A 56,666-nucleotide genomic window follows, 5' to 3' on the forward strand; every position below is an offset into this window, starting at 1 on the left:
GTGTTTCTGGCTATCGGCCTGGGTGGCGTGAATGCCCTTGGGCTGGCTGGTGAAGACAAGGATGGCCTGAGCGATGCGGTGGATTTCATTGCCGAACTGCGGCAGACCGGGGATCTGACCAAGCTGCCAATCGGACGTGACGTAGTGGTCATCGGCGGCGGCATGACGGCAGTTGATGCCGCCGTGCAGGCCAAACTGCTGGGTGCGCTGAACGTCAGTCTTGTCTATCGGCGTGGCCGTGACCGGATGAATGCCAGCCGATTTGAACAGGATCTTGCGGCCTCAAAGGGTGTGCGGATCATCACCAATGCCGCGCCCGTTGCGGTGCATGGCAACGGCGCGGTACGAGAAATCGAGTTTGAATATACCGACAACGACCTGAATCCTACGGGTCAGACCTTTCGGCTGCCTGCAGATCAGGTGTTCAAGGCAATTGGCCAGACCCTGGAGGGGGATGACCTGCCTGTGCTTGAGGCCCGCAAAATCGCGGTCACGGGGCCTGGCCGGACCAGCGTAGAGCGGGTCTGGGCCGGGGGCGATTGCGCGGCAGGCGGCGATGATCTCACGGTGACCGCCGTGGCCGAGGGGCGCGATACCGCGATCGATATTCATGCTACACTGGTTGGGTAACGCAATTTTCAGGAGCCAGACCCATGACCGAAACAGACGCCAATATCGCCCGCCATTACGGCAAGGAAGGGTTGTTTGACCGGATCATGTCTGGTTTGGAAAGCCATGGGAAAACCGGCGCTTCCCTCACAGTCGCTGATTTGAAACCGGTGGACGAGTTTCATATCGGTGGAGTCGAGGCGACGAATGACCTGCTGGCACAGGTCGATATCGGGCCGGATACCCGTGTTCTGGATATCGGATCAGGTATTGGCGGTACGGCCCGGCATATCGCCACGCAATATGCCGCGCAGGTCACTGGCCTGGATCTGACACCAGAATTTGTCGAGACGGCGCAAAAGCTGACAGACCTGGTTGGACTGGACCCTAAATATGTTACCGGCAGTGCATTGGACATGCCGTTTGACACCGACAGCTTTGATCTTGCGACCCTGATCCATGTGGGCATGAATCTACCCGACAAAGTGAAATTGTTTGCCGAATCTGCACGGGTTCTGCGTCCGGGCGGCTGCTTTGCTGTCTATGACGTTATGCTGGTGGGCAAGATGCATCCGGATTTTCCGGTGCCGTGGTCAAGCAGACCCGACACGTCGTTTCTGGACCGGCCCGAGGTCTATCTGACAGCAGCAGACAAGGCAGGTTTCACACTGATGGCACAGAGGATGCGCGGCGAATTTGCCCGCGATTTCTTTGCCCGTCTTGCAGCCAATCTGAACCAGACCAACCCGCCGCCCGTCGGTTTAGGGCTGCTGATGGGGGCCGATGCGCAGGCGAAAATCGGCAACATGGTCAAGGCCGTCGGCGCCGGTGATATCGCGCCCGTTGAAATGATATTCCGGGCGCCGGGGTAATCGGCGCCACAGCAACGTACCTGCCCTCAAAGCGGGTAAAAACAGGAAAAAGGAGCAAGGCCATGGCCGATCTCACATCCAACTTCATCGGGATCATATCCCCCAACCCGTTCTGGCTGGCCTCGGCGCCTCCGACGGACAAGGAATATAACGTGCGCCGCGCGTTCGAGGCCGGATGGGGCGGCGTGGTGTGGAAAACCCTGGGTGAGGCCGGACCGCCGGTGGTGAATGTCAACGGCCCGCGTTATGGCGCAATATGGGGCGCTGACCGCCGCCTGCTGGGGCTGAACAACATCGAATTGATCACCGACCGGCCACTGGAAGTGAACCTTGAAGAAATGAAACGTGTGAAGCGCGACTGGCCTGACCGCGCGCTGATTGCCAGCCTGATGGTGCCGGTGAACGAAGACGCCTGGAAAGACATTCTGCACCGGGTGGAAGATACCGGCTGTGACGGGGTTGAGCTTAACTTTGGCTGCCCGCACGGGATGAGCGAGCGTGGCATGGGCAGTGCTGTGGGGCAGGTGCCGGAATATGTGGGTCAGGTGGCGCATTGGTGCAAGAAGCACAGTGACCTGCCGGTGATCGTGAAACTGACGCCCAATATTACCGACATCCGCAAACCGGCGCAGGCCGCCAAGGAAGGCGGCGCCGATGCGGTGAGCCTGATCAACACGATCAATTCGATCACCTCGGTCAATCTGGACCTCTTTGCACCTGAACCCACGATTGACGGCCAAGGGGCGCATGGTGGCTATTGTGGACCGGCCGTAAAACCCATTGCATTGAACATGGTGGCCGAAATTGCCCGCGACCCAGCCACCGCAGGCCTGCCGATCAGCGGCATTGGCGGGGTCACCACCTGGCGCGATGCAGCCGAGTTCATGGCGCTTGGCGCGGGCAATGTGCAGGTCTGTACGGCGGCCATGACCTATGGCTTCAAGGTGGTACAGGAAATGATCTCGGGCCTGTCGCAATACATGGATGAAAAAGGGTTCACATCCGTTGATCAATTGGTGGGCCGCGCGGTGCCCAATGTGGTGAACTGGCAGGACCTGAACCTGAATTATATCGCCAAGGCCAAGATTAATCAGGACGAGTGCATTAAATGCGGGCGCTGTTTTGCAGCTTGCGAGGATACTTCGCATCAGGCGATTTCCATGTCTCAAGACCGGGTTTTTGAGGTTAAGGACGATGAATGCGTCGCCTGCAACCTCTGCGTCAATGTCTGCCCTATTGAGGGTTGTATCACGATGGAACCGATGGCAGCCGGGGCCGTTGATCCACGCACCGGTCAGGTGGTGAAAGAGGAATACGCCAACTGGACAACCCACCCGAACAACCCGGGGAAATGCGCGGCAGAATAGCAGCCGATTTTTCGCAGAAAAATCGTTGGCGAAAATTCTGCGAATTTTCAAAAAACGATGCTGATTGATCCACTGTGGCAAATCACGATGAACTGATCGGCGGTCTGGACCAGACGAAAACCGCGTCGTCGTACTTCACCGATGAACCTGTCGCGACCAACCTCCCGGTCGATCCAGGCCATTGACCGGCGAATGACCGCGCCTTTCTGCACCGCCTTGGCAGAAAATATCTGGCTGATCCAGAATTCAGGGCTGTTTTGGCGCGACAGGGCTTGCATGCCAACAACCCTGCCCCATCCCGGTTAATGAGGCGTTAAGGCGCGAGGAGCCGGCGGAACATCCTGTCGAGATGCGCCGAAGCGCCCTCATAAACCGGCGCATCTCCCATCAACACCTGCACCTGCGCGTCAAAATCAGCATAGTGCTGGGTTGTTGCCCAGATCGAGAAAAGCAGATGACGCGGGTCTACCGGGGCCAGCTTTCCGGCTGCGACCCAGCGTTTGATCAGGGTCGCCGTTTCGTCGACCAGCGGTTTCAGAACGGTTTCAAGATGCGGAACCATGCGCGGCGCGCCCTGCAATACCTCATTGGCGAAAAGCCTGCTTTCGCGCGGCAGATCGCGTGACATCTCAAGCTTGCGCTGCACATAGCGCAAGACTTCTTTCAGCGGATCGCCTTGGGGGTCAATCTCGCGCAGCGGAGCCAGCCAGATGTCCATCAACTGGTTCAAGAGTGTAACGTGGATATCCTCTTTGCCATCGAAATAATACAGGATGTTCGGCTTACTCAGACCCGCCTCTACAGCGATCTGATCCAGAGTCGCACCGCGATAGCCATGTTGCGAAAACACTTCCAGGGCTGCTTCAAGTATAAGCTTGCGATTGCGCAGCTGGATGCGGCTGGTTTTCTTGACAGGCTGCGCGTCGTTCATTGGGGGCTCCGGTACGGTTACAGGATCAGAATGCGGTATTTTGCCCGTCGGGGAAAGGCCGCGTTACGTTTCCCGGTTCTGGCGCGCGCCGATCCCATTCAGAATGATGGTCTTGACCGATGTCTTGGCGGCCTCCCATTGCGCATCCGTCAGGGGTAGCCCCCCATTCAGCGTTTCGATCTGGTGGCCGAAATCTGCATAGTGCTGCGTCGTGGCCCATAGCATATACAAAAGGTGGCGCGGGTCGACCGCATCCATCTTACCCTCGTCAATCCAGCGCTGAATGACCGCCATCCGCCCTTCTGTCCATTCCACCAGCGTGGTTTCCAGATAGTCCTGAATGACTGGCGCGCGGTGCATCACCTCGGATGCCCAGACCTTGGACCCCGCCGGATGCCGCCGGCTTATTTCCATCTTGGCGTCTATATAGGCGCTGATTCCTTCAACCGGTCCCGGCGCGTCATCGAAAATATCCGCCGCCTTCAGCCAATCCTGAAAAATCGCCTGAACAACCTGTCGATATAGCGATTCCTTGGTGGGAAAATAATAGTGCAGATTGGCCTTGGGCAGCCCCGCCATATCGGCGATCAACTGCATTGTTGCCCCGCCAAACCCTGCTTCGGCAAAGACTTTTTCCGCTGCCTCAAGAATAAGCTTTTCATTCTCGCGGCGGATTTCTTTTTTGCTGAGAGGGCGGGAGGCTGCGGCCATCGCAAAAGGCTTTCAAAAATTTCTTGACCAGTTGGTCAGCATGTGGTGCTCTTCTTCCTGACCATACGGTCAGGATATGACCGATTGCAAGAGGGCCGATCAAGCGCCCCGGCAGCAAGGGAGAATGAACATGGCCGCACACACATCAGCACCGGGTGAGAATCTCAAAATCAATGGCGAGCGCCTGTGGGACAGCCTGATGGAGATGGCCAAGATCGGCCCCGGTGTGGCCGGGGGCAACAACCGCCAGACGCTGACCGATGAAGACGGCGAAGGCAGGGCATTATTCCAAAAGTGGTGTGAGGCTGCGGGCATGAGCATGGGGTTGGACACCATGGGCAACATGTTTGCGCGGCGAGAGGGAACCGACCCGGATGCACTCCCCGTCTATGTCGGTTCCCACCTCGACACACAGCCGACGGGTGGCAAATACGATGGTGTTTTGGGTGTGCTGGCCGGGCTGGAGCTGATCCGCACGCTGAACGATCTGGACATCAAGACCAAACACCCCATCGTCGTCACCAACTGGACCAATGAAGAAGGCACGCGTTTTGCCCCTGCGATGCTCGCCTCGGGCGTTTTTGCGGGTATCCATGACGAACAATGGGCTTATGGACGGACCGATGCTGACGGCAAGAAATTTGGCGATGAACTGGCACGGATCGGCTGGAAGGGCGACGAACCTGTGGGCAGCCGCAAGATGCGCGCATTTTTTGAGCTGCATATCGAACAGGGGCCAATCCTTGAGGCCGAGAACAAGGATATCGGCGTTGTCACCCACGGGCAGGGCCTGTCTTGGACGCAGGTGACAATCACCGGCAAGGACAGTCACACCGGCTCAACCCCGATGAAATTGCGCCGCAATGCGGGCCTTGGCATGGCGCGGGTGCTGGAGCTGGTGGATGATATCGCCTGGTCCCACGCGCCCGATGCGGTAGGCGCGGCCGGACATATCGATGTCTTCCCCAATTCGCGCAACGTGATCCCCGGCAAGGTTGTCTTTACCGTCGATTTCCGTTCTCCTCAGCTGGAGGTTATTCAGGACATGGAGGCGCGGCTCAAGGAAGGTGCCCAAAAGATCGCCGACCGCATGCATCTTGGAATCGAATTTGAAAAGGTCGGCGGGTTTGATCCGGTCACCTTTGACGAGGGCTGTGTCACGGCTGTGCGCAATGCTGCCGAACGGCTTGGCTATTCGCACCGCGACCTGATTTCAGGCGCAGGCCACGACGCCTGCTGGATCAACCGCGTCGCGCCGACGGCGATGGTCATGTGCCCCTGTGTGGATGGGCTGTCGCATAACGAGGCCGAGGAGATTTCCAAGGAGTGGGCCACGGCGGGGGCGGATGTGCTGATGCACGCAGTGGTCGAGACAGCGGAGATTGTGGAGTGACCCAACGCTGCATCTATTCACAAGATGGCCTTGTCGATGTCTTCTGGCGTGAGGACATTGGTGCGATACATGTGAAATGGCATTCAGAATATGACCCAAACGACGGGGTGCAAATGGCTGTCAGGGCTGCTGTTGCCTTCGTGAACGAAAACAATGTGAAGAACTGGCTGGTCGATATTTCGGACTCGGACGATGCACTAAGCGACAAGGACTATGAATGGGTCAGCGGAGACGAGTTTCGCAACCTCATACGGCAATCTACCTTGCAGCGTTTCGTGATGATACCGCCGGGCCCTAAAACCCGACAGGACACAAGTTGGATCGCGGATTGGGAAAAAAACACATTGCAAAATTTCGGAGAAAGCGTTGCGGCAAAAGTGTCTTCGGACATGGATGAAATCCGCGCCTTCTTCGACACATAACAGATGGGAGAAGACCAATGACCACCAAAGTCATTAAAGGCGGCCAGGTTTGCACCGCCGACCGCACCTGGAAGGCCGATGTGCTGATTGAGGGCGAGACGATCAAACAGATCGGCGAGGACCTTAAGGGCGACGAATATATCGACGCGGAAGGCGCCTATGTTATCCCCGGCGGGATTGATCCGCATACCCATCTTGAGATGCCCTTTATGGGCACCACCGCCGCCGAGACCTTCGAGACCGGCACTTGGGCGGCGGCCTGTGGCGGCACCACAATGCTGGTGGATTTCTGCCTGCCCGGCGCCGATGGCAGCATCAAGAACGCGATCAATGAATGGCACCGCAAATCCGCGCCGCAAATTTGCAGCGATATCGGCTATCACATGGCGATCACCGGCTGGAACGAGAACGTGTTCACCGAGATGGAAGACGCGGTCAAGATGGGCGTCAATTCGTTCAAGCATTTCATGGCCTATAAAGGCGCGCTGATGATCGAGGACGACGAAATGTTCGCCAGCTTCAAGCGCTGTGCGGAACTTGGCGCGCTGCCGATGGTGCATGCAGAAAACGGCGATCTTGTCGCCGAGATGCAGCAGAAATATTTCGATCAGGGCATCACCGGCCCCGAAGGCCACGCCTATTCCCGCCCGCCCGAATTTGAGGGCGAGGCCGCCAACCGCGCGATCTGTATTGCCGATGCGGCGGGGGTGCCTTTGTACATCGTGCATGTCAGTTGCGAGCAGGCCCACGAAGCCATCCGCCGTGCGCGGCAAAAGGGCATGCGGGTCTACGGCGAGCCGCTGATCCAGTTCCTGACGCTGGACGAATCCGAGTATTTCAACAAGGATTGGGACCATGCCGCACGCCGCGTGATGTCGCCGCCCTTCCGCAACAAACAACATCAGGACAGCCTGTGGGCCGGTCTTCAGGCCGGGTCATTACAGGTGGTGGCAACCGATCACGCCGCCTTCAACACCGAGCAGAAACGCGCCGGCCGCGACGATTTCCGCATCATCCCCAACGGCTCGAACGGGCTGGAGGAGCGTCTGCCGGTGCTCTGGACGACAGGGGTTGAAACAGGCCGCCTGACGCCGAATGAGTTTGTCGCGGCAACGTCAACCAACGTCGCGAAAATCCTAAACATCTATCCTAAGAAGGGTGCGATTGTTGAAGGGGCTGATGCCGATATCGTGGTCTGGGACCCGAAGATTTCCAAAACCATCTCTCCGGGCAATCACCACTCGATTTTGGATTACAACGTGTTCGAAGGGTTCGAAGTCACGGCCAACAGTCGCTACACCCTCAGCCGTGGCGAGGTGATCTGGGCCTGGGGCCAGAACAGCCAGCCGCAGCCCGGCCGCGGACGTTTCGTGCCCCGCCCGGCCTTCCCCTCGGCCCATGAGGCGCTGAGCAAATGGAAGGCGCTTACCGCCCCCAAGATGATTGAACGCGATCCGCTAAACATCCCCGCGGGGATTTGAGAAAAGGCCACCATGTGAACGACCAACCTGTTGTTACGGCTGAAAACCTCAGCCTGACCTTTGAAACCAGCGACGGCCCGGTGCATGCACTCAAGGATGTAAACCTTGAGGTGCACAAAGGCGATTTCGTTAGCTTCATTGGCCCGTCTGGCTGTGGCAAGACCACGTTTCTGCGGGTCATGGCCGATCTGGAACAGCAGACGGCAGGGACCATCACGGTGAACGGGGTCAGCCCGGAAGAGGCCCGGAAATCCCGCGCCTATGGCTATGTGTTTCAAGCCGCAGGTCTGTACCCGTGGCGTACGATTGGCGGCAACATCCGCCTGCCGCTCGAGATCATGGGGTACGACAAGGCCGATCAGGATCAACGGGTGAAACGCGTGCTGGAGCTGGTTGATCTGGCCGGGTTCGAAAAGAAATTCCCATGGCAATTATCCGGCGGCATGCAGCAACGTGCCAGCATTGCTCGCGCACTGGCGTTTGATGCGGATATTCTGCTGATGGACGAACCCTTTGGCGCGCTGGACGAAATCGTACGCGACCATCTGAACGAACAGCTTTTAAGCCTTTGGGACAAGACGCATAAAACGATCTGCTTTGTCACCCACTCAATCCCCGAGGCGGTTTATCTGAGCACCAAGATTGTGGTCATGTCTCCGCGCCCCGGACGAATAACCGACGTGATCGACAGCCCCCTGCCCCGCGAACGCCCGCTGGAAATCCGTGACACTCCCGAGTTTATCGAAATTGCACACCGCGTCCGTGACGGTTTAAGAGCGGGGCACGGCGATGACTGACCAACGCCGCCCCCCGCAATCGGGCCCCGCCCCTATCCGGGGTACGGACACTTTCACTTTTCACGGTCATCGGCTCTCCAGCCTGTACCGTGAGGCAAAGACAAACCAAATTGCTTTCATTTTTCTTAAAATACTCAATTCCCGTATCTTTTTTCAGCGTAGTGGCATGAGTATTTATGGAAAAATGAAAGTCAGGGTAGGGCACTGCTGATGCGCAACCTTCTACCTGTTCTCACGGTCGTGGCCGCAATTATCGCGCTTTGGTACGGGGCGGCGATCATGCTAAATTCGACCTGGGCGCAAGACAAGGCGACGCGGGCGGGAACAACCCTGAGTATGACCGAGTTGATCACCGATACCTGGAGCCAGAAAAAGCCCAAGCTGCCGGTACCCCATCAAGTCGCGGCCGAAATCTGGCAAACAACCGTTGAAAAAAAGATCACCTCGAAACGCTCTTTGATTTATCACGCCGGGATCACCTTCAGCTCAACCATGCTGGGCTTTGTGATGGGGACGGCGCTTGGTATCGCGCTGGCCATCGGCATCGTCTTTAACCGAACCATGGACATGAGCGTGATGCCCTGGGTGATCGCGTCGCAGACCATTCCCATTCTGGCGATTGCGCCGATGATCATCGTGGTGCTGAACGCGGTGGGGATTTCGGGACTGCTGCCCAAGGCGATGATCTCGATGTATCTGTCTTTCTTTCCGGTGGTGGTAGGTATGGTCAAGGGCCTACGCAGCCCCAGCCATATGCAACTGGACCAGATGCGCACATGGCACGCCAGTGCCAGTCAGACGTTCTGGCGGCTACGGTTACCATCGTCGATGCCCTATCTGTTTACCTCACTCAAGGTGGCCATGGCGGCCAGCCTGGTGGGCGCCATCGTGGGTGAATTGCCCACAGGTGCCGTCGCTGGCCTTGGCGCGCGATTGCTTGCCGGGAGTTATTATGGACAGACGATCCAGATCTGGAGCGCGCTTGTCATGGCGGCAGCGCTGGCAGCAGGATTGGTCTCGATCATCGGGCTAGTGCAGCGCCTGACCCTCAAACGGATGGGGATGGCGTGATGGGTGTCATACGCTCCAGATTTTTTGCGATCGTTGCTGCCGGGCTGATAGGGTTTGCCATACTTTTCTTTATGACACGTTCCAATCCTGCTGGTGGCTTGAGATGGTTACAGGCGATGGCGGTGATTTTGATCTGGCTGGTCTGTTGGGCGACAAATGCCAAACTTGCCAACCTGAAGCTATCTTCACAAAACGCCCAAAAGGCTCGCAAGTTTCTGGTTGCATTGTTTTTTGGCCTTACCGTGCTCTTGCTCTGGGAAATTACAGTTCGCGTCTTTGGAATAAGTAAGGTTCTGCTTCCGGCGCCATCCGCGATCGCATCAACCTTTGCAGCCTCGACCGATATCCTTTGGGTGGATTTCGTGCAGACCGTGCTGAAGGGCGCATTGTCGGGCTATGTGCTGGGCTGTGGCTCGGCGTTTCTGATTGCAGTGATCATCGACCGGTTTCCGTTCCTGCAACGGGGCCTTTTGCCGGTCGGTAATTTCGTGGCAGCCTTGCCGATTATCGGCATGGCACCGATCCTCGTGATGTGGTTCGGGTTCGACTGGCAGTCCAAGGCGGCGGTGGTGGTGGTGATGGTGTTTTTTCCCATGCTGGTGAACACCGTGCAGGGCCTGCAGGATACCGACGCGATGCAGCGTGACCTGATGCGCACTTACGCGGCCGGATATTGGAAAACCCTTCTGAAGCTGCGCCTGCCTGCGGCGATGCCGTTTATCTTTAATGGGCTTAAAATTGCCACCACGCTGGCACTGATCGGGGCGATTGTTGCGGAATTCTTTGGCTCGCCCATCCGTGGCATGGGCTTTCGCATCTCGACCTCGGTTGGACAACTAGCGATGGATCTGGTCTGGGCCGAGATCGTGGTGGCGGCGATTGTCGGCTCGGCGTTTTACGGCGGGGTTGCGCTGCTGGAGAAGACAATGACATTCTGGCACCCATCACAAAGGCGCCGGACATAAGGCAACTTAAAACACAAGGGAGAACCACGATGAACAAATTTACACAAGCACTGGCGGTTGCCGCAGCTGGGGCCTGGGCCTCGGTTGCGCAGGCAGCGGATGACGTGACACTGCAATTGAAGTGGGTCACGCAGGCGCAGTTTGCGGGGTATTACGTGGCGCAGGATCAGGGCTTTTACGACGAGGAAGACCTGAACGTCACGATCAAACCGGGCGGGCCCGATATCGCCCCGGCGCAGGTTATTGCCGGTGGCGGGGCCGATGTGGTGCTGGACTGGATGCCTTCAGCGCTGGCCAGCCGCGAAAAAGGTTTGCCACTGGTGAATATCGCGCAACCGTTCAAATCTTCGGGTATGATGCTGACCTGCCGCAAGGATGCAGGTGTTGAAACACCTGCCGATTTCGCCGGTAAAACCCTTGGCGTGTGGTTCTTTGGCAATGAGTATCCTTTCCTGAGCTGGATGAGCAAACTGGGATTGGCCACAGATGGATCAGAGGGCGGCGTGACGGTTCTCAAGCAGGGCTTTAACGTTGATCCCATTTTGCAGGGTCAGGCGGCCTGTGTGTCGACCATGACCTATAATGAATATTGGCAGATCATCGACGCAGGGCTAAGCCCGGATGATCTGGTTGTCTTCAAATACGAGGATCAGGGCGTGGCGACGCTTGAGGACGGCATGTATGTTCTGGAGGAAAACCTGAATGATCCTGCGTTTGTCGATAAGATGGTACGCTTTGTGCGGGCCTCGATGAAGGGTTGGAAATGGGCCGAGGAGAACCCCGAAGACGCCGCGATGATCGTGCTGGACAACGACGCCTCGGGTGCGCAGACAGAAGAGCATCAGACCCGGATGATGGGCGAGATTGCCAAACTGACAGCTGGCAGCAATGGCGCGCTTGACCCGGCGGATTACGAGCGCACGGTGCAATCGCTTCTGGCGGGTGGCTCGGATCCGGTGATTACCAAACACCCGGGCGAAGGCGCCTGGACCCACGTGATTACCGATGCCGCGCTGAACTAAATCGCCGGGTTCGACAGGGCTAAACCAAATGCAAAGACCCGGGGCACAAATGCTGCTCTGGGTCTTTTTTTGTTCAAAACCAACCTGCATCATTGGTGTTTTGGCCAGTTTTGTAGATACGCACACTAAAACCACAACATATTGCGATGATCGATTAACAACGGCCACAAATCCATTGAAAATGAAGGCTTTATTCAAATCGCCACCTGTGCTACGTTTTCCGCAATAAATCAAAAGCCAGTCGGAAAACCGGCGGCACGAGGCAGAAAAAGAGTAGTTCCATGAAGGCTCGGGGCAGGCAACCGATCCGTTGGGGTCTGGTTGCGTTAGCGACTATCTGGATGTTGATCATCGTACCTTTGAGTGCGGTTGCAGCACCTTATGCAGCGATGGTAATTGATGCGCGCAGCGGCGAGGTACTGCATTCGCGCAACGCTGATTCACGGCTGCATCCGGCCTCGTTGACCAAAATGATGACGCTGTACGTGGTGTTTGAGGCGATTGAGAACGGCGAAATCGGCCTGGATACCAAGGTGACAATCTCAAAGCATGCCGCCAGCGAGCCGCCCAGCAAACTGGGCCTGCGCCCCGGCCAGAAGATCGCACTGCGGTATCTGATCCGCGCAGCTGCGGTAAAATCGGCCAATGACGCGGCCACGGCCCTTGGTGAAGCGATCGAAGGCTCCGAAGCCAAGTTCGCCCGCCGGATGAACCGCACGGCCAAGGCACTTGGCATGACACGGTCGACCTTCAAGAATGCCCATGGCCTGACGGAATCGGGTCACCTGTCGACAGCGCGCGACATGACAAATCTGGGGCGGCACCTGTTTTACGACTACCCAGAATATTACAATCTGTTTTCACGGATCACGGCAGATGCCGGGGTGCGCAAGGTCTCTCACACCAACCGTAAGCTTTTACAAAGCTATCGCGGCGCGGATGGCATCAAAACCGGCTACACCCGTGCGGCGGGTTTTAACCTTGTGGCCAGCGCCGAACGTGGCAAAGAACGCGTCATCGCAACAGTGTTTGGCGGCCGGTCAACCGCGTCTCGGAATGCGAAGGTGGCTGAATTGCTTGACCTCGGCTTTCGTCGCGCACCTACCAGGGTTGCACTGCACCGTCCCAGCAAACCACCTTATATGGGCAAAGGTGGCGGACAAGCTATTCCGGCCGCGGCCGGCAAAACAGTGCGCTTCGCCTCGGCTGCAGCCGTCAAGAAAAGCTTGAGACCACAACAGCGCCCCATTACCGAAACCCAACCAATCGTTGTTGCGATCAAGGATGATATTGAAAAGGCCATCATGGCAGCTCAGCAGACCAGTGCGCAAAAGACCGAGAAAGTCGCCCAGGTGGTACCTGCCAAAGTAAGCCCCACTGCAAGGCCAAAAGACCTTGTACTGGCCAAGGCCGAGGTGGAAGACCCGATACAAGAAGTTGTGACGCGCGTCTCGACATCCGGCGGGCGGCATTGGGGAATAAACATCGGGCGCTACCCAAGCCAGTACAAGGCCCGCAAGGTTCTGTTGCAGACAGCACTTAGTGAAATGAGCACGCTGGACGGATCCCTGCGCAAAGTCGTCAAACGCTCGAATGGGTTTGACGCAAATTTCATGGGGATGAGCCGTGAAACAGCTGATCTTGCCTGCCGGCGGCTTCAAGCCAAACAGGTTACCTGCTTCATGATCGGACCGGGCTGATCTTTTCCCTTGTGATGCGACAGAATGTATTCCTGAAAGTCGCGACAGGGGCCCTTAGCGCACAATTGTTAAAATTAAGTTAATTTATCGTCGCCTTTTCGGATTTCCAACATAAGTTGGTTCCAGAGGTGTGAAAATTGGCTGATCCGTATTTCTCGGAACTGAAATTTGTCGGCGGGACAGTCCTTGATTTTCTTGAGATCGCCGTCGACACCGGGCTGGATGTCAGCGGCATTCAGGTTGTTGTCTACAATCCGGACGGTACGGTCAGGTCAACTGACACGCTTGGAACCGCCAGCGGAACAATTGCCGGAAGCGATATTTATGTAATTGACAGTACCACCGCTGCGAATTTCAACGGCGTGCATCAGAACGGCGCAGTGGCACTGGTGCAGGACGGCGTTGTGCTGTCCTTTTTGTCCTTCAGCAGAACCGTTACCCCGTCTGAGGGGCCGGCTGTCGGGTTAACATCGACAGCCCTGGGAACTACCACAGGTGGCCAGTCTCTGGAATCGACAGATGGCGGGACGACCTATGTCGTTCAGACCAACCCCACCCCCGGCACCGCACCCTGTTTTCAGACCGGGTCGCTTATCCTGACGGATCGGGGTTACGTTCCTGTAGAAACCCTGAAGGCGGGTGACTTGGTGGAAACGCTTGATCAGGGGCTTATGCCGCTTCTTTGGGTTGGAAATCGTGTGCTGACGTTTTCAGAAATGGCCAACCCCAAGTTTCACCCGGTCTGCATACCCGCAGGGTCTATGGCGCTAGGCGTGCCTAATCGTGATCTTTTCCTTTCCCCCAATCACCGCGTATTTCTCAACCATCCTGTAACAGAGTTGCTGTTTCACGAATCCGAGGTGCTGACCCCGGTAAAAGCACTGGTCGGCTATCGGGGCGTCGGGTGCAGACCGATCAGCGCACCAGTCAACTACCACCACCTTTTGTTCAAACGCCATCAGGTGGTCTGGTCCAATGGCCTGCCAAGCGAAAGCTTTTTCCCTGATCACGTCGGCCTTTCGGCCTATTCGGACAAAATGCAAAATAGCCTGATGTCGACACTTCCGGCATTGAGGCAGGGAATAAATGCCTATGGCCGCACCGCGCGGATGGTATTGAAACCGTCAGAAACGCAAGTTTTGCTAAGCTATGTAGCGACAGGTCCGCTATCCAGATTTTGCAGCCAGAACATGCCATCTGTGGCCTGAGGTCAGGGTTTGGGGTGGTCATCCCAATCATCAGAAAGGATACGGCGGCTGTCGCCGTCGGGATCGTCATACTGGTTGGAACGCACCGTATAGATAAACGCCACAAGACCCACGCCCCCCAGAAACAGGGAAATGGGAATCAGGTAGGCCAGGATGTTCATTGCATTACCTCAGCCTGAGCGCGTTGAGCGACACCGTGATTGAACTGGCCGACATGGCCAATGCCGCAATCAGTGGTGTGGCCAGACCTGCCACCGCTAGCGGCACGGCGATGATATTGTAGATCGTGGCAATCCGAAAGTTTTCGCGTATCCGCCGGGTGGCGGATTGTGCTGTGTCACAAGCCGCCGCAATCGGGCTGAGATCACTGCCCAGCAAAACGATGTCGCTGGCCACCCGCGCGGCATCCAGCGCTGACGCTGGCGAGATCGAGACATGGGCGGCTGCCAGCGCCGCAGTATCATTCAGCCCATCCCCCACCATCAGGACATGCGCACCATTGTAGGTCATGGCCTGAATGCGGGCAGATTTGTCGGCCGGAAGCGCCTCGGCCAGCCAATGGGTGATACCCAGCCGCTTTGCCAGTGCCTCGACCGCAGCCGTGGTATCGCCGGACATCAGATAAACAGATTTCCCGCTGTCCTTCAGCGCCTGCACCGCGTCGGAGGCGCCCTCACGTAAATGGTCGGCAAAGGTGAATGTAATGGCAGGCCGACCGGCGACCTGCAGGTGGGTTGCTGTCTGTGCGGTGTCCCCTGCCCCGGTCCAGCTGGCACGGCCCAGCCGAACCTCCTGTCCCTTGTAAGTGCCTTTGGTACCATAGCCGGGCACTTCGGTAATGTTGGCGACGCCAGCGCAAGCCATCCCGGCGTCACGCGCTGCACGGGTGATGGATTGCGCCAGGGGATGGGACGACCCCCGCGCCAGGGCATAGGCCACTTCGGCGTCTTTGCGTGGAAGGGATTCCAAATTGGTCAATTCGGGTGCACCCGCGGTCAAAGTGCCGGTTTTGTCAAAGACCACGGTATCGACCTGCGCCAGACGTTCCAGCGCCGTTTCGTGTTTGATCAGCATACCACGGCGAAACAGCCGGCCACTGGCCGCAGTCGTCACAGCAGGTACGGCCAGCCCAAGCGCACAGGGGCAGGTGATGATCAGTACGGCGGCGGCGATGTTGAGGGCCGTGCGTACATCCCATGAATAAAGGTACCAGCCCAGGAAACTGAGCGCCGACAAGATATGTACGCCGGGGGCATAAAGCTTGGCCGCCTTGTCGGCCAGTGAGGTATAACGCGAGCGCCCGGATTCCGCGAGCGCAACCAGATCGGCCATCTGGTGCAATGAGGTATCTGCGCCTACTGCCGTGGCGCGAACCGTCAACAGGCCCGTCAGATTGACCTCGCCGGCCGATACCCGCTGCCCTTCGCCGGCAAAAACCGGCACGGTTTCACCCGTCAACAGCGAGCGGTCGATTTCGGACGTGCCGCTGACAATCTCGCCGTCCACCGGCATGCGGCCGCCGGGACGGACAAGAATCATGTCACCGACACGCAATTCAGCGACATTGACGGTTTCCTCAGCACCATCGGACAGGCGGATCGCACGGGGCACCTCAAGTGCGGTCAGTTCTTCGGCGGCTGAACGGGCAATGGCGCGGGTGCGGTGATCAAGATAGCGGCCTGCCAGCAAAAAGAAGGTCAGGGCAAGTGCGGCGTCGAAATAGGCGTGTTCACCCGATAGCGCGGTTTCCCAAAGCGACGTAACCACCGCCAGCAAGATCGCCAGCGTAATTGGCACGTCCATATTGAGCGAGCGGTTGGACAGCGCGGCCCAGGCATTGCGGAAAAACGGCTGCCCGGCAAAGGCGATAGTAGGCAGGGCGATGGCCGCAGAAATCCAGTGAAACAGGTCGCGTGTGGCGTCTGCGGCCCCGGACCAGACGGCGACAGACAGCAGCATCACATTCATCGAGGCAAAGCCCGCCACGGCCAGCCGCATCAGCAATTCGCGCCCGGCACGATTGTTCGCCGTGGCGTTCAGGGTACCAGCGTCCAGCTCGTGTGCCTCGTATCCCAACCCCTGAACCAGGGCGACCATATCCTGCGCGCTCACATCAGCGCCCGCATCGATGCTGGCGCGTTTGAGGGTTAGATTTACACGGGCGGATTTGACACCGGGATGCGCGTTCAGCCCTCGCTCGATTTTCGAGATGCAGGCCGAGCAGTGGATCGTGGGCAATGACAGAGCGATCTGCGCCGGACCGATATCCCTGGCTGCCAACGCCTCGGCCGCGGGGCCGGCGGCGCAGGCCGGACAGGCAGAAAGGGATGGGCGCAGTGTGGCTGTCATTGCAGACCTATTTCTTGTGCAGCACAACGCGCTGCTGGAATTCCGTACCATCCAGCGCGGTTGCTTGCATCCGGATATTCCAGTTTCCGTCGCTCAGTTCAACCGGGGCGACATAGGCGTTTCCGTTAAACTGGAAATCAGGCTCGGTATCATCTTTAATCTGCGTGGCGCGGCCTACAATCGCGTGCAGGCTGCCAACCTGAACCGGCTTGCCATCTGCATCTGTGATGGCCAGCGTCAGCACGCCATCAGCATGGTCGGCGCTGACGGTCCAACCCAGCCCCTCCTGGGCAGCCTTTCGCACATTGAATTCCTGACTCGCGACATAAGAGTTTTTAACTTCAAGTCCGGGAAAGGTGCGGATCGCTGAGTAGGCCAGGACCAGATTTACGCCGATGATCAGGCCAAAGGCCGCAGCAAAGCCCAGAAACACATGCCGACCGGTGATCTGCCGTTCTGCCATCAGTTCGACCTTCCGTTAAAGACAGTGTCGCGATAAGCGCGTTCCCCGTTCGAGGTGTCTTCGATCCACAAGCGGACTTCGCTGCGCTCGTTGTTCGCAGCATCCGAACTGGGAGCGGCAATCAGGTAAACCCGCTGCAACTTGGTTGAATCTGCAGGCACCGTCACGGCACTATAAGGTGTTCCCTCAAGCTCGAGACGGATTGCGGCATCACCGACAACCGATAATTTGAACGGCCGGTCTTCGCCGTGCTTGTTGCGCAGTCGGACCTCGTAAGTATTGCGGATCGACCCGTCCGATAGGGTGACAAAGGTGGGGTTTCGTACCGGCGCCACGGTCATGTCGATGTCGGACTGGATGAACAGCGCAAAGACCAGACCAAAGCCGACCAGAGACCAGAGCGCGGTATACAGGATCGTGCGCGGGCGCAGGATGTGCTTGATAATCGGCTTGGGCGGTTTGCCCGCGCGTTCGTTTTCTTCGTCGGTCAGCGCCATATAGTCGATCAGGCCGCGCGGCTTGCCAATCTTGGCCATGATATCATCGCAGGCGTCAATGCAGAGCGCGCAGGTGATACATTCAAGCTGCTGACCGTCGCGGATATCGATGCCCACGGGGCAGACGTTGACGCAGGCCATGCAATCGATGCAATCGCCCTGCGGCTCACCTGCCTTGACCGCCTCGGAGTGTTTGCGCGGCTCGCCCCGCCATTCGCGGTAACCCACAACAAGGGTGTCTTCATCCAGCATCGCCGCCTGAATCCGGGGCCACGGACAGGCATAGATACAAATCTGTTCACGTGCGAAACCACCAAAGAAAAATGTGGTGCCGGTCAGAACGGCGATGGTGGTATAGGCGACGGGATGCGCATTGAGGGTGAACAGATCAACCAGAAGAGCCGGCGCATCGGTGAAATAGAACACCCAGGCCCCGCCGGTTGCCAACGCAATCAACATCCAGGTGATCCATTTTGTCATCCGCAGGCGGGCCTTGCGGAAATCCCATTTCTTTTGCCGGTGCAGGCGCAGCCGGGCGTTGCGATCGCCTTCGATCCAGCGTTCCACCAGAATGAACAGGTCAGTCCAGACAGTTTGCGGGCAGGCATAGCCACACCAGACCCGGCCAAGCGCCGAGGTAAACAGGAACAGGCCCAGCCCCGCCATGACCAGAAGGCCCGCGATAAAGTAAAATTCGTGCGGCCAGATTTCGATCCAGAAGAAAAAGAACCGACGGCTGGCCAGATCAACCAGCACCGCCTGATCGGGCAGGTTGGGCCCCCGATCCCAGCGAATCCAGGGCGTTAGATAATAGATGCCCAGGGTCACTACCATGATTCCCCACTTGAGGTTACGGAACTTCCCGTAAACCTTTTTAGGGAAAACCGGTTCATGTGCGGCGTAGAGGCTTTGCGGCGCGTCGGGCTGAGTATCGGCCAACGGAATCACTCCGGTTTTTTGGGTCCAGTTTCAGGGACTTTTCACAGGTAAGGCCCCGAGTCTCTTTGACATGTATCAAATTCTGACTCTCAAAGTGATCTATAAAACTCATTTGCCAAGGCAGACGCATCGCCGCAGGCAGGCGGATGGGCAGGCCAGAGGGTCTTTGACCTTGGGTCAATCTGCTGTCATCTTTGATTTAAACAGAGTTTTCAAAGGCGAATGGGGCAATGACAGGCAAGCGTAAGGCATCGGAACAGGACGAATTTTCGGCCGCCGAAATCGGTGCCTTGGCACATCTCTATCGCGGTGAGGTTTATCGCAGTACAATCTGGCGCACCCGGCTGGACACCACAACCAACTGGGCGGTAGTGACCCTTGGCGTAGCGCTGTCGATCACCTTTTCATCGCCCTCAGCGTCCCCGCTCCCGTTGCTGCTGGTGGGCATTCTGATCCTGCTTTTTCTGGCGCTCGAAGCGCGGCGCTATCGGTTTTTCAACGTCTGGCGCGGACGCACCCGGTGGATGGAAAAGTATTTTTATGTGCCGATGCTGCAAGACGGCGACCTGCACACAGAAGAAAACTGGCAAAGCGTTCTGGCGATGGATTACAAGTATCCACAATATCACGTCAGCTACCTGACGGCTTTGTCGCGGCGCATTCGCAGCAATTACCTGTGGATCCTGCTGATTCAGGCGCTGGCCTATCTGGGTAAACTGATGGTGCACCCCACCGGCGTGGCCAGTCTGGAAGAGTTGCGTACCCGTGCCGATATTGGCCCCGTGCCCGGTGAATTGGTGCTGGGGATCGGGGTGATCTATATCGGGGTCATGATTTCCTTGTCGATCTGGGTAACCCGTAATGACAAGAAAAATGCAGCACGACGTGGCGGCGAACGCTCGATGGGTTAGCTAATTGATCTCTTATATTAAATGGGGGCTTCGCATTCCCGAGCGCATTTTCGCAGCCATTTCAAAAAGGTTTTCAGAGCGGGGCGCTGCACGCCCGGGCGGGTTACGATGTGATAGCCTTTTTTGTCGTTCTTTTCGAACAAAACCCGCAACCGTCCGGCACGAATATCGGTTTCGGCAAAGGTGCGGATGGCCACAGCAATACCCCTGCCGTCGCGGGCACCGTCCAGCAACAGGTTGCCGGGCAATTGAATCGAGCCCTGCCCCATTTTAGACAGCGTGCCGATGCCTGACAGCCAGTTGTTGGCCTCAGAGATGCCTGCATCCATCACCCAGGGAAATTCTGCCAGCTCTTCAAAGGATTGAAACGTTCGTTCCCCAACCAAAGAAGGCGCCGCCACCACCACCATGGGAGACAGGAACAGACTTTCGCTGACAAGACCGGGCCAGTTACCTGCCCCATAACGCAGGGCAATGTCGATGTTGCCGGTGTCGAGGGGTTCAACCTTGGGGGTGGTACTGAGGATCAGATCAATATCCGGATGAGCGGCATGAAACCCGCCCAATTGTGGCATCAGCCAGGCCGAGGCGAACATTGGTGTGGTCGAGATATGCAGCGGTCGGTTGGCGTCTGCGCCCGTCAAGGCACTGATTGTACGTGAAATTGTTTCAAAACCGACAGACAGGGAATCGGCAAGTTGCTGGCCCTCGGACGTCAGTTCAAGCGCGCGACCACTGCGATTGACCAAAGACAGGCCCATATGCGCCTCAAGCGACTTGATCTGCTGGCTAATGGCTGCGTGGCTGACGTTTAGTTTGGTTCCCGCCGCCACAGCCGAACCGGTCTCGGCCAGTGCCACGAAGGCTCGAAGCGCGGACAAAGGTGGCAGGCTCAGCCAATCCATATCTGTAACTTATCCTTACATGTTAGAATTTTTCCTGAGTCGCAGGATGTCACGTTTTCCACCATATTCAAGACATAACAGCATCCACGAAAGGAAACGACATGCTGAATGTTCTTGCAAAAACTTTCATGACTGCCACCCGGTCTGAGCCCCGCAACCACTGGAAAAACCACACCCGGTTCGACGATCGTCATCAGGCCCAGCTTTTTCCGCACGCCATAGGAGGGCGCCGTGATTGATCCGATTGTCTTTCATCCCGAACTGGTCTTTCGGCAGGAAGGAAGGCCAAGACACTGGCCGTGGCGGGGCGGCAGATGGAGCACACAAGCTCCGGTATCTTCGACGAAAAGCCGCCGCAGATAACGTGTAAGGTCTGTAGCTGAATTTGAATGGCCCAGGTCGGCGATACGTTCTTGCAATAATTGGGGCCGCAGAGTAGGTACTCTGCGGCCCTAACTATGGCGGCACCGGCCTTCCTGGAAACGCGCGAACAGGACGGAAGAGCCGGTGCCTGACCTGCAGGAATGATCCCGCAGGCGTTCTGTTATTCACCGCCTCCCAGCTGATGAACATATGTCGCGACCGCGCGTACCTGGGCCTCGGTCAGGCGACCGCTCCAAGGTGGCATGACGCCGTAACGACTGTTGGTGACGGTTTCGGTGATCGTGTCGATATCCCCGCCATAAAGCCAGATGGCGTCGGCCAGGTTAGGCGCACCCTGTGCCCGGTCGCCTGTACCATCTTCCATGTGGCAGGCAGCGCAGTTATCCAGGAACACGGCTTCGCCCTCGGCAGCCAGGGCTGCGTCCTGTGGCGTGCCCGAAAGCGACATCACATAGTTGGCGACCTGACCGATTTCGGCAGGTTCCAGGATCTCGCCAAAGGCGGGCATCTCGGAATAGCGGGCATCGTCGTCCACCTCGTTACGGATACCGTGGCTGACAGTGGTGTGGATATCCTCGATGGTACCGCCCCACAGCCAGTCATTGTCCAGCAGGTTGGGATACCCCTTGGCCCCGGCAGCACCGGACCCGTGACACTGCGCACACCATGTCTTGAACACAGCCGCCCCTGCCGAGGTAGCATAGCCCGACAGTTCGGGGTCTTCGGCAATCGTGGCCAGCTCGACCGAGGCCAGTTTCTGGTTGATCGCCGCATTGGCGGCTTCTGCCTCGGCAATATCAGCCGCGACATTGGCGCGGGTTGAAAAGCCCTTGTAACCCGCGGTTGCGCCATTGATCAGCGGCCAGGCGGGGTAGGCGATCACGTACCAGATACCCCAGATAATGCAGAGATAGAATGTCCACAGCCACCAGCGCGGCAGAGGGTTGTTGAATTCCTGAATGCCGTCCCATTCATGGCCGGTTGTGTCAGGATCTTGCTTTTGCTTCATTGGTTGCTTTGCCATGTCTTTCACGCCTCCTTGGCGTCGGCCCCGGCCGGTCGCGATTGCGACGACGCGGGTTTGTCTTCGTGCCGGAAGGGAATGCCAGCAGGTTCGCTATAAGATTTGGTCGACCCCGGGCGGAACACCCAGATCACCACGCCTACGAAGAACGCAAACAAAACCAAAAGAACCCAGCTGTCGGCGAATTCGCGAAGAAGGGAATAAGTTTCCATTTTTTCTCTCCCTAGCGACTTGCCACTGGCGTGAAGGTCGAGAAATCAACCAGCGTGCCCAGCATTTGCAGATAAGCGATCAGCGCATCCGCTTCGGAAATCCCGGCCTGTCCGTCAAAGTTACGGACCTGCGCATTTGGATAGCGTTCAAGCAACCCGTCGGTATCGCCAAAAGGATCAACCTGAGCGGCAAAATCTTCATTGGCTGCTGCGATCATCTCGTCAGTGTAAGGTACACCAACCAGTTGATGGGTTTTCAGCAGGTCCTGAATATATTTGCCATCGATCATCCGGTTTTCAAGAAAGCCGTATTTAGGCATCACCGATTCCGGCACAACCGATTGCGGGTTGCGCAGGTGGTCGACGTGCCATTCATCCGAATAGCGGCCGCCAACACGGGCCAGGTCGGGCCCGGTGCGTTTAGACCCCCACTGGAAGGGATGGTCATATTGTGACTCAGCCGCCAGTGAGTAGTGGCCATAGCGCTCAACCTCGTCCCGCATGGGGCGGATCATCTGGCTGTGACAGACATAGCAGCCTTCGCGGATATAGACATCACGCCCTGCCAGTTCGAGCGGAGAGTAAGGGCGCATGCCCTCAACATCCTCGATCGTGTTTTCCAGCCAGAAGAGTGGTGCAATCTGCACCAGCCCCCCGATTGTGACCACCAGAAAGGCGAAGACTGCCAAAAGGGTGACGTTCTTTTCAAGAATCGCGTGTTTGTCGAGAATTGCCATTTGTCGGTCCCTCCTTCTTATTCGGCCGGGACAACGGAGTTGGTGGCGTCAACAGCCGGGCTCCGTCTGACGGTCATGAAAAGATTGTAGCACATGATGATTGCACCACTGATGAAAAGCACCCCGCCCAATCCGCGTACAACGTACATCGGGAACTTGGCGGCAACCGTGTCGGCGAACGAGTTCACAAGGAAACCGTTGGCGTCCACTTCGCGCCACATCAGGCCTTCCATGATGCCGGTCACCCACATCGAGGCGGCATAAAGGATGATGCCGATTGTGGCCAACCAGAAGTGCCAGCTTACAAGGCTAAGGCTATAAAGCCGCTCGCGGTTCCACAACTTGGGCACCAGGAAGTAGAGCGCGCCAAAGGTGATCATGCCGTTCCAGCCCAAAGCGCCGGAATGTACGTGGCCGATGGTCCAGTCAGTATAGTGCGACAGCGAGTTCACAGCGCGAATTGACATCATCGGGCCCTCAAAGGTCGACATGCCATAAAAGCCGATCGAGATAACCATCATACGGATGATCGGATCGGTGCGCAGCTTGTCCCAGGCACCCGACAGCGTCATCAGGCCGTTGATCATGCCACCCCAAGAGGGCATCCAAAGGATAATCGAGAACACCATGCCCAGCGTCGAGGCCCAGTCAGGCAGCGCTGTGTAGTGCAGATGGTGCGGACCCGCCCAGATATACAGGAAGATCAGAGCCCAGAAGTGGATGATCGACAGTTTATAGCTGTAGACCGGGCGTTCGGCCTGTTTGGGAACAAAGTAGTACATCATGCCCAGGAAACCCGCGGTCAGGAAGAAACCCACGGCGTTGTGGCCGTACCACCATTGTGTCATCGCATCCTGCACCCCCGAGAAAACCTGAACCGACTTGGAGCCGAAAACAGAGACCGGGATTGAGATGTTATTGAACACATGCAGCATCGCCACAGTAATGATGAAGCTCAGGTAGAACCAGTTGGCGACATAGATGTGCCGCTCTTTGCGCTTGACGATGGTCCCCAGAAACACGGCCAGATAGGCCAGCCAAACGATGGTCAGCCACAGATCGACATACCATTCAGGTTCGGCATATTCCTTGGATTGGGTCGCCCCCAGAAGGTACCCGGTGGCCGCCAGCACGATAACCAGCTGATAGCCCCAAAAGACGAACCACGCCAGATTGCCGCCCCAGAGACGGGCGGCAGATGTACGCTGGACAACATAGAATGACGTACAGATCAATGCATTGCCGCCAAAGGCAAAAATAACCGCTGAAGTGTGCAGCGGTCTTAAACGTCCAAAGTTGGCAAACCCTTGCGCCCATTCGAAATTGAGCGCCGGAAAAGCCAGCTGGAAAGCAATGAATGTGCCCACCAGAAATCCGACAACGCCCCACAGGGCGGTGGCGACAACCCCGGCACGGATGACCCCATCCATATATTCGCCCGAAAGGTCAACTTTGGGTTTCGGTTCATCCGTGTGGCGCAACGTCCACACAAACATGCCTGCGGCGACAAGCGCCACAGTCAGCGCGTTAACCAGGTAGGCAAGATCGCGCGCGTAGTTGGCCGCGATCAGCGCGAATAGCGTGACCAGACCAAGCGCAATCAGCTTGATATAATTCGTCATAATGCGTCCCTTCGTCTCTATCCGCGCGATTCGTATGTAAAGCGCGGGCGCGTTTAGACTGATGCGTTATTGCTGGCAGGGGCAATGACTTACCTTGATCTGTGTCAAGATTTCACAATTCTTGCCCAAAGTTCGGCCGCCCCCGGGGTCGGGCTGCACCGCCTTTCTCAAAAGCACGCGCAAACGCTGCCTCTCTGCCAATTTTTTGCGCAGTTTGGCGCCGCTTGGCCGAACGCGTCCTTATTTCTATGATAAATTCCGGATCGGGGTTAACGGTCGGTTACTTGACACTAATCAAAGCGGAGGTCCGGGAAACCTGCTTAGCCTGAATTCAGAAGCGAACACAGCAAAGGAATTCGAGATGACCTATAACTGCCTGTTTTCCGTCCTGACCGACGAGGCGCTGGTTGACGGCGTGCTGGCCCATGCCGTTGCGGCTGCGCAGGCCCATGATGCGCATCTGGATGTGCTTTGCCTGGGTGTCGACCGCAGCCAGACCGGATACTACTATGCTGGGGCCAGCGCAATCGTGCTGCAGGAAACAATAACCCGGGCCAATGAAGAGGCCGACGCGATTGAAGCCAAGGCCAGAAGCATCCTGAAGGCATCGGGCATCCGCTGGGCCAGCGAAAGCGGTGTGGCACAACTTGCCGATCTGGGGCGGCATGTGTCGGCCCGGGCGCGATTTTCGGATCTGGTGATTCTTCCGCAGCCCTATGGCGAAGGCCGCGGTGCCGAGTTGGAGCCGGTGACCGAAGCAGCACTTTTCGAAGGCCACACCCCGGCATTGGTCGTTCCTGATGGCGACGATCCGCAGCCTGGCCCGCAAAGGGTCATGATCGGCTGGAACGAAAGCATCGAGGCGCTGAACGCCGTGCGTGCGGCCCTGCCGTTGCTGCGCGGGGCGGACGTGGTGCATGTGGTCGTGATTGACCCGCCAACCCACGGACCCAACCGGTCAGACCCCGGCGGCCTTGTGTCCCAATACCTGGCGCGCCACGACGTGACGGTGGAAATTGATGTCCTCAGCAAAACCTTGCCGCGCATCTCGGATGTGCTGATCCGGCATGCGGGCGATATGGATGCTGACATGATCGTGATGGGCGCCTACGGCCATTCGCGCTTCCGCGAGGCGATCTTTGGCGGTGCCACACGCTACATGCTGGAACAGGCAAAGATCCCGGTGCTGATGGCGCATTAAACTGCTGCCCCGAAGTATCGGAACGTGAATGGCCCGCGCAGGAATCGGCAGGCCCGTTACCGGATTGCAACATTGCCAAAGAGCCAAAAACGGCGGCTCCAAATTAGTCCTTGACTGGGCCATAGGCCTCACGCCACCGTCAATCGCGAACAGGAGGCGCTGGCGTGAGGCCTGCAAATATCATTCGATCTTGGCTTTGCTCAGGTCCACTTTGTGCTTTGGTGGTCGCAGTATCGGGGGCTGTGGCACGCGCTGATGCCCAGATGGAATTGCATCTGGTGCTGGCCTTTGACGTTTCGGCAAGCGTCAATGACGATGAATTTGATCTGCAGCGCAGCGGCACCGCCGATGCCCTGCGCGCGCCGCCGGTTGTCGCGGCAATTGATCAGGCCCCTGGGGGCGTGGCCATCGCAATCATCCAGTGGTCCAGTGTGACACGACAAGCCCTGGGGCTGGACTGGGTCGCCTTGCACAGCGACAAGGATGTGCTCAAATATGCCGACACCGTCGATGCGATGCCCCGACGTCTGCCAGGTGGCGGCACCATGATCCATTCCGGTCTGGCCTATGCCGGGCGCCTGCTCGACGCAGCGCCGGGCTATGCGCGGCGACAGGTGATCGACCTGTCAGGCAACGGGCGCAGCGACAATCTGGATTTGATGCTGGAGGCCCGCGACAGGCTGGTTTCGCGCGGCGTGGTAATCAATGCACTGGCTGTGGAAGAGCTCAACAATGATCTGACCAGCTATTTCAACCGCCACCTGATTGGCGGGCCGAATGCCTTTGTGGTCACGGCGGACGAGTTCGAGGATTTCACGACCGCCATGAAGATCAAGCTTTTGCGTGAAATCAGCGGCGCGATGTTTTCCGAACGCCCCGTTTTGCAGGGCGATCCTGTCGTTGCCCTCCGGTAGCGATTGAGTGATCACCCTGTACAGGCGGCAGCGGCACCACGCAACGCTTGCCGCATAAAAGAACACCTGCACAAAGCACTTTCATTTTTCCCCAAATACTCAATCCCGCCACGGAACCTGCTTTTCGCCCGCCTGCGCACGTCACATGGCCCTCCGCGCCGAGGAAGGCACAGCCTGACGAGGGATCAAGCGCGCGCGTCAGCGCGCACCGCTGGATCAGGCCCGGCTATTTGTGGGTTTTGAGATCAAGCGCCGCCTGCAACAGGGTGCGGGCATAGTCGGTCTGCGGGGCTTCGAACAGCGCCTGCGCCTCGCCGGCCTCGACCACGTCGCCCTGTTTCATCACGATCACCCGGTGGCTCATGGCGCGCACCACGTTCAGATCGTGAGAAATGAACAGATAGGCCAGACCATATTTCACCTGAAGCTGGCGCAACAGATCAACAATCTGCACCTGCACGGTCATGTCCAACGCGCTGGTGGGCTCGTCCAGAACCACCAGTTTGGGCCGCAGGATCATGGCGCGCGCGATGGCGATACGCTGTCGCTGACCACCGGAAAACTCGTGCGGGTACCGGTCCATCGTAGCCGGATCAAGGCCCACCTCGACCATAACCTCGGCCACCAGGTCACGTTGCGGGCGCCCCCCGGGGTTGCCGTGCACGCCCAGCCCCTCGGCGACGATCTGTTCGCAGGTCATACGTGGGGACAGGCTGCCAAACGGGTCCTGAAAGACAATCTGCATATCAGACCGGTGGCGGCGCAACTCTTTGGTGGACCAGCTATTCACATCCTGGCCTGCAAAGGTGATTTTCCCCTCTGACGCAATCAGCCGCATGATCGCCAGCGCCATGGTGGTTTTACCCGAGCCACTTTCGCCGACAATACCCAGCGTTTCGCCGGCGCGGACACGGATGCTGGCATCATTCACGGCCTTCACATGGCCCACCGTCTTGCGCAGGAATCCGCGCTGGATCGGGAACCAAACGCGCAGGTGTTCGGTTTCAACTACCGCTGGCGCATCATCAGCCACCGCTGTGGGTTCGCCCACGGCGCGGGCGTTCAACAGCTTTTTTGTGTAGGGGTGCTGCGGGGAGGCGAAAATTTTGGCCGTGGGGCCGGATTCCACAATCTCGCCGTCCTTCATCACACAGACCTTGTCGGCAATACGCTGCACGATGCCCAGATCATGGGTGATGAACAGCAGGCCCATCTGCTCTTCGCGTTTCAGTTCGGCCAGAAGTTCGAGGATCTGCGCCTGAATGGTCACGTCCAGCGCCGTTGTCGGCTCATCGGCGATCAGGATATCGGGCTTGTTGGCCAGTGCCATGGCAATCATCACCCGCTGGCGTTGGCCACCGGATAACTGATGAGGATAAGCGCCCAGACGGCTTTTGGGGTCACGGATGCCGACGCGTTCCATCAGTTCCAGAATGCGGGTGCGGGCGGCATCGCCGGTCAGACCCTGATGCAACTCAAGGCTTTCGGTAATCTGACGTTCCAGCGTGTGCAGCGGGTTCAGCGATGTCATCGGCTCCTGAAAGATAAAGCTGATGTCGTTGCCGCGCACCTTGCGCAGCATTCTGTCATCCGCGCCGATCATCTGCTGGCCGTCATAGGTGACGCTGCCCTGCACCTCGGCTGAAGTACCCAGCAGCGAGACAGTGGAAAGCGCCGTGACCGATTTGCCCGACCCGGATTCGCCCACCAGGGCAACGGTTTCGCCGCGGTCTACGGTAAAGGACACGCCATTCACGGCGCGCACCACCTGGCCATCCTGGCGAAATCCGACATGCAGATCCTTGACCTCAAGCAGGCTCATTCAAAGGTCTTTCTTGGGTCAAACGCGTCACGCACGCCTTCAAAGATGAAGACCAGCAGCGACAGCATGATGGCAAAGGCAAAAAACGCGGTGAAGGCCAGCCAGGGGGCCTGCAGGTTCTGTTTCGCCTGCAGCGTCAACTCTCCCAATGACGGCGAGGACGACGGCAGGCCGAAGCCCAGAAAGTCCAGCCCCGCCAGCAGCGAAATCGTGCCGGTGATCACAAACGGCAGCATGGTCAGCGTCGCGACCATCGCGTTGGGCAGCATGTGGCGGAACATGATCACCAGGTTACTGACGCCCAAGGCCTTGGCCGCGCGGACATATTCAAGGTTGCGGGCACGCAGAAATTCGGCGCGGACCACGCCCACAAGGGCCATCCAGCCGAACAGGACGGTGATAAAGACCAGCAGCCAGAAACTGCGGGGCAGAATCGCAAACAGGATGATGATCACGTAAAGCTGCGGCGTGGACGACCATATCTCGATGATGCGCTGAAAAATCAGATCGGTGCGGCCACCGAAATACCCCTGCACGGCCCCGGCGAATATGCCGATCACCGACGACAGCGCGGTGACGATGAGGGTGAACAGTACCGACAGGCGGAAGCCATAGATCACCCGCGCCAGCACATCGCGTTTGGTGTCATCGGTGCCCAGCCAGTTCTGATGGTTTGGCGGCAGGGGCGCTGCACCGGGGCGATCGACCGAGGTGTTATAGCTATAGGGAATGAGCGGCCAGAGGGCCCAGCCCTTTTCAATCGGCTCGCCATTGACCACACCGTCGGCGGCGTCTTCGACAATGCCCTCGGGGTCGTCAAAGCAGTCTTCCAGCCCGCCCGAGGTGATCAGGCAGCGCACTTCGGGGTCGCGATAGATGGCTTCGGTATCGAAATCGCCGCCAAATTCCGTTTCCGGGTAGAAGTTGAAAATCGGCGTGTAATATTGCCCGCGATACTGGATCAGGATCGGTTTGTCGTTGGCCACAAACTCGGCGAACAGCGTGATGCCAAAGATAACCGCAAAGATCATCAGCGACCAATAGGCGCGGCGGTTTCGACGGAAGTTGCGCCAGCGGCGCTGGTTAAGAGGGGACAGGGCCATTTTGTCACCCTTCCCGTTTCTCAAAATCGATACGCGGGTCGACAAGCACGTACATCAGGTCTGACAGGATACCGACCAGCAGGCCGATAAGACCAAACAGAAACAGCGTGCCGAACATCACCGGGTAGTCGCGCCCCACGGCCGCCTCGAACCCAAGTCGCCCAAGACCATCAAGCGAAAAGATCGTCTCGATCAGCACCGAGCCGCCAAAGAACACCCCGATAAAGACCGCCGGAAAGCCTGCGATCACGATCAGCATGGCGTTGCGAAAAACATGACCATACAGCACTTTACGCTCGGACAGGCCCTTGGCGCGGGCGGTCATCACGTAGTGTTTCTTGATCTCGTCCAGAAAACTGTTCTTGGTCAGCAGCGTCAGCGTAGCAAAGGCGGCAATGGTCGAGGCAAGGACCGGCAGCGCGATATGCCACAGATAATCCAGCGCCTTGCCGACAAGGCTGAGCTGGTCAAAATTATCCGAGGTCAGGCCCCGCAGCGGGAAGGCCTGCCAATAGCTGCCGCCGGCAAACAGCACCAGCAGCATGATTGCAAACAGAAAGGCCGGAATGGCATAGGCCACGATGATGATGCCGCTGGTCCAGGTATCAAAGCCCGAGCCGTCGTGGACCGCCTTGCGGATACCCAGCGGGATCGACACCAGATAAGCGATGACGGTCGACCACAGCCCCAGCGTAATACTGACCGGCATCTTCTCCAGCACCAGATCCAGCACGTCGATCTTGCGAAAGTAACTTTCGCCGAAATCAAAGCGCATGTAGTTCCACATCATGTTGAAGAACCGTTCCAGCGGCGGCTTATCAAGACCGAACTGTTCTTCCAGTTCTTTGATGAACTCGGGCGGTAATCCGCGGGCGCCTGCATATTGTGAATTCTCATTGTCTGCGCTCAGGGTTGCGTCCTCGCCCCCGCCCGCAAAGCCGCCGAACACATCGCCTCCGCCCTGGATTTGGGCAATCATCTGCTCCACCGGGCCGCCGGGCACAAACTGTACCAGCGCAAAATTAATGATCATGATCCCCAGCAATGTGGGAATGATCAGCAACAGCCTGCGCAGGATATAGGCACCCATCAGCGGGCTACCTCAGCGCACCCGAGGCCTTGAGCGCCTCGGCTTTCTCGGCGTTGTACCACCAGAAATCCAGGGCCCCCAAGGCAAAGGGGGGCTGTTTTTCGGGATGCTCATACATGTCCCAGTAAGCCACCCAGTGATCGGGGGCATAGCCCGTTGGGATCAGGAAAAATTCATGTCGTAAAACCCGGTCGAGCGCGCGGATGGTCATATCTTCTTCGGCCTGGCTGCTGGTAAGCAGGGATTTGTTGATGATCGCGTCCACCAAGGGACTGGCCAGCCCGGCGGGATTGAACAGGCTGTACGACGCGGCTTCGGATCCAAAACGCTGCAGCAGACCGGTACCAGTGCCCATCAGCGATGGATAGCCGTCGAACACGAGGTCATAGTCGCGATCACGCTCGCGTTTGGTGTACTGGGCAGAATCAACGGATTCGAATCTGGCATCAATTCCCATGGTCTTGAGGTTGGAGACAAAGTTTTCGCCAATCGCCCGATCCGTCGGTTCGCCCGATGAGTTAAACAGAAAATTCAGCGTCAGAGACTTGCCTTGGGCATTACGACGGATGCCGTCATCGCCGGTTACCCACCCTGCCTGATCCAGCAGCTTTTTCGCGAGGCGCAGGTTTTTGCGGGTCAAAAGACGATCAGGATCAGAGGTATGCGGAACCAGCGGTTCAGTCGTCAGCAGCGCCGAAGGCACGATATCGCCCAGAGATTTCAGGAACTCCAGCTCGTCGCCCGCCGGCAGACCTTTGGATTCAAGGTCGGTGCCGGTCGAAAACGATCTTTGTTGCGCGTTCAGGCCGTACAGTAGTGATTTGTTGGTCCATTCGAAATTGAAACACAGGGCCACCGCCTCGCGGACGCGTTTATCCTTGAACGCCTCGGATCCCAGGTTGAACACGATACCGGTCATTGCAGGTGGCGTCCCGTCGGGCAGTTCTTCGCGCACCACAGAGCCACGTTCGATGGCCGGGAAGTCATAGAAACTGGCCCATTTCTTGGGGTCAGATTCGGTGCGAAAGGTCACTTCGCCAGCCTTGAACGCCTCAAAGGCGGTGGTGGCATCGGTGAAGTATTCCAGCCGGATCCGGTCGAAATTGTGCCGTCCCTTGTTAATCGGCAGGTGCCAGCCCCAATAATCCGGGTTGCGCCTGAAAGTCGCGCGGCGGCTGACGTCAATCTGGTCAATCAAATATGGCCCTGACCCCGGCGACACTTCAAGCCGGCCCTCATCCAGACGCGCACCAGTATCCTCGTACCACTTTTGGGACCAGACCGGCACGGTGCCGACCTGATCAATCAGGCTGCGGCGCGAGATACCTTCGGTGAAATAGAACTTGATGGTGTGATCGTCGATCACTTCGGCTTTGGGGATGCGTTTGCGCACGGCATCAGCATAGGATTTCAGCCCCTGATCCAGCAACAGGTTGTGGCTGAACAACACATCATGCGCCGTCACTGGCGTGCCATCGGAAAAGCGCGCCTCGGGGCGCATATAGAAGATGACCCAGTCCTTGGTTTCAGGATATTCCAACGACTCGGCCAAAAGCCCGTAGAGTTCGCCATCCGCATCCGCAGGCAGCGCGCCGCCACCGGCCAGAACCTCGCCCAGAAGACTTTCATACATCACCGTAGACAAGGCCGAGGCCTTGCCCTTGCGCGAATACGGATTCATCGAATCGAACGTGCCGCTGAGCGCGATCGAAATTTCGCCGCCCTTGGGCGCATCTGGATTCACATAGTCGAAATAGGGATAATCCGCTGGATATTTCAACTCGCCGAAGTAGGAGTAACCGTGCGATTTGATTATCTTTTCCTGCGCCAGAGCGGCATGGGCCATCAGGCTTGCGAGTGACAGACAGATGAGTGCAAAAACAAGCCTCAGGGGTGTGCTGTTGTTAAGCGCCCGGGTCTGGGCCCGTCTGCGTTGTCGGGTCATACTCGTTCCCTCCTGCTGCGATCCATATCGCATTGATCTGGTGCTTTTTTACTTGGGTGCAAGCTAAAGGAGGCATAGCAGTACATTCAAGCGCGGAAACGTGACCACCGGTTGATTTCCGGCACACGGGCATGAAAAAGGCCGCCTGCCCGGTTTCGGGCGGCGGCCTTTGGGTTTGTTTTGATGGCGACCTAGTTGCCGATGGTGCCCAGATAGGCAATCACAGCGGCGCGGTCTTCTTCTTTTCTGACGCCGGCAAAGCTCATTTTATTACCGGGGGCAAAGCCTTTGGGGTCTTCCAACCAGGCGTTCAACTGATCAACCGTCCAGTCGCCACCAATGCCCTGCAGAGCACCGGAATAGCCAAAGCCGTCAACACTGGCCACGGCGCGGCCAACAAGACCGAACAGATGCGGGCCAACGCGGTTTTTGCCGTCTTCAAGTGCATGGCAGGCCTTGCATTTCTTGTATACTTTCTCGCCTTTGGCGAGATCGGCCGCGGCGACCATCCCGGCAAAGCCAGAAGCACCGGTGCTGGCGGCTTCCTCGGCTGCAGGCTCTTCAGCGGCGGGTTCTTCGGCAGCAGGTTCTTCGGCAACAGGCTCTTCCGCGGCGGGCTCTTCAGCAGCGGGCTCTTCAGCAGCGGCTTCCTGATGGGTTTCTTCGACAGCGGGCTCCTCTGCAGAAGCCTCTTCTGCGGCCGGAACATCCATTTCATAGGTCGTTCCATCGGTCTGGTCGAGATAGGCGATCACGTTGGCGCGATCCTCGGGTTTTTTCAGACCGGAAAAGCCCATGGCGGTACCCGGCGCATAGCTTTTGGGGTTTTCCAGGAATCCGTCCAGTGCTTCGGGCGTCCAGACTTCGACCACTTTTTCAAGGGCGCCGGAATATCCATAGCCCGCAGCCGAATCGACCTTGCGGCCAACAACGCCGTACAAGTACGGGCCGGTGGCATTTGCACCATCTTCCAGTTTGTGACAGGCCTTACACTTGCCAAATACCTTGGCGCCTTTTTCCAGATCGGCAGCTGCAAACAACTCGGCCAGCGAAGGGCCTTCGTCGGCGGCGGCCTCACCGTGGGCGTCAGCTTCTCCAGTGTCGATTACATAGGCCGCACTATGGCCGTCACCATGTCCGCCTCCCGTAGTATAGAGCAGTTCAGCCGCCCATTTGCTCAAAAGGAGTATCAGCAGCGCTCCGCAGAGGCTGCCGACGATCTTGGTAAGTCTCATCGTATCGAACATAGGCCCGTTTCCATTTGATATCTCTTGGCCGCGTATCTATCCGCTTCCCCTATGTAGACGCAAGGTGTAGTTTGCGCGACCAAACGCCCGACCCGGGCAAAAAATGACAGGAATAACTGCTGATGACCAAGCGCATTGCCTTTCAGGGCGAGCCGGGCGCCTATTCGCACCAGGCTTGCCGTGACACCTATCCCGAGATGGAGGCCCTGCCCTGCCGTACCTTCGAGGACGCAATCGAAGCTGTGCGTAGTGGCGAGGCGTCGCTTGCGATGCTACCGGTTGAAAACTCGACCTTTGGGCGCGTGGCCGACATTCATCACCTGCTGCCCGAGTCAGGCTTGCATATCATCCGCGAGGCATTTGTGCGGGTGCATATCAATCTTCTGGCCCTTCCGGGCACAAAGCTGGATCAGGTTGAAAGCGCCATGAGCCATACGGTGCTGCTGGGCCAGTGCCGTGACTTCCTGTCCAAACATGGAATCCACCGGGTGGCCGGGGCGGATACGGCAGGATCGGCCCATCACGTGGCAGAGGCCGGCGATCCCAAGCTGGCAGCACTTGCCAGCGAACTGGCCGGTGAAATCTACGGGCTGGAAGTGCTGGCACGTCATATCGAGGATCAAAGCAACAACACCACCCGTTTTCTGGTGATGGCGCCCCAGCCCGATCATACGCCGCGCGGCGATAACGGGATGATGACAACCTTTGTGTTTCAAGTCCGCAACATTCCGGCCGCGCTTTACAAAGCCATGGGCGGGTTCGCAACCAACGGCGTGAACATGACCAAACTTGAAAGCTACATGGTCGGCGGGTCGTTCACAGCAACGCAGTTTTATGCCGATATCGAAGGCCACCCTGATGATCCGGCGGTGGCGCGGGCGCTGGACGAGTTGGATTACTTTACCTCGGACATCACGATTCTGGGGGTATACCCGGCGGATCGCCAACGTCATTGATGATGCAACAACGTCGCGGGATGCGCAGAGCGCAGGCAAGGCGTCCAGATGGCGACCTGGCGGATTGCCTGCTTAAAGCCTTTTGCGTTTTTCCTGAATCAGGGAAAGTGGAAAGGGCCCACGCCATCTCAATGTTGTGGGCGCTTTACATCAAATCTGTAACTCAGATTAAATGCAAAACGCTTTACGCCCGGCGTTTCAGGCGATTTTCAAGGTCTCTTGCATAATCACCCAGGCGCAGTGAAAACCGTTTGCCCAGATTTGCGCGGGCCAGCTTTAGCGACTGTACCAAAAGTCGCGCCGACAGGTTCTGCGGCTTGAGTACGACATCCACGTTGATCCGGGTCCGGTTGCGCGAGAGGGCTACCAGATCTACCGACACGACCCCACCAAGCGGTGACGCGCGCGACGCCAGCAGCATGCCATTGGGGGGCTCAAAATGCGTCAGTTCAAGAATGAGCTCGCGGCGCTTGCCACGCAATTCGAACGCGATATCCCAGGCCATGCCCGGACCGACGGTAGTCAAATCATCAACGCGCCGCACTTCGGCGCCGCGGCGCAGGGCGGAGCGTTCGAACGACTGAAAATTCGACACTTCGGCAAAGACATGGTCGATCGGTGCTTCGACATCTTCTTTCGCACTGAAATTCATGGCGCTGCCCCGGTTAATTGATTGAGTTTATTGTCGCGTCAATCCAGCGTATCCGCAAGCCAGTTGGCCAGCAAAAATTGCGCAATCGCACCTTTGCGCGCCGGGGCCAGAAAGGGATGGTTTCCGGCAAAGGCCTGCATCATGTCTTCGCGCGTGATCCAGATTGCATCCTCGATTTCGGTGGGATCGATGTTGATGTGGTGGTTCAGAGCCGTGCCCCGACATCCAAACATCAACGATGACGGAAACGCCCAGGGCTGGCTGGCCAGATACTCAACCTGCCCCACCATGATGCCTGCTTCTTCGAACACCTCGCGGCGCACGGCGGCCTCGAGCGTTTCACCCGGTTCGACAAAGCCGGCCAGCAGCGAATACATCCCCTCTGGCCACCCCGGAGATCGCCCCATCAGAACCGAATTTCCATTTGTTATCAGCATAATGACAACCGGATCGGTGCGCGGAAAATGCTGCCCGCCGCAGACGGAACAACTGCGTTGCCACCCGGCCATGACCATCTGGCTTTCTGAACCGCACTGGGCACAAAACCGATGACTGACATGCCAGCTTGCCACGGCTTTGGCGGTAGCGGCCAACTCGGCATCGCGAGGTGAAAGCCGGGTCATGATCCGGCGCAACTCGGCAAAGACCGTCTCTGCGGGCAGGTCGGGATGCTGTTGCTCGGTCGCGTCCAGGAACTGACCCAGCGCAGCCTCGTCCAGTTCCTCTGGCTGCCAGCCTGAAATGTCACTGGCAAAGATTAGATCGCCAGTTTCCTCTCGTCCCAACAGAATCGGAGGGGAAACCGCCTGCGTCAGAACGGGGTGATCCATCGGCAATCTGACAAGCCGGTCCAGCGCTTCTGCGCGCACCAGCGGCTTGCCGCGCCACAGCAGGATCGATTTGCTGCATCCTTCGGACGTCAGTTTGGCCAATGCCGTGGCGTCACCGCGCAATTCAGCGGCCCGATCCAGGGTTGAGCCTCCGAATGTTACTGTTTCTGCACGTTTCATATGCTACCCTCGGGCATCACCTGTCATTTTCTGGGCGCAAGGGCAAGCCGGGCAAGCAAAGAGGTCTCCTTTTTGTTATCACTCACATAATTCAACCTGAGGATGATTTTTAAACTGGAAATGCATTCACCAAGCCATATATTCCAGCAAGCAGCGGCTGTCGGTATCCGCACCGAGCAGCACTGTCTTGACACCGTCCGATCCTGACCAAAAGTTGACCTTTATTGACCGAGCCCGACCTTTCCTTTCCGTCACCCGCGCCTCACCGGGCTGGTGTGCCACAGGTTTTTTTGCGCCTGCTTGAGACCACTGATGTGCATGCTCATCTGTTACCCTTTGATTATTTTTCAGGACAAAACACCGGTTTTTCGGGCCTCGCCTGCGTGGCGACGCTGATCCGGCAGGCACGGGGTGAGGTGCAGAATTGCCTGTTGTTTGATTCCGGTGACTTTCTGCAGGGCACCCCGATCAGCGACATGACAGCCCAGCCCGGCACCGGCTGGACCGGGCCGCACCCGGTGCTGACGGCGATGAACCTGCTGGGGTATGATGCTGCCACCCCAGGAAATCACGAATTCAATTTTGGGTTGAATTGGCTGCACGAAACATTGTCACAGGCCAGCTTTCCGGTCACCTGTGCGAATGCCCTGAAGCAAAGCCGGGACGGGGCTGAAACGTTGTTCCCGCCTTATCTGATCCTAAAGCGGCAGGTTCTGGACACCCGGGGCAACTCTCACGATTTGCGCATCGGCGTGATCGGATTACTGCCCCCGCAGATCACCACCTGGGACCAGTACCACCTGCAAGAACGGGTCTGCAGCCGTGACATCGTTGAAACGGCACAAACCCTGGTGCCGCAGATTCGGGCTGCGGGCGCCGATCTGGTTATCGCCCTGGCCCACACCGGCATCGACCCGGCAACGCCGTTTTCAATGATGGAAAACGCGGCCCTGCCGCTTGGGGCTGTTGCGGGTATTGACGCGATTCTTGCGGGCCACAGCCATCAGATATTTCCCTCTTCCGGGTTTCAGGGGACAGTCGGCATCGACGCCTGCGCTGCTACCCTGAACGGAACGCCCGCCGTCATGGCCGGATTTGGCGGATCGCATCTTGGGGTTCTGGATCTGGGTCTGGAAAAGGGCGCACAGGGATGGCGGGTGACCCACCACCGTGCCCAGGCCAGAACCACGCAGGCAACCCCGCCCGATCCGGCCATCTGCGCCGCCCTCGAAAAGGCTCATCAGGCCACTGTGCGCCTGACAGGCCGAAGCCTTGGCCGGACGGCCAAACCCCTGCACAGCTACCTGTCACTGATCCGCAATGATGCATCTGTGCAGCTGGTCACCCGGGCACAAAGACTGGCTCTGACACAGCGCCTCAAGGGGACAGAACATGAGGGCCTGCCGGTCCTGTCGGCCTCGGCCCCCTTCAAAACCGGTGGGCGTGCCGGGCCGCTGCATTATTCCGACGTACCACCAGGGGATTTTCTGCTGCGCAATGCTGCGGATCTTTATGCGTTTCCCAACACCCTTTGCGGGCTGCGCCTGACCGGCGCACAGATACGCGACTGGCTGGAACGCGCCGCCATCATTTTCAACCGGATCACACCGGGAGGTGACGATCAGGTGCTGATTGACCCGGCTGTGCCGGGACACAATTTCGATGTCATAGACGGGTTAACCTATCAGATCGACCTGTCGCAGCCCGCCCGCTTTGATCTGTCCGGCAACCTTATAGCCGCCAGCGCCCGGCGCATCTGCGATCTATGTCACGCGGGCAAGCCCGTTGCAGACAAGGAGGAATTCATCGTGGCCACCAACAACTTCCGCGCCTTTGGCGGTGGCCCCTACCCTGTGCTGGCCAACGTCGGCCTGATCCATTCAGGGCATCGGGCCATTCGTGATATCCTGGCAAAATTCGTCTCCGATCACCCGGATATTCCCAGCGACACACAGCCCATCTGGACGTTTCACCCGATGCCCGGCACCAGCGCCGTCTTTGAAACCGGTCCCGGCATCCGCCGCTATCCTCGGGATCTGGCCGCGCTGAATGCCACGGACCTGGGGGATTCCGATGCTGGCTTTGCCCGCTTCAGGCTGCCTTTATAGCTGCCGGACGGCGACCGACAGGAGCACAAATGCATCCCTTGCGAATCCGTCCCGCCGCGCTTATGTACTGAGGCGAGAGGTTGGCGCGGGCGAGCGCCTCGCCAACCCGGTCAGATCCGGAAGGAAGCAGCCGTAACGAGCCCCGCTTGGGTCGTTGTCCAGCCTCTCACCCTTCTTCCCAGCTTGCAGATTGACCCAAGAATATAACCGGCGCGCCCGTAAACAACGATCGCCACAGGTCGCACTGTCAGCGACACGTCACCTTTCCCCGCATGCCGAGGAGACGCCCCAGCGGGCGTTGACGAGATAAAAGAGCGCGCCGCAGGCGCTCCTTCGGATCACAGTGCCTGCGATGAGGTTCAGCCCCTCCGCCCTGAACAACCGCCTTGTCCAAACTCAGTTCCGGGGGGGAACCAGTTTACCCGGATTCATGATGTTGTCAGGGTCCAACGCCTGTTTCAGCGCCCCCATCACGGCCCATCCGCCACCGTGTTCGTCCTGCATGAACTTCAGCTTTCCCACGCCGACGCCGTGCTCGCCGGTGGCAGTTCCACCAAGCTGCAGCGCACGTTTGACCATCCTGTCCGACACCTCATTGGCCTGCGCCATCTCGACAGGATCATCGGGATCGATCAGCAGGATCGCGTGAAAATTACCGTCTCCCACATGACCCAGGATCGGCCCCTGCACGCTGTTTTCGGCCAGATCGGCGCGGGTTTCCTCGATCGCCTGCGCCAGATTCGAGATCGGGACACATATATCGGTCACGATGGCGCGCGCACCCGGACGGGCAGCCAGAATGGCGTGGTAGGCATTGTGCCGCATCGCCCAAAGCGCGGTTCGGTCCTCGGTGCGCGTGGCCCAGTCAAAACCCGAGCCGTTGTGATCCCTGGCAATCTCGCCGAACATCCCGGATTGTTCCGCCACGCCGCTGTCAGTGCCGTGAAATTCCAGCAGAAGATGCGGCTTTTCCGGCAGAATGCTGCCGGAATAGGCATTCACTGCGGCAACGCTGGCCGTATCAACCAGTTCAATCCGTGCAATCGGCAGACCGATCTGAATCGCGTCCGTTGTCGCAGCCACGGCATCGCCGACGGTCTCAAACGCGCAGACGGCACTGGCAATCGCCTCGGGCTGGCCCCGCAGGCGCAGGGTCAGTTCGGTGATCAGGCCAAGCGTGCCCTCGGCGCCCACAAACAGGCCGGTCAAATCATAACCCGATGATGATTTGCGCGCGCGGCTGCCGGTGCGAATAACCTCGCCCGCCGCCGTCACCACTTCCAGCCCCAGAACATTGTCACGCATGGTGCCATAGCGCACCGCCGTGGTGCCGCTGGCCCGGGTCGAGGCCATCCCCCCAAGCGAGGCATTGGCCCCCGGATCGACCGGAAAGAACAACCCCGTTGCCCGCAACTCTTCATTCAGTGCTTCGCGGGTGACACCGGGCTGCACCCGCACATCCATGTCACCCGTGCGGATATCCAGCACTCGGTTCATCTGTTGGAAATCCACGCAGATCCCGCCGTGAAAGGCCTGCGCCTGCCCTTCCAGAGAAGTACCCGTACCCCAACCCACAACCGGGCAGAGATGCCGGGCGCAGGTACGCACGATCTGTGCCACCTCGTCGGTCGTCTCGGGATAGGCGACCGCATCGGGGGGAGTCGTCGGAAAATGCGTTTCACTGCGCCCGTGCAGATCCAGATCAGACTTGGACCGGGTCAGCCGTTGGCCTAGAACGGTTGACAACTCGGCGATTGCGTCCTGAATACCCATGCGTGGCCTTTCCTCGTGATTGCAGGTTAACCCTAAAACGTTTCGGTCTGTTTCTGAATCAGAAAAGGGCGATACGCTGCAGGAGCTACAACTGGTCTGGGTGTTGCGCGTTGATTATGTGAAGCGGGTTAAACGCAAAACACTTTTGGCGATGCGGTGCAAATGTGAAAGCATACCCCGTGTCGGGTAAACGGAAAGTCTATGTCGGAAGCGGAAAAATCAATCTTCAGGCAGAAAAGCGACGCGGGCCGTGATCAGATCCGAAATGGCTGGAAAGTGTTGCGCGCACACGGGCCCAGCCAGTTTCAGTTCTGGCTGATCGCGCTGTTGATCGGGATTGCCGCCGGATTTGCCGCGCTGTTGTTTCGCAAAGGGATCAACGCCTTGCAGTGGCTGGCCTACGGCACCGAGGATATGTCCCATATCCACAGCTTTGCCGCCACACTGCCGTGGTACTGGGTGCTGAGCGTTCCGATACTGGGCGGGCTGGCGGTGGGGCTGATCCTGCACCATTTCACACCGGATGCCCGGGTGCGTTCGGTTTCGGACGTGATCGAAGGTGCCGCGCTGAACGAAGGCCGGGTTGAACGGCGCGTCGGCGTCGCATCGGCACTGGCATCGCTGATCACGCTTGGCACCGGGGGCTCGTCGGGGCGCGAAGGGCCCGTGGTGCATCTGGCGGGCGTTATATCGACCTGGGTCAGTGACAAGATCAATGCCAACGGGATCACCGGGCGCGATTTGCTGGGTTGTGCTGTGGCTGCGGCGGTCTCGGCCTCGTTCAACGCGCCCATTGCCGGGGCGCTTTTTGCGCTTGAGGTGGTGCTGAGGCATTTCGCCGTGCACGCTTTTGCCCCGATCGTGATCGCCAGCGTGGCAGGCACGGTCATCAACCGGCTGGCCTTTGGCGATATCACTGAATTTGCGCTGCCCACGTCCACCGCACTTGAGTTTTACGTCGAATTGCCGGCATTCCTGCTGCTGGGGCTTATTTGTGGTTTGGTCGCCACGGCGTTGATGCAGGCCATCTTTTTTGCTGATGACTTTGCCAGCCATGTCCAGAAACGCACCGGAATGCCGCGCTGGATGCGCCCTGCCGTAGCAGGGGCATTGCTAGGCCTGCTGGCGATCTGGTTCCCGCACATCATCGGGGTGGGCTACGAAACAACCTCGGCCGCGCTGACCGGTCAATTGATCTGGCACGAGGCGATCGTCTTTGTCATGCTCAAGGTGGCGGCCGTTGCCATCACCATCGGCGGGCGCATGGGCGGGGGCGTGTTTTCGCCCTCGCTGATGGTCGGGGCGCTGACCGGGCTGGCCTTTGGCCTGATCGCCACATCGATATTCCCCGATGTTTCGGGCTCGCACACCCTTTATGCACTGGCTGGCATGGGGGCTGTGGCCGCCGCCGTGCTGGGTGCGCCGATATCGACCACGCTGATCGTGTTTGAACTGACCGGCGACTGGCAGACAGGGCTGGCGGTGATGGTGGCGGTGTCGATGTCCACCGCGCTTGGGTCCCGTCTGGTGCGGCGGTCGTTTTTTCTGTCACAGCTGGACCGGCGCGGCATCCGTCTTGCGGCCGGGCCACAGGCCTATCTGCTGGGGATGTTTCGGGTGGCCAAGCTGATGCGCAAGCCCGACGACCCGCGCGCTGCCCCCGAAGACGAATGCTGGGACCTGGTCGAGGACGGCGTATATATAGACGGAAACGCCACGCTTGAGGCCGCAATGCCGATCTTTGACCGCTCTGGCGCGCGCTTTATCCCGGTTCTCACCCTCGGCGGCGAGGATCAGCCACCTGAACTTTGGGGTGCGCTGTTTCATGTCGATGCTCTTAAGGCTTATAACCGCGCGCTGGCGGCCGTGTCGGAAGAAGAACACAGCTGAACCGCAACGGCGCATCTGCCCATATCACCTAATCGCGCCGCACCGCAGGGCGCCTAAACCTTGCCTGTTTCGCTTCCGGGCGCTAAGGCCCACAGGTATGACAGACAAACCCAAATCCTTTGGCCGCAAGTCGATCTCGGCCAGCCTCAAACCGCAAGAGCTGATAACCTCCACGCCGCGCCTTGCAGGTGCGTGGACGGCCAGAATCATCACGCTCTTCCCGCAGGCCTTTCCCGGGGTCCTGGGTGAAAGCCTGACAGGCAAGGCGTTAAAAGACGGTCTTTGGGCGCTTGAAACCATTGATCTGCGCCCCTTTGGCGAAGGCAAACACCGCAATGTCGATGACACGCCCGCTGGCGGCGGGGCCGGCATGGTGCTGCGCGCCGATGTTGTAGGCCGTGCCATTGATCAGGCCCGGATTGGAACCACTGCAAACTGGCCCATTGTCTATCTCAGCCCGCGCGGCAAGCGCTTTGATCAGGCCATGGCGCAAAGCTGGGCCGCCACACCGGGCATCATCCTGCTGTGTGGCCGCTTTGAAGGGGTCGATCAGCGGGTACTTGACCATTACAATGTGCAAGAGGTCAGCCTTGGCGATTTTGTCCTGACCGGCGGCGAGATTGCCGCGCAGGCCATGCTGGATGCCACCCTGCGGCTTTTGCCCGGCGTGCTGGGCAACGCCGACAGCACCGCCGAGGAAAGCCATTCGGGCGGCTTGCTCGAACACCCGCAATACACCCGCCCCGCCAACTGGAACGGGCTTACCATTCCCGAAGTGCTGACTTCGGGCAATCATGCCAAAGTGGCCGAATGGCGGCGCGCCATGTCGGAGAAACTCACTGCCGAACGACGCCCTGACATGTGGAAGAAATATCTGAACAAAGACAGTTGATTGGCACCCGAACACAACGCAGGTGTCTGCGGTGAATATCTGGCCGCCATCCGTATTTGAGCGTCACGCCTAGAACCCAGGATATCAGGTAGAAACGTGATGCCTTAGGCCGATGCGATACCACAATGCTGCATCCGCCTTGCCGCCGTTTGCGAAAAGCCCGGCGTTCCTGGCAATGAATGCCCGCAGTCGACCTTCGTTCCAAACGTTTCAATACGTCGCCACAACCCTGGGTCACTTGATCTGCAATGTTCTACGATAGGGGTTGAGAAAACTTGGGTTCCTCAAACAAGAACGCGCCCATGGCTGATCTGGCCACAGGCGCGTTGCAATTTTGTGATCGCGTTTATTTACGCAATTCGGTCCAAATCGCTGTGTAGAACTCCAATGCCTTGGGCGAGCAGGTCGGAAGGAAGTGACCGGCAGATTGCAACTCGGCCGGGATCAGGATCTCGGGCGCGTCTTTCATATCGGCGGGCATGAATTCATCCGATCCGGAAATGCCATTGGCATAGCGCGCAAAGGCCGAGATCAGACCGGCGTTCTCGGGCTCCATGATGAAGTTCAGGAACTGATAGGCCTCATCGACATTCTTGGCATCCGACAGCAGGGCAACCGAATCCATCCAGAGCGGAAAGCCCTCTCTGGGATAGCCGAACTTGACCTTGTCATTCTGAAGCCGTGCCCGGAACACCGCGCCGTTCCAATAGACCGAGGCCAGCATGTCGTTCGAGGCAAGCTTCGGCGTCGCGCCATAATCCATCGACTGCCATTTCGGCTTGGCCGCCATAAGCACATCGCGGGCCTTTTTCAAAACGGCCGTGTCCTCGGTGCAGGCCTCGCCCCCCACATACATCAGCGCCAGCGACAGAACGTCGTTCATCTCGGGCGCGACGTTGATCTTGCCCACAAGTTCTTCGGGCGGATCAAGGAAAATGGCCGAGGTATTGATATCACCGGAGTAGGTGTCAGAATTGACAGCCATGCCAACCGAGCCCCACTGCCACGGAATGGTGAAGGTCCGGCCCGGATCCCATGGCACATCCAGCCATTCGGGGGCGATATTCTTGTGGTTGGGCAGTTTGCTGAGGTCCAGTTGCTGGATAAGGCCCTTTTCGACGTAAATCTGCACATAGTTGGCCGAAGGCACGACAAGGTCATAGCCACCGCCGCCGGCTTCAACCTTGGAAAGGGCGGTATCGTTGCTGTCGTAATCGGTGAGGGTAACCTTGATCCCGGTTTCAGCCTCGAATTTCTCAAGTAATGCGGGATTGGTGTAATCCCCCCAGTTGAACAGCTGCAACTCCCCCTCTGCGCTTGCAAAGGTAGTGCTTGCAAGCAACAGCGCGGCTGCGGAAAGTAATTTTTTCATAGTCGTCTCCCTGTTGGATTTTTTTTGTTTTTTGTTTCTTTTCTTCGTCATTCATTTCTTCTTGTCAGCAAGAAGAAGGCCGTAAGCATAATAATCGTCAGACATATTAAGAGCGTAGAGATCGCATTGACCTCGACCGTCATGTTGCGGCGAATCTGACCCAGCATATAGGTTGGAAGCGTATCTTGCCCGGCAGATTTTACAAACAGAGATATCACCACATCGTCGAGCGAGGTAATAAACGCCAGCATGAGGCCTGCAATAACCGCTGGCATCAGAAGCGGTAGCGTCACATAGCGGAAGGTTTGCCAGGGCGTGGCATAAAGATCGGCGGCTGCAGTTTCGAGAGCAAGGTCCATCCCTTCAAGCCGTGCCCGTATCGGCAAATAGGCAAACGGGATGCAAAAGGCCGAATGCGCTATGATCAGATAACCCAGTCCCTGATATCCCGTCGCTACCTTGATGAACCCGAACAAAATCAAAAGGGCCACGGCGGTTACAATTTCAGGCACCATAAGGGGCTGGTTAATCATCAGATAAACAAAGGTCTGCCCGGCTGAACGCTTGCGCCGTGTCGTTCCCAAGGCCGCCAGAACAGCGACAGAAGTAGAAATCACCGCCGCAAAAGACGCGATGGTAAGCGATCTCAGGGTCGCATCCTTAACCTGTTCGTTCGCCCAGGCGCGTGGGTACCATTGCAATGAAAACCCTTCCCAGATTGCAGGCGACGGACCGGCATTGAACGAAAACAAAACCAGCAGGCCAATGGGCAGGTAAAGCATCACAAAGACCATTACCGCGAGGGTGGAAAAGCCCGGCAGACGGGCGATGGAAAATGCGCGATTAGCCATGACCATTGTCCCTGTTGGCAAAGCGGACATAAACCGCCAATGCGACGGCGACGATGACCAGCAACGTTACCGAAAGCGCCGCCCCCAACGGCCAGTTGCGGCCTGCGCCGAACTGCAAATCAATGAAATTTCCGATCATCATGTTGCGCCCACCCCCCAGGATGCGGGGTGTTACAAACGCCCCCATGGAAGGGATGAAGACCAGGATAGACCCTGCTATCACGCCGGGCTTGACCACAGGAAACACGATTTTCCGCAAAACCTGCCAGCGGCTGGCGTAAAGATCATAACCTGCTTCCAGCAGGCGCATGTCAAAACGGTCGAACGCAGCAAAAAGTGGCAAGACCATAAGTGGAAGATAGACATAGGTCATGCCCAGAAAGACCGCGAAATCCGTGTAGATCAGTTGAATAGGATCGTCGATCACGCCAATCCACAACAGAAACGTATTCAACACACCCTCATTACGGATGATCTGGTTGATCGCAAAAGTCCTCACCAGCAGGTTGGTCCAGAACGGTATGGTAATCAGAAACAACAAGGCGGTGCGCATGCGTGGGCTGCGCGTGGCAATAAACCAGGCAGTCGGAAAACCAAAAACAAAGGCGAAAAGCGTGGTGTAAAGCGACAGTTTCACCGAGCGCCAGAAGATCGACAGATGGGCATCGGCCAACTTGTAGGTGCCATCGAAAATGTCACGTGAATACAAGATTCCGACCCAGGCATCGGTTGAAAACACCCACTCCACATTGCCATATTTGCCCGGTTCCAAGAAGGAATAGATCAGGATGATGATCAGAGGGCCCGAGGCGGCAATGATCAGCAAAAACAGTGCGGGTGCCGACAGCAACCAACCGGCGCGCCTGGCTTTGCGATCTGCGGCTTGTTCGGCAGCGCTGGTCATTGGGCCAGTACCTGCAAAGCGCCCGGCTCAAATCTGAGGCCAACTGCTTCTCCCGGGGCAAGCCCGATCTCGCCTGACGGCGCGTTTTGCAGCCGGGCCACGATTTGCGTCCCGTCCCCAAGGCGCATGTGACAATGGGTGTCCGTGCCGAAATAAACCGTCTCAACGATGGTCGCGGCCAGACAATCGGCTTCATCCGCAGCGCAGATAACCACCTGTTCGGGCCGCACGGCAAAGGTTACCTTGCCTGCATGGCCCGTTACATCGGCGGACAGGACTTCTCCCGAAGTAAGCGTCGCCCTGCCTGCTTCAACGCGGCCGGTCAGGAAATTCGTTTCGCCAATGAAGTCTGCCACAAATCGGTCAACCGGATGGTTGTATATCTCGCGCGGGGATCCGATTTGCAGGATATTGCCCGACTGCATCACCGCGATGCGGTCCGACATGGTCAGCGCCTCTTCCTGATCATGCGTGACGAAAATAAAGGTGATCCCTGTTTCGGCCTGCAGGCGCTTTAGCTCACGCTGCATTTCCTTGCGTAGTTTAAGGTCAAGCGCCGAAAGGGGTTCATCCAGCAACAGTACCTTGGGTCGGGGGGCCAAAGCACGGGCCAAGGCAACACGCTGTTGCTGCCCTCCAGACAGTTGCTGCGACTTTCGCGAAGCAAGGCTTTCAAGTTGCACAAGAGCCAGCATTTTTTCGACGGCGTGGTTAACCTCTGCCTTGGGCCGGCCCATCATCTGCAAACCAAAGCCGATATTTTCCGCCACGCTGAGATGCGGGAACAGCGCATAGCTCTGAAAGACGGTATTGATCGGACGCAGATTTGGTGGATCGGCTGTAATATCTTGCCCCTCAAGAAAAATTTGACCAGATGTTGGTGTCTCAAAGCCAGCGATAAGACGTAAAAGGGTTGTCTTGCCGCACCCGGAAGGCCCAAGCAGCGTAAAGAACTCGCCCTGATCGATGCTAACCGAAACTCCGTCAAGGGCACGTACTGTGTGTGCTCCCGTGCCATAGTCTTTCCGCGCGGCGCGGGCTTCTACCGCTATTGATTTGCTCAAAACTGTCTCTCCGGTCCCGTTTTTTTCAGTTGAGCCCATACCGCATGAACAGGCAAGGGGTCAGGGCACTTTCTACAGACGCAGATTTGCTGCGATTGGCATAACAGGCGCTTGGCACCTCATTAAAACATTCATGAAAAGATGATGAGCAGGCTTAAATAATGAATCAAATTGCCATTTTGGACCTGTGGCCGTCCGAGGGTACGTCCCCCGGATCGTGATTGGCAAAGACAGTGGCAAGATGGTGATCGCCGGTGTTAAGATAAAGCCCCCTTTTTGGCAGGACAGCACCCCGGCCGCGCCGGACAAGCTGCCACGAGGCGACAAAGGCCACCGTATTCTGCGCGATGCCCTGAAACCCGCTGCGGATTTGAACGTCAGACTGCCACCATGAAGGCGCCGGGAATTTGCGCTTGGGTAAATTGGTGCAAAAGGTATTGTGCGCGATAGTGACTCGGGTGTTTTGTCCGGGCTTGGGGGCTTGCCGGAGGAATTTTCTGCGTGGTTCCACGTCGCAACCCATGACCCTGAATTTTATGGGATAAACTTATGAGCTTCCTTGATTCCCAGGACTGGACCTTTCCCGTCCCCATCGCCTATGGCCCCGGCCGCCTGAAAGAAATCGCCGGGTTCTGCCGGGTTGCCGGCATGTCCAACCCCCTGATCGTCACCGACCGTGGCAGCGCGAGCCTTGCGTTCATCGCGAATTTGCTGCGCTATCTTGATGAGGCCGGCCTGGATTCGGCGCTTTATTCCAACATTTCGCCGAACCCGCGCGATGAAGAAATTGCCGCAGGTCGTGCGCAGTACCGCGCGGGTGGTCACGACGGAATCATCGCCATTGGCGGCGGCAGCGGAATGGACGGCGGCAAAGCGATCACTCTGGTGGCCAATAATGACATCGACCTTTGGGCGTTTGAATATGAACAGCCTGCGCCGGACATGTCCGCGCATCCGGCTTTCCCGCCGCTGATCTGCATCCCCACGACTGCAGGCACCGGCGCGGAAACCGAAAGCACCGCCATGGTCACCGATACCAAACAGATGATGAAATGGTGCGTCTGGCACGCCCAGTTGAAACCCAGCTTTGCGATCCTTGATCCTGAGATCACCGTAGGTCTGCCCGCCGACCTGACAGCCTGGACCGGCGTGGATGCGATGGTGCATGCGATCGAGGCCTACTGTGTGCCAGGCTTCAACCCGCTCTGTGATGGTCTTGCGCTTGAAGGTTTGCGCCTTGTGGCAAGCTGGTTACCGGTGGCCGTCGCCGAACCAGCGAACCTCGAAGCACGCGGCGCGATGCTCGCGGGCTCCTGCCTTGCAGGTGTCGCGTTCATGAAAGGCCTGGGGCTGGTGCATGCAATCTCACACATGGTCGGCGCCGAGTACGACACGCAGCACGGGCTGACCAACGCAGTAATTCTGCCCGCAGTTCTGCGTTTTAACGCCCCCGCGATCGGGGACAGGATTGGCCCGATGGCGCAGGCGATGGGGCTGCACGATACCTCGTTTGATGCGCTGTATCAGAAAGTCGTCGATATCCTGGATACGGTGGATATACCGCGAACGCTGGCCGAGATCGGCGTGCCCGCGGATTGCGCCCCCCGGATCGCACAAAAGGCGCTGCAGGACAGTGCTGCCGGCACAAACCCACGCGCGCTGACTGAAGTCGAGATCCAGACTGTCATCGACGATGCCCTGAGCTTCGGGCGCTGAACAGATTTTAGAGGTTTCGGTCTTCTTGTGTTGTCAATCGGCCTTCGAAACCGGGTCCGATTCAATTCTGGACTCCGATTGCCGCAATTCGGGGTCAACTTTGCATGCCGTACCACAGGCAGAATTGCCCTGCGGTCGGGATTAATGGGCGTTACTTGTCGTCTGGATAAAAAAGCCAGGGACCGTCAAACTGGCCAATGGGGATGTGATGCGTCACCAGATTGCCCCGCGTTTCATGCAGCAAAAACCCACCGGGTTCTATGGTCAGGCAGTTGGGGGCGTCAACGCGCTGATCCATGGTGACGGCATGTGAAGTGCCCGGAGCGATCTGGCAGATTACATCGCCGAAGAGCGTGACGATATTGCGGTGAACATGGCCGCAGATCAATTTCAGTTCGCCCTGGTAAGCCGACAGGATATCTTTGAAAACGGAACTTTCCCGAAGGTTCTGAATGTCCATCTTTTGCTTACCCGTCAGAAAGGGGGGGTGGTGGGTTGCCACAATAACCGGCTTGCCCTGCAGCGCATCCAGATGCTTTTGCAGATAGGTTATCGTTGTGTCGGACAAGTGCCCATAAGATTTGCCTGCGACAGACGAATCCAGTCCGATCAATGCAATGTCCGCAAACTCGCATATCCAGTTTACCGGCCCGGCTTCTGGCATCCACTCCTGATCCGAAAAACCAGATCGCATGACATCACAATTGTCGTGGTTCCCGGGTATCGCCCGATAGGGAATTTCAAGCGGCGCCATGATGTCCCGAAACCTTTGGTATTCCTCAGCGGTCCCGAAATCGGTCAGATCACCCGTTACAATCGCCATGTCGACCGGGCCGATCACCGGCAACATCCGGTTGATCGTGTTGACGCACTCGGCCAGCGGGGTTGCGGTATCAACCCGGCCATAGGCAAGCTGGCCAAAAGGGACGATATGCGGATCGGATATCTGGATGATTTTCGTCATTTTCCAACCCCGCTTTTGGGGAGCAGCATAAGGGTTTCGGGCTTGATCGAAACCTTCACCACCTCGCCTGTCCGGGGGGCGTTCTGACCGGGAAAGATCGACGTCACGATATCCGGCATGATGCCTTTGATCCCGACCCGGTAATGCGTGCCCAGAAATGTGACCGTTTCCACCTGTCCCTGCAGCGGGCCGGATGGATCAATCTGCACATCCTCGGCGCGCACGAAAATATCCTGCCCCGCCCCATCGCGATCCAGCGGCAACACGCCACCGGTCAGGGTCAGGCTCTTTCCGTCACTTGTCCCTTTCAGGTGCATGGCATTGCCGACAAATCCGGCCACAAAGGCCGAGGTCGGATTGCGATATAACTCTTCGGGTGTGCCGCTTTGGACGACACTACCATCAGACATCACCGCAACCCGGTCGGCGATGGCCATCGCCTCGTCCTGATCATGGGTCACGAAAATGGCGGTGATCTGGAACTTATGCAGCAAGATTGCCAGTTCATCCCGCAGGGCCTCGCGCAGGGCCGCATCCAGCGCTGACAGCGGTTCATCCAGCAACAGCAATCTGGGCCGCGGGGCAATGGCGCGGGCCAGCGCCACGCGCTGCCGCTGCCCGCCAGACAGGGCCGCAATCGACCGGTGCGAAAACTTTTCCAATTGGCACATTTCCAGCACTTCGGTGACACGAGCCTCAATTTCGGGCTTGGGCAACTTCTGCATTTTCAGCCCATAGCCTATGTTCGCGCGCACCGACATGTTCGGGAAAAGCGCGTAAGACTGAAAGACCATGCCAACATTGCGCCGCTCAACCGGTTGGGCGGTGACGTTGTCATCGTCAAACCAGATTTCCCCACCCGGATCGGGCGTTTCAAGCCCTGCAATGATCCGCAGCAAGGTGGTCTTACCGCACCCCGACGGCCCTAGCAGCGAAACAACCTCGCCGGTGTCCACGGTCAGTTCCGTGGGCATCAGGGCCCTTGTACCATCGGGATAGGTTTTGGCGGTGTTGGTCAGGCGAAGGGTCATTGGGCGATCCTCTGAGCGCGCGCCGAGGCCCATTGCATGGCCATCAATAGCGGAACGATAAGTACGAAAAACACAAGCGTATAGGCCGATGCCACCTCAAGCCGCATCGACGCATAGCTGTCAGCCAACCCGACGGGCAGCGTTTTGAGGTAAGGCGTGTGCAGCATCCAGGTCAGGTTGAATTCGCCAATGGAAAGCGTCACCACCGTCAGCGCGCCCGCCAGAATGCCCGGCATGGCGTTGGGCACCACGATGTCCCGGAACCGCTGCCAGGGCGAGGCGCCAAGCGTTGCGGCACCTTCCTCCAGCGTTCTCAGGTCCATGGCTGCAAGGACCGACAGGATCGACCGGACCATGAAGGGTAACGTATAAAGAACGTGCCCCACCAGGATGAACGTCCATGAGGCCCGGAACCCCTTCAACGAGCCATAAAGCTGCAAAAGCGCCAGGGCCAGAGCAAGTCCGGGCACAGCAAGGGGAAGCGAAATGAACTCTTCCAGTATCCGCGACAGCCAGCCGGGGTGCCGTGCCAGCCCGTAGGCAGCAGGCAGGCCGATGACCAATGTCGAAATCAGACAGGCAATGGCCAGCCAGAGCGACAGGAAAATGCTGCCTGAATAAAGCTCCCAGACACGGAAAACCCATTTCAGGGTGAAACCAGACGAAATACCCTGAAAATAGTTCGCCGTGACGCCCGCCAGCACCGACAGGATCGTTGGCACCAGCAAAAAGGCACAGGCCGTCAGTGTGACCGTCAGTTGCAGGATTTTGGTTTTCGATCTGAACATCTCAGCCCCCCGCCGCAACGGTTGTGCCCGACAGGCTGCGGGCGATCAGCAACAGCGCCCAGGTGACAATACCCAGAACAATCGACAGGGCCGAGGCCATCGCGATATTCGCCGACAGGGTGAATTCCGTGTAGATCACCATCGGCAGCACGTCGATATTTGTGGCCAGCGTGAACGCGGTACCAAAGGCCCCCATTGCGGTCGCAAAGGCAATCGCGCCCGCCGCGATCAGCGAAGGCATCAGGCCGGGCAGGATCACATCAACGACGACACGGTAGGGTGAGGCGCCCAATGTGCGCGCCGCTTCCTCCAGTGCCGGGTCCAGCTTTTCGGCTGCCGCCATCACCGTCAGCAACACCCGCGGGATTGAAAAATAAAGGTACCCCAGAAACAACCCGATGACCGAATAGGCAAAAACCACATGCCCCGGTGTGATCTGGTTGATCAGCCCCTGACGCCCGCCTAGCAGGATAATCAGAAACCCGATGACAACCCCCGGAAAGGCCAGCGGCAAGGTCATGATCGACAACAGCACACCCCGGCCCCGGAATTGATTGCGCGACAGGAACATGCCTGCAGTTGTCGAGATCGCCAGCGCAGCAAGGGTGACCGAAATCGACACCACAACCGTCAGCCAAAGCGTGTTTAGGTATCGCGGCTTGCGCAGGATATCGAGATAGATTGCCCAGCCGGACTCGCCTTCACCCGAGGCCAGAAACAGGCGCACCAGCGGCAAGGCAAGAAAGGCCAGCGAGAAGATGAAAAGTGGCGTCAGACACGCCAGAACGAATTGTCGGTTTGACATGGGCAACAGTTGGGGCCGGACAGAAATCCGGCCCCTCCTTTCTGGACAGGATTATTTGACTTCCGAAAGGTAGCGCTCGCCGAAACCGGCCTGTGCTTTTTCCATCTCGGCATAGTCCACCGCAACAGCACGCGCGTAATCACTGGCAGGCAGGAATTTCGCGGCAACTTCTGCAGGCAGTTCCACCGGCCGCGCCGGTTGCAGATAGGCATTGGTCCAGATCGCCTGCCCCTTGTCGGACAGAATGAAATCCAGCACGCGCTTGCCAAGCTCGGGATGCGGGCCGTTGTTTACCAGGCTCATTACATAGGGCACGCGTACCGATCCTTCGCAGGGCAGAACAAATTCGAAATTCCCGTCTTCTTCGTATTTGCCGCGATAGGCGTTGAAGTCATAATCAAACAGGATCGGGATTTCACCCGATACAACCCGCGCATACGAGGTTTGCTTGGGCACGATCGGGTCGTTTGCGGCCAGGTCGTTGAAGTATTTGATCGCCGGATCGAAATTGCCCAGATCGCCCCCGAAGGCAATGTTGGCCGCAACGGCACCCGCATAACCGACAAAGGCCGATGACGGGTCAAGATAGCCAACCATGCCGCGGTATTCCGGCTTTGTCAGATCGGCAAAACATTGCGGCACCTCGGCCCCGCCCAGCGCGTCCACATTCACGAAAAAGCCCAACGTGCCATAGTGAATGGCAAACCACTTGCCGTCCGGGTCTTTCAACCCTTCGGGGATTTCGTCAAATCCGGTGGGTTTATAGGCCGTTGCCACACCTTCGTTGCCAGCCTTGATGCCGGTGGTGACGCCGTAATAGGCGACATCGGCAATTGGGTTGTCCTTTTCTGCCAAAAGCTGGCTAAGTGTCTGGCCTGAGTTTTTGTTGTCATGTGGCATCTGGATGTCGATTTCCTTGTCAATCGCTTCCAGCATCGACGCCCAGTCGGCCCATTGCGGCGGGCAGTTGTAACACACGGCATCCTCGGCAAATACCGGCGATGCGATAGCCATTGTCATAAAGGCGGCTGCAAGTTTATATCTCATTTTGATCTCTCCAGTTGGATTTTAGCGTTCTTCTTGGTTGGATTGTTTGACGGCGAAAGGGTTGCAGCCTTTTCGCCGTCAGCTCTTTCTGCGACCGGTGGGGCAAGACTACCCCCGGCGCGGAAACTGAAGGACAGTTCGGGGTCGGGCAAGGCGGGGGGTGGCGTGCCATCAATGACCGACAACACCGTTCTGGCCGCCCCACTGCCCATCATTTTCGGATCAGTTACAATGGTTGCCAAGCTGGGTTCGACCATCGTACCCACTTCGATGCCATCGAACCCGATGATCGACAAATCCTCTGGCACGCCAAGCCCCAGCGACCGGGCACTGCGGATCGTCGCAAGCGCCAGAAAATCGTTCGAGGCAAATATGCCCGTCAGGGCCGGATTTTCCTGCAGAAACACATTCAGCAGATCCGTCAGATTTTGGCTGTCTTCATCAATTTCCAGCAACGCCGGTTTCTTCAGGCCGTTGCGGGAACACCCTTCTGCAAAGCCCTGATAGCGTTGACGCGCGCGGTCAGAGCTTTTGAACTTGAGCGCCAGAAAACCCACATGACGGTGCCCTTTCTCAACAAATGCATCCGCCACAGCCATTGCCGCCGAACGATCATCAACTGACCAGCTCTGTTCATCATCTGGCGCCATGTTGAACAACAAACAATGCGGTATTTCGCGGTTTTGAATTGATTTCAGCCCATCGCTGGCAAGCGCATCACTGACTGTCAGAACAAACCCGTCGACCTGCTTCGCCGTCAGGGTCCGTATGGCCTGTGTTTCGATCTCCGGGTCATAGTTCGTACAGACAAGCAGAGTTTGATATCCGGCCAGCCGAAACGTTTCCTGTGCGCCCTGAACCGCATCCGCATAGACAGGGTTTGCCAAAGAGGGCACCACACATCCGATCGTTCGCGTTGTACTGCTCTGAAGCGATCGCCCGACTTCGCTGAATTCAAACCCAAGGTCGTCAACCGCAGCAATCACCCGCTGGCGCAAATCCGCACTGGACGGACCCGAGTCATTCAAAACGCGGCTGACAGAGGCAACGCCGCAGCCCGCATGTTGCGCTACATCTTTTATCGTGACCGGCTGGCGCACGATCCCCCCCCTGTGGAAACGTTTCCACTTATTGGTATCCTCATTCGAAGAAATAATCAAGAAAAGCAACAAACTCATGACAACCCAGTAGGATGTGCCGAATATTCAGTGTGCTGCTGTCAGGCTGCGCAGGCAGCCCAAAATAGCCCTGTGCAGTCGGCGGGAAAAAAGTCATGGGTCTTGTCCCGTCACTCGGCGGCCATCGCCATCTCAAGGCTTGATCCGCCCCGCTTTCCCGCCTATACGTCCGCTGGTTCGGAATCGCTTTGCGGCTCCGGGCCTGTTTGTTGTTGGCACCACGGTCCATCCGGCCTTCTTCGGCCTCTGGCGACCTGCCCTTACAGACAGCCTCAGATAATGACGACCTGAACTCTGGCGGGCTTGCCGTGCCAAATGGCACCACAGGGACCCGGAAGAAGACCAAGAGCTCTTGGGACGCGAGAAACCTTTGCGGATCAAAACCGCAAGCATAGTAGGAGAATGGCGATGGATATTATCGCTCAGTTGGAGGCAGAACAGATTGCCTCGCTCGGGAAAGACATTCCCGATTTCAGGGCCGGCGACACAGTTCGCGTTGGCTTTAGGGTGACCGAAGGCTCGCGCACCCGGGTTCAGAACTTTGAAGGTGTCTGCATTGGCCGCAACAACGGCAAAGGCATTGCCGGTTCGTTCACCGTCCGCAAGATTTCCTTTGGCGAAGGTGTGGAGCGTGTGTTCCCGCTTTTCTCGACCAATATCGACAGCATCACAGTTGTACGCCGTGGCCGCGTCCGTCGCGCCAAGCTGTACTATCTGCGCTCGCGCCGTGGTAAATCGGCCCGTATCGCAGAAAACGCCCACTACAAGCCCGCCAAGGGCGCTTCAGCGTAAGGATCGCCGCGATGAAAAAAGACATTCACCCCGATTATCACATGATCGACGTAAAGATGACCGACGGCACGATCGTCCAGATGCGCTCGACCTATGGCAAAGAAGGCGACACGCTGGCGCTTGACATCGACCCAAGCGTGCACCCCGCATGGACCGGCGGCGGCGCCCGCCTTATGGATGCCGGCGGCCGCGTGTCGAAGTTCAAAAACAAATACGCCGGTCTGGGCTTCTAAGCTTTTTCAGACGGCTGGCACTACAAACGCCGCTCCTGTCACGGGGGCGGCGTTTTTTGTTGGGTGCAGGGTGGGTGAAACCCACTCGCCCAAAGCATAATTTCCCAAAGCAATGGTCGCTTCGAGCCTATTTTGTTGAAAAACTCTTCCTTGATCGAAGTCTGAACTGCTGATTCAATTCCTGTAATCGAGGGGGAGGACCGGCGATGATGGGACCGAGGCAGGAAGCGCAACCGGCGCTGTTCTACGAGTTCTCGCTTGAGGATCATGTCCCACAGGATCACCTGCTGCGCTCCATCGACCGGTTCGTCGATCTTGGCGGCATCCGCACGCATCTTGCGGAGTTCTACAGCCACACGGGCCGCCCCTCCGTCGATCCCGAACTGCTGATCCGCATGCTGTTGGTCGGCTATTGCTTCGGTATCCGGTCCGAGCGACGGCTCTGCGAAGAGGTGCATCTGAACCTCGCTTATCGGTGGTTCTGCCGCCTTGATCTGAACGACCGCATCCCCGATCACTCGACGTTTTCAAAAAACCGGCATGGTCGGTTTCGCGACAGCGAACTTCTGCGCCACCTGTTCGAGGGGACCGTCGCGCGCTGCATCGCGGAAGGTCTGGTCAGCGGTCAGCGCATGGCGATTGATGCAAGCCTGATCGAAGCAGATGCCAACAAACAGAACTCGACGCCGAAGGAGGACTGGGACGTCTCGCAGATTGATCCAGCCG

At 57.9% G+C, this 56,666-nt stretch carries 53 protein-coding genes and 1 other RNA gene (1 of these 54 cut by a window edge); 24 read left to right on the plus strand and 30 right to left on the minus strand.

Annotated features, from left to right (window positions below; all coding sequences use genetic code 11):
- From PEL8287_RS16135 to preA, 3 genes are all read left to right on the plus strand, one after another.
- Nucleotides 1-630: the 3' end of an NAD(P)-dependent oxidoreductase gene (locus PEL8287_RS16135; RefSeq protein ID WP_085893465.1), read on the plus strand. The gene continues 693 nt to the left of window position 1, outside the view; only the last 630 of its 1,323 coding nucleotides appear in the window; the start codon falls outside the window, past its left edge; its stop codon occupies nt 628-630.
- A 23-nt stretch (nt 631-653) separates the two neighbouring features.
- A complete protein-coding gene (locus tag PEL8287_RS16140) occupies nt 654-1,481 on the plus strand; it encodes a class I SAM-dependent methyltransferase (protein ID WP_085893466.1) in 828 nt (275 codons plus the stop codon).
- Between the two features lie 62 nt (nt 1,482-1,543).
- Complete coding sequence (preA, locus tag PEL8287_RS16145) at nt 1,544-2,848, plus strand: NAD-dependent dihydropyrimidine dehydrogenase subunit PreA (protein ID WP_085893467.1); 1,305 nt, start codon at nt 1,544-1,546, stop codon at nt 2,846-2,848.
- 47 nt (nt 2,849-2,895) lie between these two features.
- Here preA and PEL8287_RS16150 read toward each other — a convergent pair whose 3' ends face one another.
- From PEL8287_RS16150 to PEL8287_RS16160, 3 genes are all read right to left on the minus strand, one after another.
- Nucleotides 2,896-3,126, minus strand: a complete 231-nt coding sequence (locus PEL8287_RS16150; protein WP_085893468.1) for an N-(5'-phosphoribosyl)anthranilate isomerase — start codon at nt 3,124-3,126, stop codon at nt 2,896-2,898.
- A gap of 35 nt (nt 3,127-3,161) precedes the next feature.
- Nucleotides 3,162-3,779 (minus strand): TetR family transcriptional regulator C-terminal domain-containing protein, encoded by a 618-nt coding sequence (locus tag PEL8287_RS16155; RefSeq protein WP_085893469.1) that lies wholly within the window; start codon nt 3,777-3,779, stop codon nt 3,162-3,164.
- A 63-nt stretch (nt 3,780-3,842) separates the two neighbouring features.
- The gene (locus tag PEL8287_RS16160; protein ID WP_085893470.1) at nt 3,843-4,490 is read right to left on the minus strand and encodes a TetR/AcrR family transcriptional regulator; all 648 of its coding nucleotides are present in this window, start codon (nt 4,488-4,490) and stop codon (nt 3,843-3,845) included.
- A gap of 130 nt (nt 4,491-4,620) precedes the next feature.
- On the opposite strand from PEL8287_RS16160, the gene PEL8287_RS16165 reads away from it, so the two are divergent.
- The 9 genes from PEL8287_RS16165 to PEL8287_RS16205 all read left to right on the plus strand — a co-directional run bounded on the left by PEL8287_RS16165 (nt 4,621) and on the right by PEL8287_RS16205 (nt 14,549).
- Nucleotides 4,621-5,883, plus strand: coding sequence for a Zn-dependent hydrolase (locus PEL8287_RS16165; protein WP_085893471.1), 1,263 nt, complete (start codon nt 4,621-4,623; stop codon nt 5,881-5,883).
- Complete coding sequence (locus PEL8287_RS16170; protein WP_085893472.1) at nt 5,880-6,305, plus strand: hypothetical protein; 426 nt, start codon at nt 5,880-5,882, stop codon at nt 6,303-6,305. The genes PEL8287_RS16165 and PEL8287_RS16170 overlap by 4 nt, the downstream gene beginning before the upstream one ends.
- 17 nt (nt 6,306-6,322) lie before the next feature.
- Entirely contained in the window at nt 6,323-7,786 is a 1,464-nt protein-coding gene (gene hydA / locus PEL8287_RS16175; protein ID WP_085893473.1) for a dihydropyrimidinase, read from the plus strand.
- Nucleotides 7,787-7,800: 14 nt separating this feature from the next.
- Nucleotides 7,801-8,583, plus strand: a complete 783-nt coding sequence (locus PEL8287_RS16180) for an ABC transporter ATP-binding protein (RefSeq protein WP_085893474.1) — start codon at nt 7,801-7,803, stop codon at nt 8,581-8,583.
- Nucleotides 8,584-8,793: 210 nt separating this feature from the next.
- A complete protein-coding gene (locus PEL8287_RS16185) occupies nt 8,794-9,654 on the plus strand; it encodes an ABC transporter permease (RefSeq protein ID WP_176228674.1) in 861 nt (286 codons plus the stop codon).
- A 128-nt stretch (nt 9,655-9,782) separates the two neighbouring features.
- A complete protein-coding gene (locus PEL8287_RS16190; protein WP_370737927.1) occupies nt 9,783-10,619 on the plus strand; it encodes an ABC transporter permease in 837 nt (278 codons plus the stop codon).
- Nucleotides 10,620-10,648: 29 nt separating this feature from the next.
- On the plus strand, nt 10,649-11,641 hold the full coding sequence (locus PEL8287_RS16195) for an ABC transporter substrate-binding protein (RefSeq protein WP_085893476.1): 993 nt from the start codon (nt 10,649-10,651) through the stop codon (nt 11,639-11,641).
- 281 nt (nt 11,642-11,922) lie between these two features.
- On the plus strand, nt 11,923-13,341 hold the full coding sequence (locus PEL8287_RS16200) for a D-alanyl-D-alanine carboxypeptidase family protein (RefSeq protein WP_085893477.1): 1,419 nt from the start codon (nt 11,923-11,925) through the stop codon (nt 13,339-13,341).
- 137 nt (nt 13,342-13,478) lie between these two features.
- Nucleotides 13,479-14,549, plus strand: coding sequence for a Hint domain-containing protein (locus tag PEL8287_RS16205; RefSeq protein ID WP_085893478.1), 1,071 nt, complete (start codon nt 13,479-13,481; stop codon nt 14,547-14,549).
- Between the two features lie 2 nt (nt 14,550-14,551).
- Here PEL8287_RS16205 and ccoS read toward each other — a convergent pair whose 3' ends face one another.
- Genes ccoS through ccoG form a run of 4 tightly spaced genes read right to left on the minus strand, consistent with a single transcriptional unit; the run spans nt 14,552 to nt 18,797 of the window.
- A complete protein-coding gene (ccoS, locus tag PEL8287_RS16210; protein ID WP_085893479.1) occupies nt 14,552-14,710 on the minus strand; it encodes a cbb3-type cytochrome oxidase assembly protein CcoS in 159 nt (52 codons plus the stop codon).
- 4 nt (nt 14,711-14,714) lie between these two features.
- Nucleotides 14,715-16,898, minus strand: a complete 2,184-nt coding sequence (locus PEL8287_RS16215) for a heavy metal translocating P-type ATPase (protein WP_085893480.1) — start codon at nt 16,896-16,898, stop codon at nt 14,715-14,717.
- Between the two features lie 7 nt (nt 16,899-16,905).
- Nucleotides 16,906-17,361 carry a FixH family protein gene (locus PEL8287_RS16220; RefSeq protein ID WP_176228675.1) on the minus strand — a complete coding sequence of 152 codons (456 nt, stop codon included), beginning with the start codon at nt 17,359-17,361 and terminating at the stop codon, nt 16,906-16,908.
- Nucleotides 17,361-18,797: a cytochrome c oxidase accessory protein CcoG gene (ccoG, locus tag PEL8287_RS16225; protein ID WP_085893525.1), complete on the minus strand. Its 1,437-nt coding sequence runs from the start codon at nt 18,795-18,797 to the stop codon at nt 17,361-17,363. The genes PEL8287_RS16220 and ccoG overlap by 1 nt, the downstream gene beginning before the upstream one ends.
- A gap of 230 nt (nt 18,798-19,027) precedes the next feature.
- Between ccoG and PEL8287_RS16230 the strand changes: the two genes are divergently transcribed.
- The gene (locus PEL8287_RS16230) at nt 19,028-19,708 is read left to right on the plus strand and encodes a DUF2270 domain-containing protein (RefSeq protein ID WP_085893482.1); all 681 of its coding nucleotides are present in this window, start codon (nt 19,028-19,030) and stop codon (nt 19,706-19,708) included.
- A gap of 17 nt (nt 19,709-19,725) precedes the next feature.
- On the opposite strand, the gene PEL8287_RS16235 is transcribed toward PEL8287_RS16230, so the two are convergent.
- The 5 genes from PEL8287_RS16235 to ccoN all read right to left on the minus strand — a co-directional run bounded on the left by PEL8287_RS16235 (nt 19,726) and on the right by ccoN (nt 24,592).
- Nucleotides 19,726-20,613, minus strand: coding sequence for a LysR family transcriptional regulator (locus tag PEL8287_RS16235; protein WP_085893483.1), 888 nt, complete (start codon nt 20,611-20,613; stop codon nt 19,726-19,728).
- A gap of 544 nt (nt 20,614-21,157) precedes the next feature.
- Nucleotides 21,158-22,021 carry a cytochrome-c oxidase, cbb3-type subunit III gene (gene ccoP / locus PEL8287_RS16240; RefSeq protein ID WP_085893484.1) on the minus strand — a complete coding sequence of 288 codons (864 nt, stop codon included), beginning with the start codon at nt 22,019-22,021 and terminating at the stop codon, nt 21,158-21,160.
- A 5-nt stretch (nt 22,022-22,026) separates the two neighbouring features.
- Nucleotides 22,027-22,233: a cbb3-type cytochrome c oxidase subunit 3 gene (locus PEL8287_RS16245; RefSeq protein ID WP_085893485.1), complete on the minus strand. Its 207-nt coding sequence runs from the start codon at nt 22,231-22,233 to the stop codon at nt 22,027-22,029.
- 11 nt (nt 22,234-22,244) lie between these two features.
- The gene (gene ccoO, locus PEL8287_RS16250) at nt 22,245-22,970 is read right to left on the minus strand and encodes a cytochrome-c oxidase, cbb3-type subunit II (RefSeq protein ID WP_085893486.1); all 726 of its coding nucleotides are present in this window, start codon (nt 22,968-22,970) and stop codon (nt 22,245-22,247) included.
- 17 nt (nt 22,971-22,987) lie between these two features.
- Entirely contained in the window at nt 22,988-24,592 is a 1,605-nt protein-coding gene (gene ccoN, locus PEL8287_RS16255) for a cytochrome-c oxidase, cbb3-type subunit I (protein WP_085893487.1), read from the minus strand.
- Between the two features lie 361 nt (nt 24,593-24,953).
- Between ccoN and PEL8287_RS16260 the strand changes: the two genes are divergently transcribed.
- Nucleotides 24,954-25,793 (plus strand): universal stress protein, encoded by an 840-nt coding sequence (locus PEL8287_RS16260; protein WP_085893526.1) that lies wholly within the window; start codon nt 24,954-24,956, stop codon nt 25,791-25,793.
- Nucleotides 25,794-26,035: 242 nt separating this feature from the next.
- Entirely contained in the window at nt 26,036-26,707 is a 672-nt protein-coding gene (locus PEL8287_RS16265; RefSeq protein ID WP_139837833.1) for a DUF1194 domain-containing protein, read from the plus strand.
- A gap of 226 nt (nt 26,708-26,933) precedes the next feature.
- Here the strand turns inward: PEL8287_RS16265 and PEL8287_RS16270 are convergent, their stop codons facing one another.
- The 5 genes from PEL8287_RS16270 to PEL8287_RS16290 all read right to left on the minus strand — a co-directional run bounded on the left by PEL8287_RS16270 (nt 26,934) and on the right by PEL8287_RS16290 (nt 33,914).
- The gene (locus PEL8287_RS16270) at nt 26,934-28,529 is read right to left on the minus strand and encodes an ABC transporter ATP-binding protein (protein ID WP_085893489.1); all 1,596 of its coding nucleotides are present in this window, start codon (nt 28,527-28,529) and stop codon (nt 26,934-26,936) included.
- Nucleotides 28,526-29,632 (minus strand): ABC transporter permease, encoded by a 1,107-nt coding sequence (locus tag PEL8287_RS16275; protein ID WP_085893490.1) that lies wholly within the window; start codon nt 29,630-29,632, stop codon nt 28,526-28,528. The genes PEL8287_RS16270 and PEL8287_RS16275 overlap by 4 nt, the downstream gene beginning before the upstream one ends.
- Before the next feature lie 4 nt (nt 29,633-29,636).
- The gene (locus PEL8287_RS16280) at nt 29,637-30,722 is read right to left on the minus strand and encodes a microcin C ABC transporter permease YejB (protein WP_085893491.1); all 1,086 of its coding nucleotides are present in this window, start codon (nt 30,720-30,722) and stop codon (nt 29,637-29,639) included.
- A 7-nt stretch (nt 30,723-30,729) separates the two neighbouring features.
- A complete protein-coding gene (locus PEL8287_RS16285; RefSeq protein WP_085893492.1) occupies nt 30,730-32,667 on the minus strand; it encodes an extracellular solute-binding protein in 1,938 nt (645 codons plus the stop codon).
- Nucleotides 32,668-32,858: 191 nt separating this feature from the next.
- Nucleotides 32,859-33,914 (minus strand): c-type cytochrome, encoded by a 1,056-nt coding sequence (locus tag PEL8287_RS16290; RefSeq protein WP_085893493.1) that lies wholly within the window; start codon nt 33,912-33,914, stop codon nt 32,859-32,861.
- A gap of 122 nt (nt 33,915-34,036) precedes the next feature.
- Here PEL8287_RS16290 and PEL8287_RS16295 point away from each other — a divergent pair, with 122 nt between their 5' ends.
- Entirely contained in the window at nt 34,037-34,870 is an 834-nt protein-coding gene (locus PEL8287_RS16295) for a prephenate dehydratase (protein ID WP_085893494.1), read from the plus strand.
- Nucleotides 34,871-35,054: 184 nt separating this feature from the next.
- Here PEL8287_RS16295 and PEL8287_RS16300 read toward each other — a convergent pair whose 3' ends face one another.
- Complete coding sequence (locus tag PEL8287_RS16300) at nt 35,055-35,522, minus strand: SRPBCC family protein (RefSeq protein WP_085893495.1); 468 nt, start codon at nt 35,520-35,522, stop codon at nt 35,055-35,057.
- A gap of 38 nt (nt 35,523-35,560) precedes the next feature.
- Nucleotides 35,561-36,532 carry an NAD(+) diphosphatase gene (gene nudC / locus PEL8287_RS16305; protein WP_085893496.1) on the minus strand — a complete coding sequence of 324 codons (972 nt, stop codon included), beginning with the start codon at nt 36,530-36,532 and terminating at the stop codon, nt 35,561-35,563.
- Between the two features lie 224 nt (nt 36,533-36,756).
- On the opposite strand from nudC, the gene PEL8287_RS16310 reads away from it, so the two are divergent.
- Nucleotides 36,757-38,640, plus strand: coding sequence for a bifunctional 2',3'-cyclic-nucleotide 2'-phosphodiesterase/3'-nucleotidase (locus PEL8287_RS16310; RefSeq protein ID WP_085893497.1), 1,884 nt, complete (start codon nt 36,757-36,759; stop codon nt 38,638-38,640).
- A 74-nt stretch (nt 38,641-38,714) separates the two neighbouring features.
- An RNA gene (gene ffs, locus PEL8287_RS16315) (signal recognition particle sRNA small type) lies at nt 38,715-38,811 on the plus strand.
- A gap of 225 nt (nt 38,812-39,036) precedes the next feature.
- Here ffs and PEL8287_RS16320 read toward each other — a convergent pair.
- Nucleotides 39,037-40,413: an FAD-binding oxidoreductase gene (locus PEL8287_RS16320; protein ID WP_085893498.1), complete on the minus strand. Its 1,377-nt coding sequence runs from the start codon at nt 40,411-40,413 to the stop codon at nt 39,037-39,039.
- 201 nt (nt 40,414-40,614) lie between these two features.
- Between PEL8287_RS16320 and PEL8287_RS16325 the strand changes: the two genes are divergently transcribed.
- Nucleotides 40,615-42,303: a chloride channel protein gene (locus tag PEL8287_RS16325; RefSeq protein WP_085893499.1), complete on the plus strand. Its 1,689-nt coding sequence runs from the start codon at nt 40,615-40,617 to the stop codon at nt 42,301-42,303.
- A gap of 97 nt (nt 42,304-42,400) precedes the next feature.
- Nucleotides 42,401-43,195, plus strand: coding sequence for a tRNA (guanosine(37)-N1)-methyltransferase TrmD (gene trmD, locus PEL8287_RS16330; RefSeq protein WP_085893500.1), 795 nt, complete (start codon nt 42,401-42,403; stop codon nt 43,193-43,195).
- A gap of 346 nt (nt 43,196-43,541) precedes the next feature.
- On the opposite strand, the gene PEL8287_RS16335 is transcribed toward trmD, so the two are convergent.
- Genes PEL8287_RS16335 through PEL8287_RS16350 form a run of 4 tightly spaced genes read right to left on the minus strand, consistent with a single transcriptional unit; the run spans nt 43,542 to nt 47,386 of the window.
- Nucleotides 43,542-44,567: an extracellular solute-binding protein gene (locus tag PEL8287_RS16335; RefSeq protein WP_085893527.1), complete on the minus strand. Its 1,026-nt coding sequence runs from the start codon at nt 44,565-44,567 to the stop codon at nt 43,542-43,544.
- 47 nt (nt 44,568-44,614) lie between these two features.
- The gene (locus PEL8287_RS16340; protein WP_085893501.1) at nt 44,615-45,418 is read right to left on the minus strand and encodes an ABC transporter permease; all 804 of its coding nucleotides are present in this window, start codon (nt 45,416-45,418) and stop codon (nt 44,615-44,617) included.
- Complete coding sequence (locus PEL8287_RS16345; RefSeq protein ID WP_085893502.1) at nt 45,411-46,322, minus strand: ABC transporter permease; 912 nt, start codon at nt 46,320-46,322, stop codon at nt 45,411-45,413. The genes PEL8287_RS16340 and PEL8287_RS16345 overlap by 8 nt, the downstream gene beginning before the upstream one ends.
- Nucleotides 46,319-47,386 (minus strand): ABC transporter ATP-binding protein, encoded by a 1,068-nt coding sequence (locus tag PEL8287_RS16350; protein ID WP_085893503.1) that lies wholly within the window; start codon nt 47,384-47,386, stop codon nt 46,319-46,321. Before PEL8287_RS16350 ends, PEL8287_RS16345 begins: the two co-directional genes overlap by 4 nt.
- Before the next feature lie 549 nt (nt 47,387-47,935).
- Between PEL8287_RS16350 and PEL8287_RS16355 the strand changes: the two genes are divergently transcribed.
- On the plus strand, nt 47,936-49,102 hold the full coding sequence (locus tag PEL8287_RS16355) for an iron-containing alcohol dehydrogenase (protein WP_085893504.1): 1,167 nt from the start codon (nt 47,936-47,938) through the stop codon (nt 49,100-49,102).
- A 151-nt stretch (nt 49,103-49,253) separates the two neighbouring features.
- On the opposite strand, the gene PEL8287_RS16360 is transcribed toward PEL8287_RS16355, so the two are convergent.
- Genes PEL8287_RS16360 through PEL8287_RS16385 form a run of 6 tightly spaced genes read right to left on the minus strand, consistent with a single transcriptional unit; the run spans nt 49,254 to nt 54,837 of the window.
- Nucleotides 49,254-50,066 carry a phosphodiesterase gene (locus tag PEL8287_RS16360; protein ID WP_085893505.1) on the minus strand — a complete coding sequence of 271 codons (813 nt, stop codon included), beginning with the start codon at nt 50,064-50,066 and terminating at the stop codon, nt 49,254-49,256.
- Nucleotides 50,063-51,097, minus strand: coding sequence for an ABC transporter ATP-binding protein (locus tag PEL8287_RS16365; RefSeq protein ID WP_085893506.1), 1,035 nt, complete (start codon nt 51,095-51,097; stop codon nt 50,063-50,065). The genes PEL8287_RS16360 and PEL8287_RS16365 overlap by 4 nt, the downstream gene beginning before the upstream one ends.
- On the minus strand, nt 51,094-51,885 hold the full coding sequence (locus tag PEL8287_RS16370) for an ABC transporter permease (RefSeq protein ID WP_085893507.1): 792 nt from the start codon (nt 51,883-51,885) through the stop codon (nt 51,094-51,096). Before PEL8287_RS16370 ends, PEL8287_RS16365 begins: the two co-directional genes overlap by 4 nt.
- A gap of 1 nt (nt 51,886) precedes the next feature.
- Complete coding sequence (locus PEL8287_RS16375) at nt 51,887-52,690, minus strand: ABC transporter permease (protein ID WP_085893508.1); 804 nt, start codon at nt 52,688-52,690, stop codon at nt 51,887-51,889.
- Nucleotides 52,691-52,741: 51 nt separating this feature from the next.
- Complete coding sequence (locus PEL8287_RS16380) at nt 52,742-53,737, minus strand: ABC transporter substrate-binding protein (RefSeq protein ID WP_085893509.1); 996 nt, start codon at nt 53,735-53,737, stop codon at nt 52,742-52,744.
- The gene (locus PEL8287_RS16385) at nt 53,734-54,837 is read right to left on the minus strand and encodes a LacI family DNA-binding transcriptional regulator (RefSeq protein WP_085893510.1); all 1,104 of its coding nucleotides are present in this window, start codon (nt 54,835-54,837) and stop codon (nt 53,734-53,736) included. The genes PEL8287_RS16380 and PEL8287_RS16385 overlap by 4 nt, the downstream gene beginning before the upstream one ends.
- A 486-nt stretch (nt 54,838-55,323) precedes the next feature.
- Here PEL8287_RS16385 and rplS point away from each other — a divergent pair, with 486 nt between their 5' ends.
- The 3 genes from rplS to PEL8287_RS16400 form a co-directional block, all read left to right on the plus strand.
- Nucleotides 55,324-55,707, plus strand: coding sequence for a 50S ribosomal protein L19 (rplS, locus tag PEL8287_RS16390; protein ID WP_085893511.1), 384 nt, complete (start codon nt 55,324-55,326; stop codon nt 55,705-55,707).
- A gap of 11 nt (nt 55,708-55,718) precedes the next feature.
- Complete coding sequence (rpmE, locus tag PEL8287_RS16395; RefSeq protein WP_085893512.1) at nt 55,719-55,940, plus strand: 50S ribosomal protein L31; 222 nt, start codon at nt 55,719-55,721, stop codon at nt 55,938-55,940.
- A 206-nt stretch (nt 55,941-56,146) separates the two neighbouring features.
- The coding region (locus PEL8287_RS16400) for a transposase (protein ID WP_139837835.1) at nt 56,147-56,666 on the plus strand (520 nt) is incomplete at its 3' end.

This window comes from Roseovarius litorisediminis (genome assembly GCF_900172295.1).
Taxonomy (GTDB): domain Bacteria; phylum Pseudomonadota; class Alphaproteobacteria; order Rhodobacterales; family Rhodobacteraceae; genus Roseovarius; species Roseovarius litorisediminis.

What these genes read in the sequence shown, in the direction of transcription:
- PEL8287_RS16140 (WP_085893466.1), top strand. Translation starts at nt 654, where the DNA reads ATGACCGAAACAGACGCCAATATCGCCCGCCATTACGGCAAGGAAGGG.
- preA (WP_085893467.1), top strand. Translation starts at nt 1,544, where the DNA reads ATGGCCGATCTCACATCCAACTTCATCGGGATCATATCCCCCAACCCG.
- PEL8287_RS16150 (WP_085893468.1), bottom strand. Translation starts at nt 3,126, where the DNA reads ATGCAAGCCCTGTCGCGCCAAAACAGCCCTGAATTCTGGATCAGCCAG.
- PEL8287_RS16155 (WP_085893469.1), bottom strand. Translation starts at nt 3,779, where the DNA reads ATGAACGACGCGCAGCCTGTCAAGAAAACCAGCCGCATCCAGCTGCGC.
- PEL8287_RS16160 (WP_085893470.1), bottom strand. Translation starts at nt 4,490, where the DNA reads ATGGCCGCAGCCTCCCGCCCTCTCAGCAAAAAAGAAATCCGCCGCGAG.
- PEL8287_RS16165 (WP_085893471.1), top strand. Translation starts at nt 4,621, where the DNA reads ATGGCCGCACACACATCAGCACCGGGTGAGAATCTCAAAATCAATGGC.
- hydA (WP_085893473.1), top strand. Translation starts at nt 6,323, where the DNA reads ATGACCACCAAAGTCATTAAAGGCGGCCAGGTTTGCACCGCCGACCGC.
- PEL8287_RS16185 (WP_176228674.1), top strand. Translation starts at nt 8,794, where the DNA reads ATGCGCAACCTTCTACCTGTTCTCACGGTCGTGGCCGCAATTATCGCG.
- PEL8287_RS16195 (WP_085893476.1), top strand. Translation starts at nt 10,649, where the DNA reads ATGAACAAATTTACACAAGCACTGGCGGTTGCCGCAGCTGGGGCCTGG.
- PEL8287_RS16200 (WP_085893477.1), top strand. Translation starts at nt 11,923, where the DNA reads ATGAAGGCTCGGGGCAGGCAACCGATCCGTTGGGGTCTGGTTGCGTTA.
- ccoS (WP_085893479.1), bottom strand. Translation starts at nt 14,710, where the DNA reads ATGAACATCCTGGCCTACCTGATTCCCATTTCCCTGTTTCTGGGGGGC.
- PEL8287_RS16215 (WP_085893480.1), bottom strand. Translation starts at nt 16,898, where the DNA reads ATGACAGCCACACTGCGCCCATCCCTTTCTGCCTGTCCGGCCTGCGCC.
- PEL8287_RS16220 (WP_176228675.1), bottom strand. Translation starts at nt 17,361, where the DNA reads ATGGCAGAACGGCAGATCACCGGTCGGCATGTGTTTCTGGGCTTTGCT.
- PEL8287_RS16230 (WP_085893482.1), top strand. Translation starts at nt 19,028, where the DNA reads ATGACAGGCAAGCGTAAGGCATCGGAACAGGACGAATTTTCGGCCGCC.
- PEL8287_RS16235 (WP_085893483.1), bottom strand. Translation starts at nt 20,613, where the DNA reads ATGGATTGGCTGAGCCTGCCACCTTTGTCCGCGCTTCGAGCCTTCGTG.
- ccoP (WP_085893484.1), bottom strand. Translation starts at nt 22,021, where the DNA reads ATGGCAAAGCAACCAATGAAGCAAAAGCAAGATCCTGACACAACCGGC.
- PEL8287_RS16245 (WP_085893485.1), bottom strand. Translation starts at nt 22,233, where the DNA reads ATGGAAACTTATTCCCTTCTTCGCGAATTCGCCGACAGCTGGGTTCTT.
- ccoO (WP_085893486.1), bottom strand. Translation starts at nt 22,970, where the DNA reads ATGGCAATTCTCGACAAACACGCGATTCTTGAAAAGAACGTCACCCTT.
- ccoN (WP_085893487.1), bottom strand. Translation starts at nt 24,592, where the DNA reads ATGACGAATTATATCAAGCTGATTGCGCTTGGTCTGGTCACGCTATTC.
- PEL8287_RS16260 (WP_085893526.1), top strand. Translation starts at nt 24,954, where the DNA reads ATGACCTATAACTGCCTGTTTTCCGTCCTGACCGACGAGGCGCTGGTT.
- PEL8287_RS16270 (WP_085893489.1), bottom strand. Translation starts at nt 28,529, where the DNA reads ATGAGCCTGCTTGAGGTCAAGGATCTGCATGTCGGATTTCGCCAGGAT.
- PEL8287_RS16275 (WP_085893490.1), bottom strand. Translation starts at nt 29,632, where the DNA reads ATGGCCCTGTCCCCTCTTAACCAGCGCCGCTGGCGCAACTTCCGTCGA.
- PEL8287_RS16280 (WP_085893491.1), bottom strand. Translation starts at nt 30,722, where the DNA reads ATGGGTGCCTATATCCTGCGCAGGCTGTTGCTGATCATTCCCACATTG.
- PEL8287_RS16285 (WP_085893492.1), bottom strand. Translation starts at nt 32,667, where the DNA reads ATGACCCGACAACGCAGACGGGCCCAGACCCGGGCGCTTAACAACAGC.
- PEL8287_RS16290 (WP_085893493.1), bottom strand. Translation starts at nt 33,914, where the DNA reads ATGTTCGATACGATGAGACTTACCAAGATCGTCGGCAGCCTCTGCGGA.
- PEL8287_RS16295 (WP_085893494.1), top strand. Translation starts at nt 34,037, where the DNA reads ATGACCAAGCGCATTGCCTTTCAGGGCGAGCCGGGCGCCTATTCGCAC.
- PEL8287_RS16300 (WP_085893495.1), bottom strand. Translation starts at nt 35,522, where the DNA reads ATGAATTTCAGTGCGAAAGAAGATGTCGAAGCACCGATCGACCATGTC.
- nudC (WP_085893496.1), bottom strand. Translation starts at nt 36,532, where the DNA reads ATGAAACGTGCAGAAACAGTAACATTCGGAGGCTCAACCCTGGATCGG.
- PEL8287_RS16320 (WP_085893498.1), bottom strand. Translation starts at nt 40,413, where the DNA reads ATGGGTATTCAGGACGCAATCGCCGAGTTGTCAACCGTTCTAGGCCAA.
- PEL8287_RS16325 (WP_085893499.1), top strand. Translation starts at nt 40,615, where the DNA reads ATGTCGGAAGCGGAAAAATCAATCTTCAGGCAGAAAAGCGACGCGGGC.
- trmD (WP_085893500.1), top strand. Translation starts at nt 42,401, where the DNA reads ATGACAGACAAACCCAAATCCTTTGGCCGCAAGTCGATCTCGGCCAGC.
- PEL8287_RS16335 (WP_085893527.1), bottom strand. Translation starts at nt 44,567, where the DNA reads ATGAAAAAATTACTTTCCGCAGCCGCGCTGTTGCTTGCAAGCACTACC.
- PEL8287_RS16340 (WP_085893501.1), bottom strand. Translation starts at nt 45,418, where the DNA reads ATGGCTAATCGCGCATTTTCCATCGCCCGTCTGCCGGGCTTTTCCACC.
- PEL8287_RS16345 (WP_085893502.1), bottom strand. Translation starts at nt 46,322, where the DNA reads ATGACCAGCGCTGCCGAACAAGCCGCAGATCGCAAAGCCAGGCGCGCC.
- PEL8287_RS16355 (WP_085893504.1), top strand. Translation starts at nt 47,936, where the DNA reads ATGAGCTTCCTTGATTCCCAGGACTGGACCTTTCCCGTCCCCATCGCC.
- PEL8287_RS16360 (WP_085893505.1), bottom strand. Translation starts at nt 50,066, where the DNA reads ATGACGAAAATCATCCAGATATCCGATCCGCATATCGTCCCTTTTGGC.
- PEL8287_RS16365 (WP_085893506.1), bottom strand. Translation starts at nt 51,097, where the DNA reads ATGACCCTTCGCCTGACCAACACCGCCAAAACCTATCCCGATGGTACA.
- PEL8287_RS16370 (WP_085893507.1), bottom strand. Translation starts at nt 51,885, where the DNA reads ATGTTCAGATCGAAAACCAAAATCCTGCAACTGACGGTCACACTGACG.
- PEL8287_RS16375 (WP_085893508.1), bottom strand. Translation starts at nt 52,690, where the DNA reads ATGTCAAACCGACAATTCGTTCTGGCGTGTCTGACGCCACTTTTCATC.
- PEL8287_RS16380 (WP_085893509.1), bottom strand. Translation starts at nt 53,737, where the DNA reads ATGAGATATAAACTTGCAGCCGCCTTTATGACAATGGCTATCGCATCG.
- rplS (WP_085893511.1), top strand. Translation starts at nt 55,324, where the DNA reads ATGGATATTATCGCTCAGTTGGAGGCAGAACAGATTGCCTCGCTCGGG.
- rpmE (WP_085893512.1), top strand. Translation starts at nt 55,719, where the DNA reads ATGAAAAAAGACATTCACCCCGATTATCACATGATCGACGTAAAGATG.